This is a genomic window from Streptomyces sp. NPDC091416, from assembly GCF_044756845.1.
Lineage (GTDB): Bacteria > Actinomycetota > Actinomycetes > Streptomycetales > Streptomycetaceae > Streptomyces.
The window spans coordinates 57,672-115,020 of sequence record NZ_JBIVTU010000002.1 but is presented as its reverse complement, the minus strand read 5'-3'; the positions used below and the strand labels follow the sequence as shown (position 1 = coordinate 115,020).

General features: G+C 72.4%; 46 protein-coding genes and 1 riboswitch (2 of these 47 only partly in view). Of the genes, 16 read left to right on the top strand and 30 right to left on the bottom strand.

Annotation, left to right across the window (positions count from 1 at the left end):
* Positions 1-921 carry the 5' portion of a peptidoglycan-binding protein gene (locus tag ACIQMX_RS07435; RefSeq protein WP_363069903.1) on the bottom strand. 189 nt of this gene lie to the left of the window's left edge, so 921 of the gene's 1,110 nt are visible here — the first part of the coding sequence; the start codon lies at positions 919-921; its stop codon lies beyond the left edge, outside the window.
* Positions 922-1,056: 135 nt separating this feature from the next.
* Here ACIQMX_RS07435 and ACIQMX_RS07430 point away from each other — a divergent pair, with 135 nt between their 5' ends.
* The gene (locus tag ACIQMX_RS07430) at positions 1,057-3,129 is read left to right on the top strand and encodes a DHA2 family efflux MFS transporter permease subunit (RefSeq protein ID WP_402475706.1); all 2,073 of its coding nucleotides are present in this window, start codon (positions 1,057-1,059) and stop codon (positions 3,127-3,129) included.
* A 71-nt stretch (positions 3,130-3,200) separates the two neighbouring features.
* Here ACIQMX_RS07430 and ACIQMX_RS07425 read toward each other — a convergent pair whose 3' ends face one another.
* Complete coding sequence (locus ACIQMX_RS07425) at positions 3,201-3,677, bottom strand: GNAT family N-acetyltransferase (protein ID WP_363069907.1); 477 nt, start codon at positions 3,675-3,677, stop codon at positions 3,201-3,203.
* 139 nt (positions 3,678-3,816) lie between these two features.
* Complete coding sequence (locus tag ACIQMX_RS07420; protein ID WP_402475703.1) at positions 3,817-4,911, bottom strand: DUF2330 domain-containing protein; 1,095 nt, start codon at positions 4,909-4,911, stop codon at positions 3,817-3,819.
* A 380-nt stretch (positions 4,912-5,291) separates the two neighbouring features.
* Between ACIQMX_RS07420 and ACIQMX_RS07415 the strand changes: the two genes are divergently transcribed.
* Complete coding sequence (locus ACIQMX_RS07415) at positions 5,292-7,259, top strand: bifunctional glycosyltransferase 87/phosphatase PAP2 family protein (protein ID WP_402476467.1); 1,968 nt, start codon at positions 5,292-5,294, stop codon at positions 7,257-7,259.
* A 114-nt stretch (positions 7,260-7,373) separates the two neighbouring features.
* On the opposite strand, the gene ACIQMX_RS07410 is transcribed toward ACIQMX_RS07415, so the two are convergent.
* A complete protein-coding gene (locus ACIQMX_RS07410; protein WP_402475701.1) occupies positions 7,374-8,354 on the bottom strand; it encodes an AEC family transporter in 981 nt (326 codons plus the stop codon).
* A gap of 52 nt (positions 8,355-8,406) precedes the next feature.
* Positions 8,407-9,654: a cytochrome P450 gene (locus ACIQMX_RS07405; RefSeq protein WP_363069914.1), complete on the bottom strand. Its 1,248-nt coding sequence runs from the start codon at positions 9,652-9,654 to the stop codon at positions 8,407-8,409.
* Positions 9,655-9,970: 316 nt separating this feature from the next.
* On the opposite strand from ACIQMX_RS07405, the gene ACIQMX_RS07400 reads away from it, so the two are divergent.
* Positions 9,971-11,140, top strand: a complete 1,170-nt coding sequence (locus tag ACIQMX_RS07400) for a steroid 3-ketoacyl-CoA thiolase (RefSeq protein WP_402475699.1) — start codon at positions 9,971-9,973, stop codon at positions 11,138-11,140.
* Positions 11,141-11,252: 112 nt separating this feature from the next.
* On the opposite strand, the gene ACIQMX_RS07395 is transcribed toward ACIQMX_RS07400, so the two are convergent.
* The 7 genes from ACIQMX_RS07395 to ACIQMX_RS07365 all read right to left on the bottom strand — a co-directional run bounded on the left by ACIQMX_RS07395 (position 11,253) and on the right by ACIQMX_RS07365 (position 21,018).
* Positions 11,253-14,366: an alpha-N-acetylglucosaminidase gene (locus ACIQMX_RS07395; RefSeq protein WP_402475697.1), complete on the bottom strand. Its 3,114-nt coding sequence runs from the start codon at positions 14,364-14,366 to the stop codon at positions 11,253-11,255.
* 225 nt (positions 14,367-14,591) lie between these two features.
* Positions 14,592-15,017: a transglycosylase SLT domain-containing protein gene (locus tag ACIQMX_RS07390; protein ID WP_363074631.1), complete on the bottom strand. Its 426-nt coding sequence runs from the start codon at positions 15,015-15,017 to the stop codon at positions 14,592-14,594.
* Between the two features lie 305 nt (positions 15,018-15,322).
* Positions 15,323-16,150, bottom strand: a complete 828-nt coding sequence (locus ACIQMX_RS07385; protein ID WP_363074633.1) for an ECF transporter S component — start codon at positions 16,148-16,150, stop codon at positions 15,323-15,325.
* Positions 16,147-17,862 carry an ABC transporter ATP-binding protein gene (locus ACIQMX_RS07380; RefSeq protein ID WP_402475694.1) on the bottom strand — a complete coding sequence of 572 codons (1,716 nt, stop codon included), beginning with the start codon at positions 17,860-17,862 and terminating at the stop codon, positions 16,147-16,149. Before ACIQMX_RS07380 ends, ACIQMX_RS07385 begins: the two co-directional genes overlap by 4 nt.
* Positions 17,859-19,031 (bottom strand): energy-coupling factor transporter transmembrane component T, encoded by a 1,173-nt coding sequence (locus ACIQMX_RS07375; protein WP_402475692.1) that lies wholly within the window; start codon positions 19,029-19,031, stop codon positions 17,859-17,861. Before ACIQMX_RS07375 ends, ACIQMX_RS07380 begins: the two co-directional genes overlap by 4 nt.
* Positions 19,028-19,717, bottom strand: a complete 690-nt coding sequence (locus ACIQMX_RS07370; protein ID WP_402476464.1) for an SCO2322 family protein — start codon at positions 19,715-19,717, stop codon at positions 19,028-19,030. The genes ACIQMX_RS07375 and ACIQMX_RS07370 overlap by 4 nt, the downstream gene beginning before the upstream one ends.
* A gap of 41 nt (positions 19,718-19,758) precedes the next feature.
* Positions 19,759-21,018 carry a prenyltransferase/squalene oxidase repeat-containing protein gene (locus ACIQMX_RS07365; RefSeq protein ID WP_402475690.1) on the bottom strand — a complete coding sequence of 420 codons (1,260 nt, stop codon included), beginning with the start codon at positions 21,016-21,018 and terminating at the stop codon, positions 19,759-19,761.
* Positions 21,019-21,146: 128 nt separating this feature from the next.
* Positions 21,147-21,219, bottom strand: a riboswitch (cobalamin riboswitch).
* 372 nt (positions 21,220-21,591) lie between these two features.
* Between ACIQMX_RS07365 and ACIQMX_RS07360 the strand changes: the two genes are divergently transcribed.
* Both ACIQMX_RS07360 and ACIQMX_RS07355 read left to right on the top strand, forming a co-directional pair.
* Entirely contained in the window at positions 21,592-22,272 is a 681-nt protein-coding gene (locus ACIQMX_RS07360; RefSeq protein WP_363074641.1) for a hypothetical protein, read from the top strand.
* Positions 22,273-22,356: 84 nt separating this feature from the next.
* A complete protein-coding gene (locus ACIQMX_RS07355; RefSeq protein ID WP_402475687.1) occupies positions 22,357-22,998 on the top strand; it encodes a LysE family translocator in 642 nt (213 codons plus the stop codon).
* Positions 22,999-23,012: 14 nt separating this feature from the next.
* Here the strand turns inward: ACIQMX_RS07355 and ACIQMX_RS07350 are convergent, their stop codons facing one another.
* Positions 23,013-25,235 (bottom strand): CDP-glycerol glycerophosphotransferase family protein, encoded by a 2,223-nt coding sequence (locus ACIQMX_RS07350; protein ID WP_402475685.1) that lies wholly within the window; start codon positions 25,233-25,235, stop codon positions 23,013-23,015.
* Positions 25,236-25,525: 290 nt separating this feature from the next.
* On the opposite strand from ACIQMX_RS07350, the gene ACIQMX_RS07345 reads away from it, so the two are divergent.
* Positions 25,526-27,034, top strand: coding sequence for a hypothetical protein (locus ACIQMX_RS07345; protein WP_363074647.1), 1,509 nt, complete (start codon positions 25,526-25,528; stop codon positions 27,032-27,034).
* Positions 27,035-27,055: 21 nt separating this feature from the next.
* On the opposite strand, the gene ACIQMX_RS07340 is transcribed toward ACIQMX_RS07345, so the two are convergent.
* Positions 27,056-28,096 carry an MBL fold metallo-hydrolase gene (locus ACIQMX_RS07340; RefSeq protein ID WP_363074649.1) on the bottom strand — a complete coding sequence of 347 codons (1,041 nt, stop codon included), beginning with the start codon at positions 28,094-28,096 and terminating at the stop codon, positions 27,056-27,058.
* A 268-nt stretch (positions 28,097-28,364) separates the two neighbouring features.
* Between ACIQMX_RS07340 and ACIQMX_RS07335 the strand changes: the two genes are divergently transcribed.
* Positions 28,365-29,828 carry an aldehyde dehydrogenase gene (locus ACIQMX_RS07335; RefSeq protein ID WP_363074651.1) on the top strand — a complete coding sequence of 488 codons (1,464 nt, stop codon included), beginning with the start codon at positions 28,365-28,367 and terminating at the stop codon, positions 29,826-29,828.
* Positions 29,828-30,061 (top strand): ferredoxin, encoded by a 234-nt coding sequence (locus ACIQMX_RS07330; RefSeq protein ID WP_363074653.1) that lies wholly within the window; start codon positions 29,828-29,830, stop codon positions 30,059-30,061. The genes ACIQMX_RS07335 and ACIQMX_RS07330 overlap by 1 nt, the downstream gene beginning before the upstream one ends.
* Positions 30,062-30,100: 39 nt before the next feature.
* On the opposite strand, the gene ACIQMX_RS07325 is transcribed toward ACIQMX_RS07330, so the two are convergent.
* The 3 genes from ACIQMX_RS07325 to ACIQMX_RS07315 form a co-directional block, all read right to left on the bottom strand.
* Positions 30,101-30,826, bottom strand: coding sequence for a transporter substrate-binding domain-containing protein (locus ACIQMX_RS07325; RefSeq protein ID WP_402475681.1), 726 nt, complete (start codon positions 30,824-30,826; stop codon positions 30,101-30,103).
* A gap of 68 nt (positions 30,827-30,894) precedes the next feature.
* Positions 30,895-32,874, bottom strand: a complete 1,980-nt coding sequence (locus ACIQMX_RS07320) for a helix-turn-helix domain-containing protein (protein WP_402475679.1) — start codon at positions 32,872-32,874, stop codon at positions 30,895-30,897.
* Positions 32,875-32,905: 31 nt separating this feature from the next.
* The gene (locus tag ACIQMX_RS07315; RefSeq protein WP_363074659.1) at positions 32,906-33,724 is read right to left on the bottom strand and encodes a 3-hydroxybutyrate dehydrogenase; all 819 of its coding nucleotides are present in this window, start codon (positions 33,722-33,724) and stop codon (positions 32,906-32,908) included.
* Between the two features lie 259 nt (positions 33,725-33,983).
* Between ACIQMX_RS07315 and ACIQMX_RS07310 the strand changes: the two genes are divergently transcribed.
* Positions 33,984-35,462, top strand: a complete 1,479-nt coding sequence (locus ACIQMX_RS07310) for a PHB depolymerase family esterase (protein ID WP_402475677.1) — start codon at positions 33,984-33,986, stop codon at positions 35,460-35,462.
* Positions 35,463-35,505: 43 nt separating this feature from the next.
* On the opposite strand, the gene ACIQMX_RS07305 is transcribed toward ACIQMX_RS07310, so the two are convergent.
* From ACIQMX_RS07305 to ACIQMX_RS07275, 7 genes are all read right to left on the bottom strand, one after another.
* A complete protein-coding gene (locus ACIQMX_RS07305; RefSeq protein WP_402475675.1) occupies positions 35,506-36,390 on the bottom strand; it encodes an alpha/beta fold hydrolase in 885 nt (294 codons plus the stop codon).
* Entirely contained in the window at positions 36,387-37,496 is a 1,110-nt protein-coding gene (locus ACIQMX_RS07300) for a branched-chain amino acid ABC transporter permease (RefSeq protein ID WP_402475674.1), read from the bottom strand. Before ACIQMX_RS07300 ends, ACIQMX_RS07305 begins: the two co-directional genes overlap by 4 nt.
* Positions 37,493-38,380: a branched-chain amino acid ABC transporter permease gene (locus ACIQMX_RS07295; protein WP_402475672.1), complete on the bottom strand. Its 888-nt coding sequence runs from the start codon at positions 38,378-38,380 to the stop codon at positions 37,493-37,495. Before ACIQMX_RS07295 ends, ACIQMX_RS07300 begins: the two co-directional genes overlap by 4 nt.
* The gene (locus ACIQMX_RS07290) at positions 38,380-39,126 is read right to left on the bottom strand and encodes an ABC transporter ATP-binding protein (RefSeq protein WP_402475670.1); all 747 of its coding nucleotides are present in this window, start codon (positions 39,124-39,126) and stop codon (positions 38,380-38,382) included. The genes ACIQMX_RS07295 and ACIQMX_RS07290 overlap by 1 nt, the downstream gene beginning before the upstream one ends.
* Positions 39,123-39,917: an ABC transporter ATP-binding protein gene (locus ACIQMX_RS07285; RefSeq protein WP_363074671.1), complete on the bottom strand. Its 795-nt coding sequence runs from the start codon at positions 39,915-39,917 to the stop codon at positions 39,123-39,125. The genes ACIQMX_RS07290 and ACIQMX_RS07285 overlap by 4 nt, the downstream gene beginning before the upstream one ends.
* 3 nt (positions 39,918-39,920) lie before the next feature.
* Positions 39,921-41,177 (bottom strand): substrate-binding domain-containing protein, encoded by a 1,257-nt coding sequence (locus ACIQMX_RS07280; RefSeq protein WP_402475668.1) that lies wholly within the window; start codon positions 41,175-41,177, stop codon positions 39,921-39,923.
* Between the two features lie 136 nt (positions 41,178-41,313).
* Positions 41,314-41,925 carry a TetR family transcriptional regulator gene (locus ACIQMX_RS07275; protein ID WP_363074675.1) on the bottom strand — a complete coding sequence of 204 codons (612 nt, stop codon included), beginning with the start codon at positions 41,923-41,925 and terminating at the stop codon, positions 41,314-41,316.
* Between the two features lie 258 nt (positions 41,926-42,183).
* Here ACIQMX_RS07275 and ACIQMX_RS07270 point away from each other — a divergent pair, with 258 nt between their 5' ends.
* The 3 genes from ACIQMX_RS07270 to ACIQMX_RS07260 all read left to right on the top strand — a co-directional run bounded on the left by ACIQMX_RS07270 (position 42,184) and on the right by ACIQMX_RS07260 (position 45,405).
* Positions 42,184-43,524 (top strand): glycosyltransferase family 4 protein, encoded by a 1,341-nt coding sequence (locus ACIQMX_RS07270; RefSeq protein ID WP_402475667.1) that lies wholly within the window; start codon positions 42,184-42,186, stop codon positions 43,522-43,524.
* Positions 43,525-43,588: 64 nt separating this feature from the next.
* The gene (locus ACIQMX_RS07265) at positions 43,589-44,335 is read left to right on the top strand and encodes a class I SAM-dependent methyltransferase (protein ID WP_363074679.1); all 747 of its coding nucleotides are present in this window, start codon (positions 43,589-43,591) and stop codon (positions 44,333-44,335) included.
* Entirely contained in the window at positions 44,332-45,405 is a 1,074-nt protein-coding gene (locus tag ACIQMX_RS07260) for a prenyltransferase (protein WP_363074681.1), read from the top strand. Before ACIQMX_RS07265 ends, ACIQMX_RS07260 begins: the two co-directional genes overlap by 4 nt.
* 20 nt (positions 45,406-45,425) lie before the next feature.
* On the opposite strand, the gene ACIQMX_RS07255 is transcribed toward ACIQMX_RS07260, so the two are convergent.
* Complete coding sequence (locus ACIQMX_RS07255) at positions 45,426-45,716, bottom strand: hypothetical protein (RefSeq protein WP_148017523.1); 291 nt, start codon at positions 45,714-45,716, stop codon at positions 45,426-45,428.
* 140 nt (positions 45,717-45,856) lie between these two features.
* On the opposite strand from ACIQMX_RS07255, the gene ACIQMX_RS07250 reads away from it, so the two are divergent.
* From ACIQMX_RS07250 to ACIQMX_RS07240, 3 genes are all read left to right on the top strand, one after another.
* Positions 45,857-46,414, top strand: coding sequence for a hypothetical protein (locus ACIQMX_RS07250; RefSeq protein ID WP_363074683.1), 558 nt, complete (start codon positions 45,857-45,859; stop codon positions 46,412-46,414).
* 40 nt (positions 46,415-46,454) lie between these two features.
* Positions 46,455-47,243, top strand: coding sequence for a maleylpyruvate isomerase family mycothiol-dependent enzyme (locus ACIQMX_RS07245; RefSeq protein WP_363074685.1), 789 nt, complete (start codon positions 46,455-46,457; stop codon positions 47,241-47,243).
* Positions 47,244-47,333: 90 nt separating this feature from the next.
* Positions 47,334-48,380, top strand: a complete 1,047-nt coding sequence (locus ACIQMX_RS07240; RefSeq protein ID WP_402475664.1) for a PHP domain-containing protein — start codon at positions 47,334-47,336, stop codon at positions 48,378-48,380.
* Positions 48,381-48,443: 63 nt separating this feature from the next.
* Here the strand turns inward: ACIQMX_RS07240 and ACIQMX_RS07235 are convergent, their stop codons facing one another.
* Together ACIQMX_RS07235 and ACIQMX_RS07230 are read right to left on the bottom strand one after the other, a co-directional pair.
* Entirely contained in the window at positions 48,444-49,733 is a 1,290-nt protein-coding gene (locus ACIQMX_RS07235; protein WP_402475662.1) for a PQQ-binding-like beta-propeller repeat protein, read from the bottom strand.
* Between the two features lie 372 nt (positions 49,734-50,105).
* Positions 50,106-53,789: a S8 family serine peptidase gene (locus tag ACIQMX_RS07230; protein ID WP_402475661.1), complete on the bottom strand. Its 3,684-nt coding sequence runs from the start codon at positions 53,787-53,789 to the stop codon at positions 50,106-50,108.
* A 342-nt stretch (positions 53,790-54,131) separates the two neighbouring features.
* Here ACIQMX_RS07230 and ACIQMX_RS07225 point away from each other — a divergent pair, with 342 nt between their 5' ends.
* Complete coding sequence (locus ACIQMX_RS07225; RefSeq protein WP_363074693.1) at positions 54,132-54,932, top strand: SAM-dependent methyltransferase; 801 nt, start codon at positions 54,132-54,134, stop codon at positions 54,930-54,932.
* Positions 54,933-54,944: 12 nt separating this feature from the next.
* Here the strand turns inward: ACIQMX_RS07225 and ACIQMX_RS07220 are convergent, their stop codons facing one another.
* From ACIQMX_RS07220 to ACIQMX_RS07210, 3 genes are all read right to left on the bottom strand, one after another.
* Positions 54,945-55,955, bottom strand: coding sequence for an LLM class F420-dependent oxidoreductase (locus ACIQMX_RS07220; protein ID WP_402475658.1), 1,011 nt, complete (start codon positions 55,953-55,955; stop codon positions 54,945-54,947).
* A gap of 123 nt (positions 55,956-56,078) precedes the next feature.
* Positions 56,079-56,864 carry a hypothetical protein gene (locus tag ACIQMX_RS07215; RefSeq protein ID WP_402475657.1) on the bottom strand — a complete coding sequence of 262 codons (786 nt, stop codon included), beginning with the start codon at positions 56,862-56,864 and terminating at the stop codon, positions 56,079-56,081.
* A 254-nt stretch (positions 56,865-57,118) separates the two neighbouring features.
* A protein-coding gene (locus ACIQMX_RS07210) for an N-acetylmuramoyl-L-alanine amidase (protein ID WP_402475655.1) crosses the window boundary here: on the bottom strand, positions 57,119-57,349 show its final stretch. 717 nt of this gene lie beyond the right edge of the window; 231 of the gene's 948 nt are visible here — the last part of the coding sequence; the start codon falls outside the window, past its right edge — the gene reads right to left on this strand; it ends in the stop codon at positions 57,119-57,121.

Here is a 57,349-nt window from a genome sequence, read left to right as displayed (position 1 = left end):
CAACTCGACCACCTCCGGACCGCTGTCCCCGATCCGCAGCGTCGGGCCGCCCTGCGGCTGGGCGGGCGGCGCCACCTCCGCCGGATCGCTGCTCCCCGCCGTGGCCGCCGGGGACGAGGCCGCGGCCGGCCCGGACGCGGAAGCCGGTGCGGAGACGGAGGAGGACGCCGATGCGGTCGCGGAAGGCGAAGCGGAGCGGGTCGCCGAGGCCGAGGCGGACGGAGGCCCGGACGTCGTGCGCGAGGGTGACGGGGAGGCGGACGCCGACGCGGGGGCCGACGGCTCGACGGTCTCCTCGGGGAGGCTGGTCACCGTGGAGGGCAGCGCCTGATCCAGGTCCGCCTCGTGGTCCCGGTCTCCGTTGAACAGGCCGCCGACGAAGGCCGCCGTGCCGACCACCGTGACGACCGCCGCCCCCGCGACCAGTGCCGCGAAGGGCCGGCGCCGGCGTGGCTGCACGGGGTCCGGGCCCGCCGTGAGGAGTGCGGTGTCGTCGCTGAAGCCCGCCGCGCCGCCCGGGGCCGTCGTGCCGTCCGGCAGTGGGCCCGGCCCGGCCGGGTCCAGGAACAGCGGCATCGTCGTGGCGGCGTCCCCCGGCTGCCCGCCCGGCGTGTGCCCGTGTCCCCGTGAGGGATCCGTCGCGGCCGTCGTCGTGTCCTCGCCGCCCAGGGTCACGTAGGGCCGGATGCGCAGCGGGTCGAAATCCTCCGCCGCCGCGATGTCCGCCGACCGCTCGGCGTGGTGCTGTGCCGCGATGCGCTGCTGCTCGGCCGCCCGCTCCTCGTCGCTGAGGTGGCGCGGCCCGGCCGCCTGCGGCGCGAAGGCGTTGCCGTCGTGGGCCGGGCGCGCCGCGCAGGCGCAGCCCGGGCCCACGCCCGGTCTGCTGTCCGTACCGCACTCCGGGCATATATGTCCGGTCATTGTGGGTCCCCTCCCCTTGAACTGCCTGCGATTATGCAGCCCGCCGCCGGGAAGCCCAATCGTGGAGCTCCCCAGCAGGCCATAACGGTGCAGAACGGACAGGATGGGGGTGTAGCGGACCCGAGGAGATGTTCCATGGCCCAGCAGTTGAGCAGCACCCCGGCCCCGGGCCCCGGCGCCGAACGCTCCACGCGGTCGGTTCTGGTGGCGATCGGCGCACTGCTCCTCGGCATGCTCCTCGCCGCACTCGACCAGACGATCGTCTCGACCGCGCTGCCGACGATCGTCAGCGATCTCGGCGGACTGGAGCACCTGTCGTGGGTGGTCACGGCCTATCTGCTGGCCTCGACGGCCGCGACCCCGCTCTGGGGCAAGCTCGGTGACCAGTACGGGCGCAAAAGGCTCTTCCAGACCGCCATCATCATCTTCCTGATCGGCTCGGCCCTCTGCGGCATCGCCCAGAACATGCCGCAGCTGATCGGATTCCGGGCCCTCCAGGGTCTCGGCGGCGGCGGTCTGATGGTGCTGTCGATGGCGATCGTCGGCGACCTCGTCCCCCCGCGCGAACGCGGCAAGTACCAGGGCCTCTTCGGCGCGGTCTTCGGTGCGACGAGCGTCCTCGGCCCGCTGCTCGGCGGCTTCTTCACCGAGCACCTCAGCTGGCGCTGGGTCTTCTACATCAACCTGCCCATCGGCGTCGTCGCCCTCGTCGTGATCGCCGCCGTGCTGCACATCCCGGTCCGCCGGACGAAGCACACCATCGACTACCTGGGCACCTTCCTCATCGCCTCGGTCGCCACCTGCCTGGTCCTCGTCGCCTCGCTCGGCGGTACCACCTGGGCCTGGGGCTCGGCGAAGATCATCGGTCTCGCGGTCCTCAGCGTGGTGCTCCTGGTCGCCTTCGTCCTCGTGGAGCGGCGCGCGGCCGAACCGGTCCTGCCGCTGAAACTGTTCCGGATCAGGACCTTCAGCCTCGTCGCGGTGATCAGCTTCGTCGTCGGCTTCGCGATGTTCGGCGCGATGACCTATCTGCCGACGTTCCTCCAGGTGGTGCACGGCATCACGCCGACGATGTCCGGCGTCCACATGCTGCCCATGGTGTTCGGCCTGCTCATCACGTCGACCTTGTCCGGCCAGATCGTCAGCCGTACGGGCCGCTGGAAGGTCTTCCCGGTCCTCGGCACCGGCATCACGGCGATCGGCCTGCTGCTCCTGCACCGGCTGACGGAGTCCAGCAGCACCTGGGAGATGAGCGTCTACTTCTTCGTCTTCGGCGCGGGACTCGGCCTGGTGATGCAGGTGCTGGTCCTGGTCGTGCAGAACGCCGTCTCGTACCAGGACCTCGGCGTGGCCACCTCGGGTGCGACGTTCTTCCGCTCCATCGGCGCCTCGTTCGGTGTCGCGATCTTCGGCACCATCTTCACCAACCGGCTCACCGACAAGCTCGCCTCCGCGCTCGCCGACCGTCCGCTGCCGCCCGGCGTCAGCGCCGAGGGACTGGCCGCCGACCCGCGCGCCATCGGCCAGCTGCCGCCGGCGCTCCAGCAGCCCGTGCTCAACGCGTACTCGACGTCGATCACCGATGTGTTCCTGTACGCGGCCCCCGTCGTCCTGATCGCCTTCCTCTTCGCCTGGCTGCTCAAGGAGGACAAGCTGCGCGGTTCGGTGACCGCCCCCGACGCCACCGAGACCCTGGCGTCGAACCCGGTCGAGCGGTCCTCGTACGACGAATGCGCACGCGCCCTCTCGGTCCTCACCACCAGGGAGGGCCGCCGCGAGGTCTACGTGAAGATCACCGAGAGGGCCGGGTACGACCTGTTGCCGGCCGCCAGCTGGATGCTGCTGCGCATCAAACGGCACGGCACCGTCGAGCCCGCCCGGCTCGCGGACATCGCCCCCGTACCGCTGCGCGTGATCAGCGACGCCGCCCGGCAGCTGGAGGAACGCGGCCTGGCCCGCCGGATCGGGGTGGAGATGGTGCTCACCGACACGGGCGCCGAGGCCGTGGTGAAGCTCGCGCAGGCCCGGGAGGACTCCCTGGCCGAGCTGCTGGGCGACTGGTGGGGGCCCGACCGGCCGACCGACCTGGTGGCCCTGGTCTCGGAACTGACGAAGGAGACGAGCGGGTCGAGCAAGGAGCGCCCGCACAGCCCGGGTCCCAAGCGGGACCACGCGGCCGGCCACCCGCACGAGCGTCCTGCTCCCTAGGGGCTACCGCAGGCTCCTGCGGATGCCGCGGCTCCCGCACACTTCCGCAGCTCCTCCAGCTCCTCCAGCTCCTACAGCTCCTTGGCGAACCAGTGCTCGGCGTACTGCCTGCGGTGGAAGGCCGGGACCTCGTGGTAGCCGTGCTTGGCGTACAGTCCGCGCGCCTCGACGAGGTCGCTACGGGTGTCGAGGCGGATCTGCCGTACGCCCATGGCCCGCGCCAGGCTCTCGACCGTCGCGAGCAGCAGCCCGCCGCCGCCCGTGCCGCGCGCCTCGGGGCGTACGTAGACCCGGGTCAGCTCCGCGACGCCCGGGTCCGCCACGATCAGCCCGGCACAGGCCGCCGCACCGCTCCCGAAGCGGCCGACGACGAACTCACCCGTCGGCGGGACGAGCCGCTCGGCGCCGTCGTCGGTGAGTCCCTCGTCGATCTCCTCCGCCGTCGCGGGGCGCCCCCAGTAACGGCTGGCCACCTCGTCGTAGTAGTCCCGGCGCAGCAGGGCGGCATCGGGGGAGTCGAAGCGTTCGGGGGTCACGGTCCACGTCATCGGGCCATTGTTTCCCGCCCATGGCTGTATGGGGAAACGATTTGACGTGAGATGCCGCGAGGCGCCCCGAGTACCGCCGGTCCCGCCGATCACCCTGCGTACACATGTCCACGATTCACCGCCCGGACCCCGCTGGCGCTCACACCAGCGGCGGCGGGACGGTGACCGGCGGCGGCGGTGTCACCGGCCGCCGGTGCCGGGCCCGCAGCACCAGCAGCAGAGCCGTGACCACCACCACCGCTCCACCGAGCAGCGACACCACCCAGGCCGGAACACCGCCCACGGTCAGCAGCTCGTCCCGGTAGTACGTGGTCCGGTACACGGTGTCCGCACCGGCGGTCCGCAGCTCGTGGTCGCCGTCGATCAGCTCGGGCCGCGGGAACGACTGGTCGATCGCCGTGACGAACACCGCCCTGCCGCCCGTCAGCGCACCCAGCGCCGGGTACGCCTCCCGCTCCTGCCCGGAGTCGACCCGCCCCGCGTACGTCACCTCCGGCCGGCGCCCGCCGATCGCGTCGCGCGGCTCCATGCGGTGCGCGGCGAGCACGTACAGGCCCAGGGACTGCGGCGTCGAGGCCAGCCGGGACAGCCGCATCGGATAGACCAGCCGGTCGCTGGCGAAACGCAGCCGCAGCGGGTCGAGCGTGCCGCTCAGCGGGCTTCCGGACTTCCGGGGAGCCAGGCGCACGGCCACGTACTCCCACTTCTGCTCGACGTAGGGGCGCAGCGCCGTCGCGAGCCGGTCGGGCAGCTCGAAACCGTTCTCCGCCAGCCAGCCCTCCAACGCGGCGGGGTCGGTGGCGGCCAGCCGGGCCACGTCGAACGGGCCGAGCCGCTCCCGGCCGACGACCTCGACCGGCCTGGCGGCCGACGGAGCGGCGGCGCCGTCCCCGGACCCGTCGCCCGAGCCGCCGAACGGCCAGTCCTTCGGACGTGGCCAGAAGTAGTGCCGGGTGGCGCTCACCGGGGCCGTGAGGGTTTGGAGCTCGGAGAAGAGCGAGGCGTCACCGAGCTCGACCGTGGCACGGTGCGGCACGGGCATGATCCAGGCGGCCTCGGGGGCGTCCCCGCGCACGGTCAGCCGCATCACGATCTGCTCGGTGCTGCCGTCCCAGTCGACGACCGAGGTCTCCCGGTCCACCGACACCCGGGACATGCGGTCCACGACCATCGCCCCGCAGCCGCACGCGTACGCCGGCGCGATCAGCGACCCCATCTGAACCGCGAGCACCATCAGGACCAGGGACAGCGCGCGCAGCGGCCACCCGCGCGGCCGATTCCGCGCCGCTCGATCTCTCCCCGCACACCGCATGTTCCGTGGTCCTCCCCGTGGTCACCGATCAGGGGCTCAGACGTGCGGGCGGCCCCGCCGGTTCCGGCCGTTCCGGCCGGTCCACACCGCTCGTCCAAGCATTCTTTCGGACAAAAGCGGGATGACAGTCAGGTGAAGAGGGGGTGATTGTGTCTACCTGATAGGGCAATGCGAAGGTTTCACAGCATGCCGGTCGGAGAACCGGCACCAAACGTTGGGAGGGTCGGCGCAACGTGGCGAACGCGGAGCACAGTGTGCGCACAGACGCGGCTACGGGAGCGAGGACCGGGGCTGCCCGCGCCGTGCTCTGGCTGGTGGTCGCCGCATTGGCCGTGCGGCAGATGGCAGTGGTGGTACGCCAGCCACCCGGCGAACGCCTCACCGATCTGGAGACCTGGATCGGTGAGAACGGTGTGCTTCATGTGACGGGTTCGCTGTACGACACCGACCGGTTCACCGGCACGCCCTTCGCCGGTCTGGTGCTCAAGCCGCTGACCCGCACGGCCGAACAGAGCCTCGGCGTCGCCTGGACCTTCAGCTCGCTGCTGCTCGTCGCCGCCCTCGGCATCATCGCGGCGCGCGCCCTGCCCGCCCCGGTGAGCCGCCGCACGGCCCTGCTGGCCGCCCCCGTCGCCATCAGCCTGCTGATGGTCTCGCTGCCGGTGCGCAACGCCCTCCACCTGGGCCAGACCAGCATCCTGCCGGTCCTCCTCGTCCTCGTCGGCCTCTTCGTGGTCCGCGGCGAGCGGGCCTCCGGCGTACTGATCGGGATCGCGGCGGCCCTCCAGCCGACCGTGCTGCTCTTCGCCGCCCTGCTCTGGCTGACCGGCAGACGCAGAGCCGCGCTGACCGGTGGCGCCGCCTTCGCCGCCTGCACGGCCCTGGCCTGGGCCGCGATGCCGCACGACTCGTGGACGTACTGGGTGCACCACGTCGCGGGCGCCGGCCTCGGCGACCAGGCCGACAGCCTCGCCAACCAGTCGCTGCACGGTGCGCTGCTCCGGCTGGGCCTGGAGGGCCCGCTGGAGATCGCGCTGTTCGTCGTGCTGGCCGCGGCCGTCTGCTTCCTCGGTCTGCGCCGCGCCGCGCAGTACGCGCGCGACGGCCAGCTGCTGCTCGCCGTGGCCGTGACGGGCTGCGTCTGCGTCGCCGTGGCGCCCACCGCCTGGCAGCACCAGCTGCTGTGGGTGCTGCTCGCCGTGGTCGGCCGGGTCGGCAAGCGGGCCTCCGACCGGCTGGTGTGGCCGGCCGTGGTGATCCTCGTCGTCACGCTGCCGGGCAAGATGCTGCTGCCGAACATCGAGGCGATGTTCCCGGTCCGCGACAACGTGCTGCTGATCGCCGCGCTCGCCGCCGCCTGCGTCGCCCCGTTCCTGCCGCGCACCTCGCCGTACTGGCAGCAGCCGGTCCCCACCGCCTACGCGGCCCCGGTCGCCGCCCGCTGGAGCAGGGTGCCGCTGGTGCCGTTCTGGCGGCGGGTGCTCAGCAGGCCCAACCTGCTGCTCGAACTCCTGCTGATCAGGGTCGTCTACTCCGCGTACCAGCAGGTCAGGCTGGCCGCGACGGCCGGCCGTGCCACCGCGGAGCACCACGGCCGGCAGATCCACTCGATCGAACAGTGGCTGCACATCGACATCGAACACTGGGTCAACCACTCGGTCGTCCGGGTCGGCTGGCTGCGGGACTTCTTCGACTACTACTACTCGACGTTCCACTTCATCGTGCCGCTCGCCATCCTGGGCGTGCTGTACGTGCGCCGGCCCGCTGACTACCGCTGGGTCCGCAGCTCCATCGGCTTCGCCACGCTGCTGGCCCTGGTCGGCTTCTGGCTCTACCCGCTGGCCCCGCCGCGGCTGATGCCCGGGCTCGGCTTCATCGACACGGTCCACGGCGTCCAGGACTTCGCGAAGCCGGACTACGGCACGCTGACCGGGGTGACCAACCAGTACGCGGCGATGCCCTCGCTGCACTTCGGCTGGTCCCTGTGGTGCGGTGTGGTGATCGTGATGCTCGCCCCGAAGATGTGGATGAAGGCCCTGGGCGTGCTGCACCCGCTGTTCACGGTCTCGACGATCGTCGCGACCGGTAACCACTGGGTGCTCGACGCGGTCGGCGGGGCAGCGGTCGTGGCGCTCGGCTTCGGCCTCACGTACGCGCTCTCCGGCCCGCGCAGGCTGCGGGAGCCGGAGGACGAGGAGCAGGCGGGCGGAATCAGGACGACGACGTTGTCGAAACCCGCCGGGCGAGGACGGGTCACCGAGAGCGCCTGACGACGGGGCGTGGCCGAAGGGGTGCCGGGCGGAGAACGCCCGGCACCCCTTCGGCATGTGGATCGTCGCCCACCCAGCATCCGCCCGTCCGGCGGGCCCCGCCACTCCAACAGGTCAGCGGGACGGCCCCAGCGCCCAGGCACCGAAGGACAGCGTGCCCATCGCCACCACGGTGGAGGCCACCACGCAGTGGCGGGCGAGGCCGGTGTCCAGACCGTACTCGCGGGCGTAGAGGTACGCGTTCTGCGCGGTCGGCAGCGCCGAGCAGAGCACCACGGCCAGCACCTGGTGATCCGGCAGGCCCAGGAGCGGACCGGCCACGAGGTACGCGACCAAGGGCTGCACCACCGTCTTGAGCGCGACCGCCACACCGGCCTCCGCGCGCCCCGTCACCCGGCCGGTCCCGTCGTCCGCGGCCCGGACCTTCCCGCGGCCCGGGCCACCGCACAGGGACAGGCCCAGCGTGATCAGGGCCGTCGGCACGGCCGCGGCCCCGAGCACGTCGCAGGAGTGCGCGACGGCGGCCGGCGGCCGCCACCCGGACGCGGAGACGGCCACCCCGAGCAGCGAGGCCATGATGACGGGATTGCGCACCGGCATCGTGAGCGTCCGGCGCAGCCCGCCGACGGCCGCCCCGCCGCCCCGCGTGCCGGAGTCCAGCAGGGTCAGGACCACGGGCGAGACGCACAGCACCTGGAACAGGATGACCTGGGCGACGAACGACGCGTCTCCTAGCACGTGCACCGCCACCGGAATGCCCAGATTGGCGGAGTTGACGTAGCCGGAGGCCATAGCGCTGACCGCCGCCTCGGCCCGCTTGCGGCCGAAGAAGCGCCGGCCCACCGCGTATCCCAGTGCCGACACCAGCGCCGTGCCCGCCGCGAACGCCACCATCGAGGGATGGGCGAACGCGCCCGGCCGCGACCCGGACACCATGGTGAACAGGGCGGCGGGCATGGCCACATGGAAGACGAACCGGCCGAGCACCGACTCCGCCTGCTCCCCGAGCAGCCCGCCGCGACCGGCCGCGTAGCCGATGCCGGTCAGGATCCAGATGGGGGCGAAACCGGAGAGCAGCGCATGCATGGACGCCATGATCCTCGTACCCCTGACCGCCATGCGGTCAGGGGTACGAGGGCCGTGATGCTCAGGCGGACGTGCTCACCTGGAGCTGCTTGATGCCGTTCAGCCAGGCCGACCGCAGCCGCCGCGGGTCGCCGGTCAGCCGCAGGTCCGGCAGCACGTCCGCGATCGCGTTGAAGATCAGGTTGATCTCCATCACGGCCAGCGACTTGCCCAGGCAGAAGTGCGGACCGCCGCCGCCGAAGCCGAGGTGCGGGTTCGGGTCCCGGGAGATGTCGAACTGCTCCGGGTTCTCGAACACTTCGGGGTCGTTGTTGGCCGAGGAGTAGAACAGCCCGACCCGGTCGCCCTTCTTGATCTGCTGCCCGCCCAGTTCGACGTCCTGGGTGGCGGTCCGCTGGAAGGAGACCACGGGTGTCGCCCAGCGGACGATCTCCTCCGCGGTGGTCTCCGGCCGCTCCCGCTTGTAGAGCTCCCACTGCTCGGGATGGGTCAGGAAGGCGTGCATGCCGTGGCTGATGGCGTTGCGCGTGGTCTCGTTGCCGGCCACGGCGAGCAGGATCACGAAGAAGCCGAACTCGTCGGACGAGAGGTTGCCCTCGCCCTCGGCGGCGACCAATTGCGTGACGATGTCCTTGGCCGGGCACTCCTTGCGCGCCGCCGCGAGGTTCATCGAGTAGGAGACGATCTCCATGGCCGCCTCGGCGCCGATCTCCTCGGTGATCGCGTACTCCGGATCGTCGTACGAGGCCATTTTGTTCGACCAGTCGAAGATCCGGGCCCGGTCCTCCTGCGGGACGCCGATGAGCTCGGCGATGGCCTGGAGCGGCAGCTCCACGGCGATGTTGGTGACGAAGTCGAACGAGCCGTCGTCGTCGGCCCCGGCGAGTGCCGTCTCGACGATGGAGCGCGCCCGGTTGCGCAGCGTCTCCTCCAGGGACCGGATGGCGCGGGGGGTGAATCCGCGCTGGACGATCTGGCGGACCCGGGTGTGCTCGGGCGGGTCCATGTTCAGCATGATCAGCTTCTGGACGTCGATCTGGTCCCGGCTGATCGACTCGTTGAAGCGGATCACCGCGGTGTTCGTGTTCGACGAGAACAGCTCGGGATGGGTGGAGACGTACTTGACGTCCGCGTGCCGGGTGACGACCCAGTAACCCGAGTCGTCGAAGCCGGAAATGCCGGTGGGCTGGGTGCACCACCAGACCGGCGCCGTCTCCCGCATGAGAGCGAACTCCGGGTGCGGGACCCGGGCGTGGAGCAGGTCGGGGTCGGTGAAGTCGAACCCTTCGGGCAGATGGGGGCAGGGCATCGGCAGCTCCAGGTCAAGAACTCCAGGTCGGTCCGAGAGGCGTCGGAACATTGTCTGACGACCCATCAGAAGTTGCCCGCAAGGTAGTAACGAGTTCTACAACTGACAAGGGGTATGGCCGGATCTGTTGCGTGAAGCATCGGTGAATCAGGCCGGATTGCCGCGGGTGCGGCCGTCGGGGCCGGGCAAGGTGTGTGCACGACCCTTGCGTACCGGGGGTAAGCCTCATAAGACTGCATGAAGAACTAGAACGCGTACTAGTTCCTTCCGTGGGCGCCGGGACGCCTCTGCGGAAGTGCGAGGAGAGGACGAGCTCATGGCCGCGGAACCCGTCATCGTCGAAGCCGTACGCACCCCCATCGGCAAGCGTGGAGGCGCGCTCGCCAATCTGCACCCGGCCTATCTGCTGGGTGAGACCTACCGTGAACTTCTCGGCCGGACCGGCATCCACGCCGACTGCGTCGAACAGATCGTCGGCGGCACCGTCACCCACGCCGGCGAACAGTCCATGAACCCCGCACGCAATGCCTGGCTCACCGTCGGACTTCCGTACGAGACCGCCGCGACGACCGTGGACTGCCAGTGCGGCTCCTCGCAGCAGGCCTCCCACATGGTCGCCAACATGGTCGCGGCCGGAGTCATCGACGTCGGCATCAGCTGCGGGGTCGAGGCGATGTCGCGCGTGCCGCTGGGCAGCGGCTCCAAGCACGGACCGGGCAAGCCGTGGCCCGACGAGTGGAACGTCGACCTCCCCAACCAGTTCGAGGCCGCCGAGCGCATCGCCCGCAGGCGCGGCCTCACCCGGGAGAACGTCGACGCACTCGGCCTCCTCTCCCAGGAGCGGGCAGCCGCCGCCTGGGCCGAGGAGCGCTTCAAGCGGGAGACGTACGCGGTCCAGGTGCCCACCACCGAGGCCGAACAGGCCGCAGGCCAGGGCATGTGGCGGCTCGTCGACCGGGACGAGGGGCTGCGCGACACCACGATGGAGGGGCTCGCCCGGCTCAAGCCCGTGATGCCCACCGCCGTCCACACCGCGGGCAACTCCTCGCAGATATCCGACGGCGCCTGCGCGATCATGTGGGCGTCCAAGCGGATGGCACGGGCCCTCAAGCTCAAGCCGCGGGCCCGGATCGTCGCCCAGGCGCTGGTCGGCTCCGACCCGCACTTCCACCTCGACGGCCCCGTCGACGCGACCCGTGCGGTGCTCGGCAAGGCCGGGATGTCGCTCAAGGACATCGACCTCGTGGAGATCAACGAGGCCTTCGCGTCCGTGGTCCTGAGCTGGACGCAGGTCTTCGACCAGGACCTGTCGAAGGTCAACGTCAACGGCGGCGCGATCGCCCTCGGCCACCCGGTCGGCTCCACCGGAGCCCGGCTGATCACCACCGCGCTGCACGAACTGGAGCGCAGGGACAAGGAGTTCGCGCTGATCACCATGTGCGCGGGCGGCGCGCTGGCGACCGGCACGATCATCCAGCGGCTGTAGGGCCTCTCGTCCGGATCATGCCTGGCCCGCGGGGCCCGGCCCGGTCCGGACCAGAGCCCCCGGCGATCCTCCGGTGGTGGGGGCCGCGAAGGCGGCGGCCCCCACCACCGGGTCAGCCCTCCAGCGACCAGCCGCTGAAGTCCGCCCGGCCCCGCCGGCCGGACCCGCCGTTCGCCGCCGTCATGAAGAACCCGACGTCCTGGGCGGCCGCCGCACCCGGCACCGTCACCGCGCCCATGGCCTGCCAGGTCGTTCCGCCGTCCGTCGAGCAGGAACCCGTGTACGCGTCACCGGCCCGGATCAGCCGCAGCAGCACCGGCCCGGTGACGCCCGGTACCGAGTCCCGCTTCTCCAGCGTGCCGTCACCGTTCGCGTCGTACGAGAGGACGACCCCGTTAGCCGGGGTCAGGGCCAGGTTCAGGAAGCCCCTGGACCCGTTCGTCGCCATCGCGTTACGGACGACGATCCCGGCCCGGGCCCAATTGCCAGTGTTCTCCTGGGAGTCGACGCGCACGGTGGCGCACCCGCCGTCCGTGAACGCCGCCGCCCGGTACACCGTCCCGAACTGCGCGGTCGACCCCCACAGGTCGCTCCCCGCCCCGTCGATGGCGAAGCGGCCGCCGGCCTGGCCGAACGACGCGTCGTTCGCGTTGTGCGTCAGCCATCCCGCGTCCAGCGGACCCGCCACGTGGATGCGCCCCCGCGTCACCGCCGTGACCGGCCGCTCCCCGCGCGGCCCGTACTCCGTGCGCAGCTCGAACGGATGCGGCTCCAGCGGCTCCTTCGGCGCGGCCGGCCGGGCGGTGATCCGCCAGCTCGCCCCGGTGCTGCCGCCCGCCTCCACCCCGGCCTGCTCGACCGGGCCCTGCGCCTCGATCTCCAGGCCGGGGACGGAGAGCGAGAAGCGGACGGGGCCGGTCGGCCGCAGCCCGTTGACGTTGCGGAAGCCGGCCTCGACGACCGCAGAGCCGCCCGGCGCCACGGTGGCGCGGTCGGCCTCGACGGTGACCGTGCCCTGGTAGGGCGCGGTGGACAGGGTCTCGTACACCCGGCGCGCGGTGCGGTGCACGGCGCTCGCGCTCAGTTCCCGCAGCGGGTACGCCGTGCGCTCGTGCGTCCACGGTTCCTCGACGGCGTACCAGTCGAAGGTCCGCGGCGTCCGGTCGTGGGCGAGCGCGTCCGCCATCTCGTCCAGATAGCTCTGCCACTGCGGCAGATGGAAGTCGGCGATCAGGCCCTGCCAGTCCCGGTTGGCGTAGTTGGCCAGTTTCCCCACGTCGGCGGCCGGACGGTCCGCCCAGGTGGTGATGAGCGCGCGGGCGCTGTGTTCCAGCTGGGCCGCCTCGTCGGGCGAGGAGGCGTACCGCCGCGCCTCGTCCAGCCACGGGCCGAGCATGAACGCCCGGTGGCCGCCGGTCATCTCGTCGCTCAGCCGCATCAGTTTCAGCCACAGCGAGGACAGTGCGGCGAACGCGTCCCGGTCCTTGCGGTCGTAGGCGGCGCGCAGTTGGGGCAGCAGCTGACGGGAGCGGTTGGCGAGCGCCTGGCGGGCGAAGTCGGTCAGGTCGAAGCGGTACGCCTCCGAGCGGCGCAGCGGTTCCCGTACCGCCAGCAGGCCGGCGAAGGCGAGGTCGAAGCCCGCCGAGTCGAACGACAGCTGGGTGGTTCCCCAGTACGTGGCGTTGACCGCCGCCAGGTCGGGGCGGGCCGCGAACAGGGAGTCGTGCGGGCGGCCGTCGCTGCTCTGGACGTCGTACGCGGTGTCACGCAGCGCGGCGAAGGCCGCCGTGGCCTGCCCGTCCCGGCCGCCGTAGCGGAACTGCGCGTACCGGGCGAACCACTCGGCGCGGTCGACGGTCTCCTCACGCCAGGCCAGCTCGGTGAACAGCTCGAAGGCGGCCGGATCGCGGTCGGTGGACTCCGGCAGATAGGCGGTGCCGGTCAGCGCACTGCCCGCCTTGTCGCGCCAGGCCGGGAACTTCTGCGTCCAGGACGGAGCCATCGCGCCCAGCGTGGTCCGGCCCCCGAAGTTCGGGATCGCACCGAAGGCGTACGGCGTGTCCCCCCACTCCTTCTCCCGGTCCGTGGACTCGTCCAGCTCGGAGCGGCCGTCCACGATCAGGACGTGCTTCTTGTCGAGCGCGGCCAGCATCTCGGGGCGCGGATTGCCGGTCCAGCCCATGATCACCCAGGTGGCGCCGGGACGGGCGGTCTGCAGCGCCCGCTCGATCCCGCGCGCCGCGTCCGGGATGTCCACCCCGCCCGCGCTGCCGCCCTCGTGGAGGATGTCCATCTTGTACGAGGGCACGTCGTCGAACAGCACCCGCTGGTGCCGGTAGAAGGACGCGGCGACCCGGGCGAAGGCATCGGTGCGCGGGTCCAGCCAGTCCGGGCGCCGGAACCCGGACCAGAGGCCCTGCGGCACGACCGAGGCGCCGGGATTGCGGTCGGCGAACTCGCCCGGGACCGTACCGAAGTACCCGGGCAGGACCGGGGCCATGCCGAGCTCGCGCATCCGGTCGGCGGCCCGCCGGCCCAGCGCGGCCCGCCGGGCGATGAGTTCCGGGCCGACCGGACCCCCGTACCCGCTCATGTTCTGCAGCAGCCACCACGGCTGGTGGGTCGGCGCCGGGATCCAGGCCCTGGCCTCCGCGTCGCTGTAGCCGAACTCCTGGAGCATCCGGTGGTACACCGCCTCCTGGCCCACGGTCAGGAAGATCTCGTTGCAGCCGTGCAGGGCCAGGACGTCGAGCGTCCGCTCCCAGCGCGCCCAGTCGGCGTACGGGGCGGTGTACCCGTCGTACGTGTCGTTGAAGGCGAACCGGTGCGGGACCGTCGCCGCGCGCTCCAGCGGCCGGCGGGGCGCGGGCAGCACGGCCGGCAGGCCGAGTTGGCTGCCTGCCCAGGAGATCACCGCGTCGCACACGTACTTCAGGTACCAGTGCACCCCGGTCAGGATCACTGCCGGACTGGTCCCGGCAACCTCGATGTGCCCACGGGAACCGCCGACCCGGAAGCGCTCGCCGCCGTCCGCCGGATCGAGGAGGGTGAGCCGGAACTGGTCGGCGTGGCCGCCCAGCAGCCGCCCCAGGGCCGCCTGCGCGGCCGCGGTCGCCGCCGCCGTCCGGGTCGGCTCGGCCACCGCGGGGATACGCGTCCCGAGAGCGGCGGACATGCCCACCGCTCCGGCCGAGGTCAGTAGCGTACGTCTCGACAACTGCGTCACGAGCACTCCTTGGTCGTCGCCGCGGATGGTGCGTCAGAGGTGAACCGGATTCTGCGGGGCGCACGTTAACGGCGGGGCACAGGCGCGACAACGGGTCCCCCACATCTTTCGGACAGGCCGCCGGATGGCCCAGGGGCCGGTCCCGGGCACGCCGAAGAGCCCCCGGACACCGCGGGTGCGGTGTACGGGGGCTCTTGGTCGCTACTGGCTGCGGTCCGGGTGGACTCAGTACCAGTTGTGGGCCTGCCAGAAGGACCAGGCGCCACAGGGGCTGCCGTAGCGGGAGTTCATGTAGTCCATGCCCCACTTGATCTGGGTGGTGGGGTTGGTCTGCCAGTCGGAGCCGGCCGAGGCCATCTTCGAACCGGGCAGCGCCTGGACCAGGCCGTAGGCGCCGGAGGAGGCGTTGGTCGCGCTCGGGTTCCAGCCGCTCTCGTGGCTGACGATGTTGCTGAAGCACTGGAACTGCGCGTCGTCACCGATCATCTGCCTCGCCGTGTCCTGCGCACTCGCGGCAGCGGACGTCGGCGCGGCGGTGGTGGCCGCCATGGCCGGGGAGACGCCCAGCGCCACACCGGAGGCACCCAGCAGCACGGCTGCACCGGCGACGGCGGACTTGCGACGGGCGAGGATGTTACGGGCGAACGACACAGAGGAACCTAACGTCGGGTACGGGGGAGTCGCGTGCTCCGGTCCGAATCCTGCGTGGACCGTTGCGCGTTGACCGCTGTCCGTTCCGGTGGACGCTGCGGTGCTCGGCGACGTCTCAAGTGTTAGCCGGGCCGTCCGGCCGCCGCAACGACCCCCGGTACGACCCCGCCTCGCACGCGGGGCCGAAGGTCCCGAACCACCTCAAACCGCTCGATAGCAGGTCGGAGCGGGTGGAACAGGGGCCGGCGGCGGCCCCGTACGCCTCCTAACCCGCTTCGTACAGGACCAAGGTCCTGTGGGTGCCCTCACTCCGCGGGACCCTCGAATGTGACCTGGGCCTCGAAGGCGGCCCGCCGCGTGGCCCGCCGCAGCGCCTTCAGCAGCGCGGTTCCGACGGTCAGTGTCAGGACGACGGTGAGCACGGCCCGGCCCAGGTCCCAGCCCAGCGAGGTGGCCGTGCAGTACGCGAGGAACCGCACCAGGTTGTCGGCCAGCGCGTCACCCGGCCGGAAGGAGATGCCCGAACCGAGTCCCGGCACGATCGTCCACCCGTAGAGGTTCATGACCGTCCCGTAGGCGAACGAGGCGACCGCCCCGTACCCGGCGAGCATCAGCAGCTCGGCGCGCCCGCGCAGCCGGTCCGGGCCGGGCAGCATCCCGGCGCCCATCGCGAACCAGCCCATCGACAGCATCTGGAACGGCATCCACGGGCCCACCCCGCCGGTCAGCAGAGCGGAGGCGAACATCGTCACGGATCCGAGCACGAAGCCGAAGCCCGGCCCGAGCACCCGCCCGCTCAGCACCATCAGGAAGAACATCGGCTCCAGACCGGCCGTACCCGCCCCCAGCGGACGCAGCGCGGCCCCCACCGCGGCCAGCACCCCCAGCATCGCGACCGCCTTCGCGTCGAGCCCGGAGTCCGCGATCATCGCGACCACCACGCCGACCAGCAACGGCAGCAGCGCGGCGAACAGCCACGGCGCGTCCTTCGAGTGCGCGAGCCCGGAGTCCGGCCCGGCCAGCAGCGGCCAGCCGAAGGCGGCCACCCCGATCACGCTGATCAGTACCAGCGCGGCGACCGCCCGCGGCCCGAGCCGCACCGGCCGCGCACGCCGCTGTGCCGTACCCGTCACCCGACACCTCCCAGCGCCTCGCGCACCTGCGACACGGTGAGCCACTCCTGCGGGGCGAGGATCTTGGCGGTCTGCGGGGCGAACGCGGGCGAGGACACCACGACCTGCGGGGTCGGCCCGTCCGCGACGACCTCCCCGTCGGCGAGGATCACCACCCGGTGGGCCAGTTCGGCGGCGAGCTCCACGTCATGCGTGGCCAGCACGATCGCATGGCCCTCGGCCGCCAGCGTGCGCAGCACCCCGACCAGGCGGGCCTTCGCCGCGTAGTCCAGACCACGGGTCGGCTCGTCCAGGAGCAGCAGTGGGGGCCGCGCGGTGAGCACCAGCGCGAGCGCCAGGGCGAGCCGCTGCCCCTCCGACAGATCACGGGGATGGGTGGCGTCCGCCACACCGGGCAGCAGCTCGGAGACCAGCGCCCGGCAGCTGCCCGCAGCGGCGCCCGCGTCGGCATCGGCCGCGGCGCACTCGGCGGCGACGGTGTCCGCGTACAGCAGATCGCGCGGCTCCTGCGGTACGAGACCGACGCGTCGCACCATCTCGCGCGGCGGTGTCCGGTGCGGGGTGCGGCCGCCGACGAGCACGGTGCCGGACGTCGGCTCGACCATGCCGACGAGGGCGGAGAGCAGGGTGGACTTGCCCGCGCCGTTGCGGCCCATCAGGGCGACGGTCTCGCCGGGGGCGACGGTGAGCGTCACGCGGCGCAGCGCCTCGACGCGCCCGCGCCGCACCCCGAGGCGCTCGACGCGGGTCGTGGCGTCGGTGACGGGCTCGGGGGTCTCCTGCGGCGGCCGGGCGAACAGCCGGGCCAGGGCGGACCGCCGCGGCGCGGGGCGGTGAGCGGGCGCCGGCGGGGGAAGCTTCCCGGTTCCGCCACCGCCGACCGGTCCGGGCGCCGCGTCCTCCAGCCGCTCCCGCATCCCCGCGGCCCGCCGCCGGGCGTCGCGGACCGTCAGCGGCAGCGGCTCCCATCCGGCCAGCCGGCCCAGCGCCACCACCGGCGGATGCACCGGAGAGACGGCCATCACCTCGGCGGGCAGCCCCATCACCGGGGCGGCGCCCGGCGACGGCAGCAGGACGACCCGGTCCGCGTACTGCACCACGCGCTCCAGCCGGTGCTCCGCCATCAGGACCGTCGTCCCCAGGTCGTGGACGAGCCGTTGCAGCACCGCGAGGACCTCCTCGGCGGCTGCGGGGTCCAGGGCGGACGTCGGCTCGTCCAGCACCAGGACACGGGGGTGCGGGGTCAGGACGGAGCCGATCGCGACCCGCTGCTGCTGGCCCCCGGACAGGGTCGCGATCGGCCGGTCGCGCAGCCCGGCGAGCCCCAGCAGGTCCAGGGTCTCCTCGACCCGCCGCCGCATCACGTCCGGAGCCAGGCCCAGCGACTCCATGCCGTACGCCAGCTCGTCCTCGACCGTGTCCGTCACGAAGTGGGAGAGCGGGTCCTGGCCCACGGTGCCGACCAGATCGGCGAGCTCACGGGGCTTGTGGGTGCGGGTGTCCCGCCCGCCGACGGTGACCCGCCCGGTCAGCCGGCCGCCGGTGAAGTGCGGCACGAGCCCGGACACCGCACCCAGCAAAGTCGACTTGCCGACTCCGGAGGGCCCGACGAGCAGCACCAGCTCACCCTCCGGAACGGTCAGGTCGACGCCCGACAGGGTGGGGCGGTCCACGCCCTCGTACTGCACCGAAACATCGTCGAACCGGATCACACCTGCTCCTCGAAGCCTGTGGGGGAAGGCGGGACGGGCGCGACCACCGCCGGAAGCAGACCGATCAGCGCCGCGGCGGCCGGCCACAGCGGCAGCACGGGCGCGGTCAGCGGTACGACGCCGGGGTGCAGCGCCGCCGGATCGGCGCCGGACGCCCAGATCATCGCCACCGCGACCGCCGCACCGGACCCCGCGACCAGCCAGGCCCGCACCCCCCACCGGTCGGGCCGGTAGCGGGTCCGTACCGAACGCGCCCCGCCGAGCCGCAGCCCGGCCATCGCCGCGACGAGCCCGGCGACGAGCAGCGGCAGCCCGTACACCGCGCCCTGTGCGGCGAGCAGCCCGTACGTACCGGCGCAGACGCCCAGCAGTCCGCCGAGCGTGAGGACGTTCGTGGTGTGCCGGACCGCGGCCGGGACCTGTGCGGTGCGGCCGTAGCCGCGGGCGTCCATCGAGGCCGCGACCGCGACCGACCGCTCCAGGGCGCCCTCCAGCACCGGCAGCCCGATCTGGAGGACGGCCCGCACCCCGCCGGTCGGCCGGCCACGCAGCCGCCGGGCGGTGCGCAGCCGCATCACGTCGGCGACCATGTTCGGCGCGAACGTCATCGCGACGACGACGGCGACCCCGGCCTCGTACAGCGCGCCGGGCAGCGACTTCAGCAGCCGGGCCGGGTTGGCGAGGGAGTTCGCAGCGCCGACACAGATCAGCAGCGCGGCCAGCTTCGCCCCGTCGTACAGCGCGAACACCAACTGCTCGGCCGTGACCCGGCCGCCGATCCGGACGCCCTTCGCCCACTCCGGCAGCGGCACCTCGGGCAGCGTGAACACCACATGGGTGCCGGGGATCGGGGACCCGAGGAAGACGGAGAAGAGCAGCCGCACGCCGATGACGAACAGCCCGATCTTGATGAACGCCCCGTAGGACCGCGCCCACGGCGCGTCCGTGCGGCGCGCGGCCACCACGTACCCCGCCACGCCGACCAGCAGGCCGAGCAGCAGCGGATTGGTGGTCCGGGACGAGGCGGTCGCCAGTCCGAGCGCCCACAGCCACCAGGCGCCGGCAGGAAGCGCGTTGCTCCGGGAGGCGGCGGGCGCGCGCCAGGCACGGAGCCGGCCCGCCGGTGTGCCCGCGGTGTCCGCGGGCGCACCGTGCGTCGAGGCGGTCATCCGCGGCGGCGGCGGGCCTGCGCGACTGCGGCGATGCCGAGAAGCAGGACGGCACCGATCCCGACGAGGACACCGGCGGACGGCCCGCCGCCGTCCGCACCGTCGCCGCCGGTGGCCACGCCCGCCGACGTGGGCGCGGAGGCGTCGGCCGTGGCCGTCCTGCCACGGCCCGAGTCCTGGGACACCTGCTCACCGCAGCCGGATTCCGGATAGCCGGAGATCGCGCAGAGCAGTGCGTCGCTGCCGTACCGCAGCGGCTTGGCCACGGCAGCGAGGGCCTCCGCGCTGCTCGCGTCCTCCGGGACCTGCGCGCACGCGGTCCGCAGGGCGGGCGGCGTCTCCCCGTCCGGGGCGTCGGCGGCCGTACCGGGGTCGATGACGAGCGCGACGCGCTTGCGGCCGTCCTCGGCGGGCGTGTCCGCGCAGATCTCCGTGAAGTCGGGGGAGCGGCGCGGCCGGGCCGCGTCCTGCGAGTCCGCGCTCACGGCGAACCGGAATCCCTGCACCGACCCGTCGTCCGGCCGGACCAGCGACGGCCCCTGGGTGGCGTACGCCCACCCGGTGCCGGACCCCTCCCAGAACGACCAGTAGCGGTAGCCCGCCGCCTGGGCTGTGCCCGTACCGAGCACGGTCAGGACGGCGCCCAGGACGACCAGCAGCGCGGTGGCCCGTCCGGCGCGCTGCAGAGGCCGTCGGGCGGCCACGCCCCGGCCCGCACGGCGGATCCTCACAGCTGCTGGTTCTTGCGGCGGCCGCTGATCAGGAACCCGGCGCCGGCGCCGACGGCGAGTCCGATCCCGGCGAACCACCAGACCCCGCCGATGCCGTCCCCGTCGCCGCTGTCCTTCTTCTCCTCCTCGGCGGCGCTCGCCGTCGGCTTCTTGTCGGTGGAGGGCGCGGGACCGGTCGCGTTCAGCTGGGCGACGAGGTCGGCGCCGCCGAAGTCGTGGACGTCGGTGCCGGTGGCGTGCGCGGCCATGACGAGCTGCGCGTAGGCGGCGGGGCCGTTCTCCTTCGCCCAGTCCGCGGAGTTCTTCTCGAGCCACTTCACGGACGCGGCGGCCTTGTCCTTGTGACCGGAAGCGGACAGGGCGACGACCGCGTCGGCGGTGTTGCCGAAGTCGGGCTGCGGGGCGCTGTCCTCGGCGCCGGGCATCGGCGGCGAGTCGAGGTGGCCGGTCTTCGCGAGGGCCCCGGCGAGGTAGAAGGCGCCGTTCTGGGCCGCCTGCTCGGGCTTGAGGTCGTCGCCCTCGGTGCAGGCCGGGTCCTTCACCGCGGCGTTGTTGCCGACGACGATCCCCTTGCCGAGCGAACCGAGCACCGCGGCCGCGGTGGCATCACCGTTGGCGACGAGCTTGCCGTCCTTGTCGGGCTGGTACGCGAACGCGCCGCCGTCCTTGCCGCCGCACGGGACGGCGAAGGTGAGTAGGGCGTCGTACGGCGTCCTGCCCTCGCTGTTCGTCACATCTTCGAGCTTCTCCCCGGCCCGGCCGAAGGCGCCGATCACGATGGAGGTGGAGTTCGCGTCGCTCGGGCTGCCGGCGGTGTAGCCCCAGCCGCCGTCCTTGTTCTGTACGGACTTCAGCCAGGAGACCCCGTTCTGCACGAGGTCCTCGTGCCCGCGGACCTCGTGCAGCGCCTGCACGGCGGCCGCCGTCGCGTTGGTGTCGACCATGGTCTTGGCGTCGCAGGGCACGGACGGGTCCGGCCGGTACGCGGGGAACGCCCCGCTGTCGCACTGCTGCCCGATCAGCCAGTCGACGGCCTTGTCGGCGGGCGAGACGCCCACGGCCCGCTGCGAGGCGAAGGCCAGGGACTGCCGCCACACGCCGTCGTACGTCGGGTCCTTCGTGCCGTACAGCCCCGAGGGCAGGGCCACGGAAGGCGAGGGGGAGGGGGACGGCGCGGCGACTGCGGCCGGAGCTGCGGCCACACAGAGCACGGTGGCGGTGGCGGCGAGCGCGGCTGCGCTGCGGCGTACGGTCATGGCGGGCGGGGCCTCTCCTGGGGGAACCGGGCACAGGCACACACAGGCACCAGGCTCCGGCTCCGTATACCTCGACGGTGCCGGCCGCCGGGGGGTCCCGACGGCACGAGCCGGTCACGACACGGACAGGGCATTCCGACTCCCGCCCGGCTGGGCGGTTACGGCTGCGGGTCAGCGCCGGATTCGCACCGGCTTCCCCCTGAACGGACATGATGACGACCCGCCCACTCTACCGGGCGGGTCCCGGGACACCTCGGGACGGGGGCGGCCCCGGTCCCGGACGGCAGAGCGCCCACGCGGCCGGTCCGGGGCGCGGCCGCAGGCGCCGAAAACGCGCGTGGCTCTTTCCCGGAGTGATCGTTAAACTGCAACCGGCTTGAGAATCAGTCTGGTTGAAGGGGCAGGGCGGACATGACCACAGGTCCCGGGGGATTTCCTCCTCCTCCATCCCGGCCGCCCGGCCCCCTGCCGTCGCCGCCTCCCGCTCCGCCCCATCCGCCGCGAACGGATCCGCCCCGGTGGGCCTGGTGGGTCGGCGGGATAGCCATTCCGCTGGTGGGCATCCTGGCGACGGTGATCTTCAGCAAGGATCCGCAACCCGTCTCGGCCCCTTCTCCGGCCCCCGCCCCGGCGTCCAGCACCCCACGGTCCGAGCCGACCGCCCCGTCGAGCCCGGACCGCGCCTCGGCGGAGAGCGAATCGCCGAGCGTGACCCCGGACGCGTCGGCCTCCCCGAGTGCGTCGTCCTCGTCGGATGCCGACCTCACGGCGCCGGACGGGTACGCGGAGGCGATCACGACGATGTGGGGTCTCGCACCGGCTCCCTGCAACCAGTTCGAACAGCAGCTCGTGGACCTCGACGACGGCCTGAGCCGGGTGGAGCCCGCCGGCGAGGGCAAGGAGAACGGTGCGGCCAAGGACCCTCGCGGGGCCGAGCTGCTGTACTGGCCCGCCCGATGCTGGGACCAGGGCAACTATCAGCTGCGCGCCCTGCCCAACACCCGCGTGGGGCTCCTGCCCGCCGACATGCCGAAGTCCTTCGCGTCCTGCAGAGCGGCGTCGGCGACCGGCTTCGGCGCCCTTGACCTCTTCGACAGCTACGACCGCAGGAAGCGGGGCTTCGTCGAAGGCGCGGCACTGTGCGCCGTCACGGATCAGGGCGCCGTCTCCATGGCGCTGATCGGGCACATCGACGACGGATCGGACGAGGCGTCGGTCAGCGGCACGCTCCACGTGTGGCCGAAGGCGCCCTGATCCGCCGCGTCCGTTCTCCCGGCAACGGCGTCCGGGTGCGGAAAAGGGGATGAGGACCGGCCGGGGCCGTGCTTGCATGAGGCCATGGTGTCCTCCGACCGCTTGCTCGCCTTCGCTGCCATGTCGTTCCTGCTGATCGTGATCCCGGGGCCCAGTGTGCTGTTCGTGATCGGGCGGGCGCTGGCGCAGGGCCGGCGCGCGGCGATGACGACGGTCGCGGGCAACACGACGGGCGCCTTCCTGCTCGTGGTGGCCGTGGCTCTCGGAGTCGGGTCGATCGTCGAGCGTTCCGTCCTCGTCTTCACGGTGCTGAAACTGGCCGGTGCCGCCTACCTGATGTATCTGGGCATCAAGGCGTGGCGGCAACGCGGCTCGCTGCGGGCCGCGTTCACCGCTGAGGAGAAGGCCGCGCAGGGTGGACTGCGCACCTTCTGGGAGGGGCTCGCCGTCGGTGTGGCCAACCCCAAGACCATGGTGTTCTTCGCCGCCGTGCTGCCGCAGTTCGTCGACCGTGCCCAGGGTCACATCGCGGTCCAGATGCTGGTGCTGGGGCTGGTCTTCAACGTCATCGCGCTGGCCTCGGACAGCCTGTGGGGCCTCGTCGCGGCAACCGGCCGGGACTGGTTCGCCCGCTCGCCCCGGCGCCTCTCACTCGTCGGGGGCGTCGGCGGGGTCACGATGATCGGCCTCGGAGTCACCGTGGCCGTCACCGGACGCAAGGACTGACCGGCCCGCCTCTGTCAGCCCCGGGACGGCTTGGGCGCCGGCGTCCGGCGCGCCTGCGGGACGATGGCCGGGGCGGGTTCCTCGCCGAGGAAGAAGCGGCGTACGACGCGCTCGGCGGCGTGCCCGTCGTCGTACGGGCAGAAGCGCTCACGGAAGGCGCTGCGCAGCGCGGTGGCCTCCGCGCCCGACCAACGGCCGCTGCGGAACGCGTCGATGAGCTCGTCCTCCGTGGACACGACGGTTCCGGGGGTGTCGCCCGGCCGGCCGGAGACGAGGTCGAACGTGAAACCGCGGACCGCGTCGTAGACCTTCCGGTCGGAGTCGTCGATGACGATCGGGCGGTCGAGGCCGGCGTAGTCGAAGATCAGGGACGAGTGGTCCGCGATGAGCGCGTCCGCCGCCAGGCAGAGGTCCTCGACGGACGGGTGGCCGGACACGTCGATGACGGCGCCCTGTGCCGCGAGGTCGCTCAGCCGCTGGTCCGGCCGGTCGAGGCGGTGGGCGCGGACGAGCAGGACGAAGTCGTCGCCCAGGGCCTCGGAGACCCGCGCCAGGTCGAACGTGGGGGTCCATTCCCGGTGGTGTTCGCGGTGGGCCGGCGCGTACAGCAGAGCGGTCCGGCCCGGAGCGACGCCCAGCCGGTCGCGGATGGCGGCGACGTCCTCGGCGGACGAGGTGAAGAAGCGGTCGTTGCGGGGGTAGCCCACATCGAGCGACTCGAACGTGCCGGGGTACACCCGCTCCCACTGCTCGGTGGAGTGCCGGTTGGAGGAGACGCTGAGGTCCCAGCGGTTCACCTGCTCCAGCAGACGGCCGAAGTCCATGCCCTGGGCGGCGGCGGGATACGCCTGCCGGTCCATGCCCATGCGCTTGAGCGGGGTGCCGTGGTGCGTCTGCAGAAAGACCTGGCCCGGGCGCTTGGCGATCTCGTCCGGGAAGTCGGCGTTGCTCACGAAGTACGTGGCGCGAGCCGTCACCTCCGCGTAGCGGCGCGAGCCGGGCACGACGTGGTCGATGCCGGCGGGCACCTGGCCGGCGAGTTCCTGGCGGACCACCCAGACGCCGCGCACGTGCGGTGCCAGTTCCCTGGCCTTCTCGAAGACCGCGGCCGGGTTGCACGACGGCAGCAGGTTCTCGTACGAGGTGTAGACGGCGAGGTTCGGATCCAGCGGGCGCCGGCGCTGGAACGTGGACAGGCTCGTGGCCGCGTGCCTGCCGACCCGGCTGGTGGCCCCGAGGACCTTCCTCGGCCCGGCCCGCTTGACCCGGGCGGCGAACTCCGTCGCCTGGTAGGCGCGGAAGGACCGCTTGGCCAGGGCGCGCATGTGCACCCCCATCGTTCCGCCGGGCAGCGTGAAGCCGGTGGGGATGTGCGCGGCGTAGAAGTCCGCGGTGCGGCCGAAGTAGTCCTTGCGGTCGGCGGGCCTGACGCGCTCGGAGCGCTTGAGCGAGAACAGCATGTGGTGGATGGCGCGCTCGAACAGCATCGGCTTGGACCAGGCCAGTTCGGGGCGTGCGTCGAGGAAGGCGAACAAGCCCTCGTACTGCTCGAAGATGTCGAAGTGCTTGCGGCCCGGCGTCTTCGTGATCGCGCCGTGGCGGCGCTGGCGGTATTCGACACCGACCCTGTTCAGGCAGCCGATGCGCTCGGCCGTGACCATCGCCATCTGGGTGACCGGCGCGTCCTCGTACAGACCGGGCGCGTACTGGAAGCCCTGCTCCAGGAAGAACGCGCGGCGGAAGGCCTTGTTCCAGGCCACCAGGAAGAGATGGACGTACTCGGGCCGGTCCTGGAGGCGGAAGACGTCCGTGCCCGCCCGCTCGAACAGCTCCGTGGACTGGCTCGGGCCGCCCCTGCCGTGCCAGAAGGTGCGGATGTGGTCGAAGACGAGGATGTCCAGGTCCCCGACCTCGTCGAGCCGGGTGGCCAGCGCCTGCAGCAGGCCGGGGGTGTAGCTGTCGTCACTGTCGAGGAAGAGGACGTAGTCGCCCGTCGCGCGCTGGAGTCCGGCGTTGCGCGCGCGGCCCAGCCCCACGTTCTGGGGCAGGTGGACGGCCTGGACGCGCGCGTCGCGGGCGGCGTACTCGTCGATGATCTCGCCGCAGGAGTCCGGTGAGCAGTCGTCGACGGCGATCACCTCGATGTCCCGGAACGACTGCCCGAGGACGGAGTCCAGGCACTCGTGGAGGTATCCCTGGACCTTGAACACGGGGATCACAACACTGAAACGAGGCATGAGCGGAGCTCCAGATGACGTACAGGTTATCGGGGTCGAACACGAAGACTACCGACCCCGGCGAAGCCTCCGTACGCGCGCTCTCCCCGTCGCCCGGAGCGGGCCGGGGCGAGCGGAGCGTGGTGTTCCGGGTGCGCCGGTGGCGCGTGCGGGTGACTAATCATTCCGGTTTGTCCTGGGAGTCCGGTACCTATAGATTCCCGCCGTGCCGTCCCTTTGGCAGGTGCCTTCCGGCTCGCAGCCCGGCGACGACGCGACCCGTCATCACCGACTGGGAGGGCCCTGCCCGCATGTCCGGAACTGATCGCCGGTGGACCGTCGTGCTGCGCGGAGCCTGGCAGGACGGCACGCTGTGGCCCTGGTGCCTGGCCGCCGTCGCGGCGGCCTGCGGCTACGGCGTGGCGACCGTCTTCCATCCCGGCTACCTCAGCGCGGACAGCAACACCCAGCTGTGGCAGGCGCTGGGCGACGAGCCGGTGAACGACTGGCACCCGCCGGTGATGGCCCTCGCGTGGCGGATCCTCATCGGGATCACCGGCGACTTCTCGGCCATGGCCGCCGTCCAGACCGCCGTGCTGTGGGGCACGCTGTGGGTCCTCGCCCGGCTGGTGTGGAAGGCGACCGGCAGCCGCGGGCTCTCCCTGGCGGTGCTGGCCGTCGGCTTCGCGCCGCACATCATGAACCTCACCGGCGTGGTGTGGAAGGACGTGCACCTGGCGTACGCGCTTCTGGCCGTCTTCGCGATCGCGCTCACCGTGCGCGAGCTGCCCCGGGACCGGGTGAGGACCCGCTGGGCCCTGCTGGTGCTGGGCGTGCTGTTTCTCACGTACGCCGCCCTCGTGCGCAAGAACGGCATCCCCGCCGCCATTCCGGTCTTCGCGCTGCTGGTCCTCGCCGCATGGCCGGCCCCGGGCCGCCGCCGCTGGCTGGCCGCCACCGGTGTCTTCGTCGCGGTCGTGACGGCCGGCAGCCTCGCCGTGAACGCGGCCACCGACCCGCTGGCCACCCGCGTGTACGCGGTGATCCCGGTGGACGACCTCATCCACGTCCTCACACCGGACCAGGTCCGCGCCGCCGCCGAACGGGCCGGCGCGGACGCGGACCTGCGCGATCGCCTGGTCACCGCCGCGACCACCTGCCAGAAGCGCGGCATCACCTCCGACGGCTACCTGCAGTGCTTCCCGCAGAGCCGGCCCTTCGACGTGACGTATCTGGACCGGCGCGCCGACGTCGTCGTGCGGATGTGGACGCAGCAGATGCCGAAGCACTGGAAGGGCTACGCGGAGTACCGGACCCGGGTCTTCAGCAAGCTGCTCTTCCGGAGCAACCAGATCTTCTGGAACGGCACCCGGGTCAACGCGGGCGCCGAGCTGCACCCCGAGGTGCGCAGGCAGCCGCTGAACGACACGCTGCGATTCGCCTTGCAGAACTACGTGACCGGGGCCGCCCGCGACCTGCCGATGCTCTTCCAGGGCTGGTTCTGGCTGGCCGTCTCGCTGGTGCTCGTGCTGCGCCGCCGGTGGGCCGGCCCGCACGCCAGGGAGCTGCGGCTTCTCGGGGCCAGTTCCCTCCTGTACATCCTTGCCTACCTGCCGACGGCTCCCGAGTCCAACTACCGTTACGTGTACTGGCCCGCGCTCGCCGGGACGGTCGCGCTCGTCCTCCTCGCGACCGCCTTCGCGGCACGCCGCCGCGAGGCCGCCGGTGATCCCGGGGCCCGTCCCGCCGTGCTTCCGGCCGGCCGGTCCCCGCACACCGCCCCGGCGGGCCCGCGCGAGGACGCCGGCGCCGTCGGATGACTCCGGCGCCGCCGTGCCGGCTCACACCGCCACGTACGTCACCGGATCGCTCCCCGCGAGTGCCTCGGCGCGGCCCAGCTTCACCAGCCGGCGCAGGTGCGACTCGGCCTCCGAGACGGCGATGTTCCGCGATCCGTAGGGGATCTGCTCCCAGGGCCGGTTCCACTCCATCCGCTCGGCCAGCTGCCACGGTGTGAGCGGTTCGGCGAGCAGGGCGAGGAGGCCGGTCAGGCGCTCCTCGTGGTGCTCCAGGAGTTCTCGCACGCGGCCTGCCGCGTCCGCGAAGGCGTACTGGTGGGCGGGGAGGACCTCGGCGACACCGAGGCGGCCGATGCGTTCCAGGGAGTCGAGGTAGTCGCCCAGCGGGTCGGTGGCCGTCGCGTCGTCCGGGTCCTCGTAGAGGCCGACGTGCGGGCTGATGCCGGGGAGCAGGTGGTCGCCGGAGAAGAGGCGGCCGCGGCCGGGGAGGTTGGCCGGGTGGTCCTCCTCCAGGTGCAGGCAGACGTGGCCCGGGGTGTGGCCCGGAGTCCAGATCGCCCGCAGGGTGCGGCCCGCCAGGTCGAGGAGTTCGCCCGGCACGATCTCGCGGTCCGGGATCGCCGCCCGCAGTCCGGGCAGGGTGCGCATGCGGCCGCCCTTCTCGCGGGCGGCCAGCAGCGGGGCGATGTGGTCCTCGGGCGCGCCGACCGTCGCCAGCTTCGTCGCCAGGTAGGCCAGCCAGGTGCCCGGTTCCGACGCGCGGGTGCGGCGGACGATCGCCGTGTCGGCGGCGTGCATCGCGATCCAGGCCCCGGACGCCTCGCGGACCTGGCCGGAGAGGCCGTGGTGGTCGGGGTGGTGGTGCGTGATGACCACGCCGTGGATGTCGGCGATGCCGACGCCCACGGTGGCGAGCCCGGCCGTCAGGGTGTCCCATGCCTCCGGGTCGTCCCAGCCCGTGTCGATCAGGACCGGGCCGCGGTCCGTGTCGAGCAGATGGACCAGCGTGTGGCCCAACGGGTTGTCCGGAATGGGGACCTTGATGCTGTGGACGCCTCCACCGTGGTTGATCACCTGCGTCATGAACTCCCCATCTCTCCGCGGTCTCGGCGGCGTGCGGGGTACGGCCACGACGCGTCGGATCCACTGTAACGAGAACTTGTTCCAGTGGTAGCCCCGGTCGACCATCCATGCCGGTTCCGGCGCCGGGAGGGGTTCGGTCACGGACCCGGCCGGCGTTGTCCCGGCCGTGGACTCCTGGAACTGGAACTGGTATCAGTTCTGACACAGGGTCAGATGCAGAATCGGTCAGTCGGGCGGGTCACGTGCCGCGTCGCGGGAGGCAGCAGCCATGAGCGAGCTTGTCGAACACGGAAAACTGTTCATCGGCGGGGAGTTGGTGGATCCGCTCGGACGGGATGTCATCGAGGTCATCTCCCCGCACACCGAGCAGGTCATCGGCCGCGTGCCGCATGCCGCCGAGGGGGACGTGGACCGGGCCGTCGCCGCCGCCCGGCAGGCGTTCGACCACGGGCCCTGGCCGCGGATGCCGCTGGACGAGCGCATCGCCGTCGTCACGCGGATCAAGGACGCGTTCGCCGTGCGGTACGAGGAGATCGCCCGGGTCATCAGCTCGGAGAACGGCACCCCGTACACCTCCAGCGTCATGGTGCAGGCCCTCGCCGCGATGATGGTCTGGGACGCGGCGATCACCGTCGCCCGCGCCTTCCCGTACGAGGAACGCCGGGACGGGGCGCTCGGCCCGCTGCTCGTGCGGCGGGAGCCGGTCGGGGTCGTCGCGGCCGTCGTGCCGTGGAACGTGCCCCAGTTCACCGCCGCCGCCAAGCTCGCGCCCGCGCTGCTCGCCGGATGCTCGGCCGTCCTCAAGGTCTCGCCCGAATCGCCGCTCGACGCCTACATCCTGGCGGAGATCGTCGCCGAGGCCGGGCTGCCCGAGGGCGTGCTGTCGATCCTGCCCGCCGACCGTGAGGTCAGCGAATACCTCGTCGGGCACCCGGGCGTCGACAAGGTCTCCTTCACCGGATCCGTCGCCGCCGGCCGGCGCGTCATGGAGGTCGCTTCGCGCAACCTCACCCGCGTCACCCTGGAACTGGGCGGGAAGTCGGCCGCCGTGATCCTCCCCGACGCCGACCTGAACGCCGCCGTCGCCGGCATCGTGCCCTTCGCCTGGATGATCAACGGCCAGGCCTGTGTGGCCCAGACCCGCATCCTCGTACCGCGTTCCCGGTACGAGGAGACCGCCGAGGCCTTCGCCGCCGCCGCCGGCGCGCTGAAGGTCGGCGACCCTCTCGACCCCACCACCGAACTGGGCCCGCTCGTCGCGCAGCGCCAGCAGCAGCGCTCCCTCGACTACATCCGGATCGGGCAGGAGGAGGGCGCGAAGGTCCTGACCGGGGGCGGCCGTCCGGCGTCGCAGGAGCGCGGCTGGTACGTCGAGCCGACCCTCTTCGGCGACGTCGACAACTCCATGCGCGTCGCCCGCGAGGAGATCTTCGGACCGGTCATCTGCCTGCTGCCGTACGGCGACGAGGACGAGGCCGTGAAGATCGCCAACGACTCCGAGTACGGCCTCAGCGGCAGCGTCTGGACCGCCGACACCGAGCGCGGCATCGACATCGCCCGCCGGGTCAGGACCGGCACGTACAGCGTGAACACCTTCAGCCTCGACATGCTCGGCCCGTTCGGCGGCTACAAGAACTCCGGCGTGGGCCGGGAGTTCGGGCCCGAGGGATACGGGGAGTACTTCGAGCACAAGATGATCCACCTGCCCGCCGGGTACGGGAGCGAGGCCTGATGGGGGACCGGTGGAGCGTCGAGGTCGACCGGGGCGTCTGCATCGGGTCGGGGATGTGCGTGAACCACGCCCCGGACGGGTTCCGGCTGGACACCGCCCGGCAGTCGCATCCCGTCGATCCGGAGACCGACGCCAACGAACGGGTCCTGGCCGCCGCCGAGGGCTGCCCGGTCGAGGCCATCACGGTCGCGCTGGCCGACTCGGGCGAGGTGGTGTTCCCGCCGGAGGAGTGAGGGGGCCGGGGGCGGCGCCGACGGCCCGGGGCCGCCCCCTCACGCGGGTGGGGCCACCAGGGCGTCCGGGCGCTGCGAGCGGCGCATCGCCTCCGCCACGAAGCCCGTGGCCTTCAGCTCCTCGACCACGTCCCGCAGGAAGGCCACCGCCTCCGGCGTCCGGCTCCGGGTCGTTCCCACCGCCTGCCGGATCTCCATGAACCGGTCCTCGATCAGCCGTACCCCGTCCGGATCGGCCGCGGCGAACTCCGTCATCGGCTGCCGGATGCCGGCCGCGGCCTCCAGGCCCTGCTCGCGGAAGACGTCGACGCCCTCCGCGCCGCGCACCACCGTCGCGTGCCGGAGGGTGCGGGTCAGGAACAGGTCGTACGCGGAGCCCTGCTTCACCCCGATCCGGACGCCCTCCCGGTCGACGTCCGCGACGGAGGCGAGGGGCGAGCCGGACGGTACGGCGTAGACGCCCTCGATCAGTACGTAGGGCGCGGTGAAGGCGACCTCGGCCTCCCGGGCCGGGTCGATCGCAAGGAAGCAGATATCGGCCCGGCCGGTGGCCATCGCCTCGTACGACTTGCGGGCCGCGTCGAAGCAGAGGAGTTCCACCGGGACGTCCAGACGCGCGCCGATCTCCCGAGCGAGGTCGACCGTGACCCCGGCCGGATCGGCGGGTGTGCCCTGGGCGAGGACCGGGTTCCCGAGGTTGACCGAGGCCCTCAGCACACCGGTCGGTGCCAGGTCCCCGGTGACGGCAGCAGTCGCGATCTTCATGGCGCGGAGTGTAGGACATCCGCCGCGCGGGACGGATGTCCTTTCCTCGCCGCCGCGACGGGCGGCGCTCAGCGGGTGCCGGTGGGCCGGGTGCCCGACAGCAGGTGCAGCCGCAGGGCGAGTTGCAGCTCCAGCGCCCGGTCCGGCTCGTTCCAGTCCCGGCCCAGCAGCACCTGGATCCGGTCCAGGCGCTGCACCACCGTGTTCACATGCACGTGCAGCTCGTCCTTGGCCCGGATCAGGCTGCCGCCCGCGGCGAAGTACGCGCCCAGCGTCCGCACCAGATGCGTGCCGCGCTGCGCGTCGTACTCCAGCAGCGGCCCCAGCGCCGCCGTCACGAAGCCGTCGACGTCCTGGGCGTTGCCCAGGACCACGCCCAGGAAGCCGAGTTCCTCCACGCACGCACCCTCGCCCGCACGCCCCAGCACCCGCATCGCCCGCAGGCACCGCGCCGCCTCGCCGTATGCCGCCGCCAGCTCCCGGGGACCCCGGGCCGGGCCGGCGGCGGCCACGGTGACCGGGGACTGGGCGAGCTGGCCCAGCTGGGCCGCCGCCGAACGGGCCGCGCGCCCCGCGTCCGCGCCGTCCTTCTCGATCAACAGCACGACCGCGCCCCCGTGTTCGGCGCTTACCCCGTGGATGTCCCCGCCGAACAGGTAGCGCAGGGCAGCCGGGGCCAGCCGCTCCCGCGCCCCGGTCTCCGCCACCAGCAGCAGATGCGGGCGGTCCAGGTCGATGCCCAGGCGGCGTCCGCGCTCGGCCAGCCCCGCCGGATCGCGGCCGGTGTCCGTCAGGAGGTCGGCGATCAGCTCGCCGCGGATCCGGTTCTCCGTCTCGGCCACCGTGCGCCGCAGCAGCAGGAGCAGCCCCGTGACCACCGCCGAGCGTTCGAACAGCCGGCGGTCGGAGTCGTCCAGGGCCCGCCCGCGGTGCAGCACGAGCCCGGCCAGCAGCTCCTGCCCGGCGAGCACCGCGCAGACCACCCGCCCGTCGCGGTACACGGCACGCGCCCCCGTACGGGACTCCTCTGCCGCCTCCGCCAGCCACCCGGCGTCCATGCTGTCGGCGGCGAAGCCGCTGCCGTCCGGGCGCACCGCGGCCAGCGGGCGGCCGCCCGGGTCGTGAATGGTCAGCGGGGAGTCGAGCAGTCCGGCGACGGCCGCCGCGACGTCCTTGACGTCCCTGCCGCGCAGGACCAGGTCCGTCAGCCGGTCGTGCGACTCCTCGGCCCGCCGCATGGCCGCCGAGTGCGCCCGTACGGAGGCGTTGGCCTCGGCCAGCTCCGCGTTCGCCTCCGCCAGCTCGGCCAGGGCCGCGGTGGTGTCGGCCAGAGCGCGGGCGGTGTCGATGGCGATGGCGGCGTGCGCGGCCAGCGAACAGAGCAGCGCCACCTCGTCGGGGCTGAAGACCCGGGGCGCCCGGTCGGCCGCGAAGAGGACGCCGATCACCTTTCCCGTACCGCCCCGGCTGGAGCCGAGCAGCAGCGGCACGCCCAGGATGGCGACCAGGCCCTCGTCCAGGACGCCGGCGTTGATGTTGCGGGTGTGGTGGAAGCGTTCGTCGGCCGGGTAGTCCGGTGTCGCGTACGGGCTCGCGGTCTGCGCCACCAGGCCGCCGAGCCCCTCGCCGAGCTCCAGGCGCAACCGCTGGAAGAGGACCGACACCGACCCGTCGGTCACCCGCATGTAGGTGTCGCCCGCCTCCTCGTCCGGCAGCGTCAGATAGGCCGTGTCCGTGCCCAGCAGCATCCTGGCCCGCCGCACGATCGCCTTCAGCACGTCGTCCAGATCACGGGAGGCCGCCAGGTCGCCCGCCGTGTCGAACAGCGCGGTCAGCTGGAGCTCGCGGCGCCGGTGCTGCCGCAGGGCGCCCCTGATCCGCAGCGCGGTGGCCGTGGCCCGCTCCACCTCGGCGAGCTCCTCGGCGGGCACACCGTCCCCCCGCGCCTGCGAGGAGACGGCCCCCAGCGCCTCGGCGGGCGCGTCGTCGGCCAGCAGGTCGAACAGGCGCCTGAGGTGGGGCGCGGCGGAGGGGAGCGGTTCAGGCATGGCGTCCAGCGTTCGTAGGAGGGCGGTCGGGTCAGTTGGCGGTCCAGCCGCCGTCCATGGAGAGCGAGGTGCCCGTGATGTGCCCGGTGCGGGGCCCGCACAGCCACAGGACCGCCTCGGCGACGTCCGCCGGCTCGATCAGCCGCTTGATCGCGCTGCGCTCCAGCATCACCCGCCGCACCACGTCCGCCTCCGAGATGCCGTGTGTCCGGGCCTGGTCGGCGATCTGGTTCTCGACCAGGGGAGTGCGTACGTAGCCGGGGCTGACGCAGTTGCTCGTCACCCCGTACTCCGCCGCTTCGAGCGCGACCACCTTGCTCAGCCCCTCCAACGCGTGCTTGGCCGTCACATAGGCCGACTTGTAGGGACTCGCGCGCAGTCCGTGCACCGAGGAGATGTTGACCACGCGCCCCCAGCCGCGTTCGTACATGCCCGGCAGGGTCCGGCGCAAGATGCGGAACGGGGTCTCCACCATCACGCGCTGGATCAGCGCGAACCGGTCCGGCGGGAACTCGTGGACGGGCGCGACGTGCTGGATGCCCGCGTTGTTGACCACCACGTCCGCATCGGCCGGCAGCGTGTCGACGACCGCCGGGTCGGACAGGTCCACCACCCAGGCCGTCCCGCCGATCTCCTCCGCCAGGCTCTTCGCCGCCTCCCCGGACCTGTCCACGACGTGTACGTGCGCACCCGCCGCCGCGAGCGCCTGCGCACAGGCCCGCCCGATGCCGCTCGCCGCGCCGGTGACCAGCGCGGTGCGCCCGGCCAGCAGCGGTTCTGCGGGTGCCTGCGGTGATCCGCCGGAGGAAGGGGCGGCGGGCTCGTGATCCGGTCTGCGGGAAGTCTCCATGGCCGTCACCGTAGGTACGCGGCGGCCCGTGTCACATGGCGCCGGTGCACACACCCTCCCGCCCCGGCATGGTGGCGGCGTACGTGGTGCCCCGTGGTGCGGGGACGCCGTGCCGCCCTGCCCCCGGACCGCGCAACGGCCCGGCCGCACACACCCGGTACGCGCCGGTGTCCGCCTGCCACATGGGCGCGGCCGCCCCCGGCTCGTAGGTTCCGGCAGCAACCACATCCCCCCGCACGTACCGACCAGGGAGGCACCCGTGCGCCCACCGATCCTGAGACGCCTGTTCCGCCGCGTCGCGTCCACGGCCGTCCTCGGCCTGCTCGCGGCGACCCTGAGCACCACCGCGGCCGCGACCCCGGCCGCAGCCGCGGCGGGCGGCCTCCAGCAGGTCACCGCCTTCGGCTCCAACCCCGGCAACCTGCAGATGTACGCCTACACACCCGCCGGACTCCCGGCCGGAGCGCCGCTGGTCGTCGCCCTGCACGGCTGCACGCAGACGGCCTCCGCGTACTACGCCAACTCCGGCTGGCCGGAGTTCGCCGACGCATGGGGCTTCTCCGTGGTCTTCCCGCAGACCACGTCCGCGAACAACGCGCTGTCCTGCTTCAACTGGTTCGACCCGGCCGATGACACCCGGGGCAGGGGCGAGGCCGCGTCCGTCGTGCAGATGGTCGAGTACGCGAAGCAGACCTACGGATCGGACGGCCGGAGGGTGTACGTCACCGGCCTCTCGGCGGGCGGCGGCATGACCGCGGACCTGCTGGCCGCCTATCCGGACGTGTTCGCGGGCGGCTCCGTGGCCTCGGGGCTGCCCGCCCAGTGCGCGACGAGCCAGGCGGCCGCGTCCGGCTGCCAGACGGGCCCGCAGAAGCTCAGCCCCGCCCAGTGGGGCGACAAGGTCCGGGCCGCCTACCCCGGTTACTCCGGCCCCTGGCCCCGCGTGGCGATCTGGCAGGGCACCTCGGACTACACGGTCTACCCGGCGAACGCCACGGCCCTGCGCGACCAGTGGACGGACGTCTGGGGCATCGGCCAGACCCCCTCGTCCACCGACACCCTGCCCGGGAACACCACCCGCAGTGTCTACGACGACGCCTCCGGGAACCCGGCCGTGGAGACGTACACCCTCTCCGGCATGGGCCACGGCCTGCCCGTCAGCCCCGGCTCGGGCGAGCGGAACTGCGGGACGACTGCCGCGTACTTCCTGAACACGATCTGCTCGACGTACTACACGGGCGTCTTCTGGGGCCTGGACGGCGGCACCCCCGGCGGTGGCGGCGGCCAGTTGCCCGCTCCCGCGGGCGTCACGGTCACCGGCACCACGGACACCACCGCCTCCCTGTCCTGGAAGGCGGTCGAGGGCGCCGCCTCGTACACCGTCCACCGCAACGGCACGAAGATCGCCTCGCCCACCGCCACCACGTACACGGACACCGGCCTCACCGCGGGGACCGCCTACCGCTACACCGTGACGGCGATCGACGCGGAGGGCGCGGCCGGTACCGCCTCGGCCCAGGTGACGGCGACCACCACCGGCGGCAGCGCACCGGCGCAGTGCTACACCGCCACCAACTACGCGCACGTGGCGGCGGGCAGGGCCCACACCACCGGCGGGTACGTGTACGCCAACGGCTCGGACCAGAACATGGGCCTGTACAACGTCTTCGTCACCCACACCCTGAAGGAGTCACCGGCCGGCCACTTCGTGATCGCGGACAGCGGCTGCGCGAGCTGACCGGAGGGCCGGCCCGGCAGCGCCTGCCGGGCCGGCCCTCGTCTCAGGCGCGTGCGTACGCCACCAGCCGGTCGGCGATCTCCCGCCCGCCCCGCTCGCCCGTCAGCACCGTGTAGTGGTTCACGTCCTTCACCTGCACCGGCTCCACCCGGGTCCCGCCCAGGTCCGCCGCCGCGAGCCGGCTCTCGTCGTAGAGCCCCTGCTCCTCGTCCATCAAGCCGCGCGCCGCCCACAGCAGGGTCGCCCCGACGGGCAGCTTCCGTACCGCCGTGAGTACCTCCTCGTCGAACAGGCCGACGCCGTCCGTGCGGATCGCCTCGATCCGGCAGGACGAGCGCAGGACGGGCTCCTCGCCCGTCAGGTCGCGCTGGATGTAGGCGTCCACCTCGTCCGACCACGCGCCCGCGAACGCCGGATGCGCCTGCCAGAACGCGCGGTAGGCGGCCCGGTCCGTGAAGGTCATCGAAAGCCGGTCCATCGCCGGGCCGATCACCGCCGTCAGCAGCTCGTCGGGCGTCAGGTGCGTCGGCGCGGGGAAGCCGATACCGCCGTCGACGAGGAGCAGCGGGCCGAAGCGGTCCGGGTGCCGCACCGCGGCCAGGGCCGCCACGAACGCCCCCATCGAGTGGCCGGCCAGCACCACCCGGTCCAGGCCCAGCGCCTCGGTCAGGGCGGCCACGTCGTCCGTGTGCGCGGCGATGCCGTACGGGCCCGGCAGGCCCGAACTCCCCGCCCTGCCCCGCAGATCCGGAGCGACCAGCGTGACGCGGCCGGCCAGCTGCCGGGCCACGGCGCCCCAGGAGAGCGCGTTGGCGGTGATGCCGTGCAGCGCCACCACGGTCGGCGCCTGCGGATCGGTGGCCGGCCAGCGCAGCGCCGCCAACGCGCCCCCGCTCACCGGTACGTTGATTTCCTCGTACGCGATCACTGGTCTCCGGTCTCCTTCCGGTACGCGACGGCCCTCAGCCTGGACGGCAGCCGGGCCAGGCCGCCAGGCAGCAGATGTACCACGGCCACGAACAGCACGCCCAGCAGGAACAGCGGCTGGGAGAGCGGGACGCGCAGGACCGCGGGCAGGTCGGCGACCGCGCCCGAACCGGCCAGATCGCCGAGCCGGTGGTCCGCCCAGGTGTAGAGGATCCCGCCGACCATCGGACCCCAGCGGGTGCCCGAACCGCCCAGCACCACCATCACCAGCAGCGACAGGGTGAAGTCGGACGTGGTGGTCTGGGGGGTGGAGCCGCCGGTCAGGAGCAGATGCACGATGCCGCCGAGCGCGGCGAGCGCGCCCGCGACGACGAAGGCGGTCAGCTTGAATCCGTACGGTCTCAGGCCCAGCACCTCCACCCGGCGCTCGTTCTCCCTGATGCCCTCCCAGACGCGCCCGGTGGGGGAGCGGACCGCCCAGGCGACGACGGACAGGGTCAGGACGAGGTAGGCCAGGGCGATCCAGTAGAGGTTCGCGGTGTGGTCGATGCCGACGAGCCAGGACGGCAGCAGACCGGCCGGGGCCGCCCGGCCCTCCTCGCCGCCGGTGACGCCGCCGGGGTTGCGGGACACCAGGATCGAGCCCGCCTGGGCGAAGGCCAGGGTCACCATGGAGAAGCCGATCCCGGTGACGCGCAGGCTCACCGACCCCAGGACCAGGGCCAGCGCGATCCCGAAGAGCAGACCGAGGACCGCGGCGAGCGCGAAGGGCAGACCCGCCTCCAGCAGGAACATGTTGGTGGCGTAACTGCCCGAGGCGAAGTACAGCGCATGGCCGAACGAGAGCAGTCCGGTGCGCCCGAGCAGCAGGTCGTAGCCCGTGGCCAGGGCGCCGAACAGCAGGCAGGTGGCGAGGAGTTGGAGGCTTCCCGCGCTGCCGAGCGGGCCGTCCAGCAGTCCCGGTACCGGCACGGCGCTGAACGGCGCGACGATCAGGACCAGCAGGACGGCGGCCGGCCACCAGCGCAGCAGCCGGGGTGCGCCGGCCGTCCGCACGGGGGCAGCCGGGTTCTCGGTGCGGTCGGGTGTCTTGATGGCGGTGCTCACGCGAGCCTCCCCGTCAGTCCGCGCGGGCGGATCAGCAGCAGCGCGGCGAGCAGGGCGACGACCGCCAGATCGCCGAGGCCCGCGGCGGTGTAGTAGTTGGCGAACTGCTGGACCAGGCCGATGACGACGGACGCCACGGCGGCGCCGGTCACCGAGCCCATCCCGCCGGTGACCACGACGACGAACGCGAAGATCAGCAGCGACGTGCCCTGGCGGGGGTCGACCGAACCGAAGTACAGCCCGCCGAGCGCCCCGCCGAGCGCGGCGGCCGCGCCGCCGATCGCGAAGACGAGCGTGAACGCCTTGCGGACGTCGATGCCGAGCGCGGTGACCATGGCCCGGTCCTCGACGCCCGCCCGTACGACCAGGCCGTGCCGGGTCCGGCCCAGGAAGAGCCGCAGCGCGACCAGGACCACGACGGCAGCGGCGATCAGGACGAGGCGGTTGACCGGGACCTGTGCGCCCAGCAGCGCGAAGGTGCCGGACAGGGACTCGGGCCCGGGGAAGGTCCGGGCGTCCGAGCCCCAGATGCCCGACAGCAGCGCCGGGACGGCGAGCCCCACCCCGACCGTGGCGAGCACCTGCTCGCGCGGCCGGGTGTAGAGCGGTCGGACGACGGCGAGTTCCAGGAGCACGGCGGCCGCGGTGCCCACCGCCGTACCGAACAGGACCGCGAGGACGAAACCGGCGCCGCCGGGACCCGCGCCGGGCAGGTTCCCGGACGCCGCCCACCAGGTGCCGTACGCGCCGATGGACAGCAGCGCCCCGTGGGCGAAGTTGAGGACGTCCATCAGGCCGAAGATCAGGGAGAGTCCGGACGCGATGAGGAAGTAGAGGGCTCCCAGACCGAGTCCGGTCATGGTGAGCAGGACGAGGGTGGACATCAGGAATCCGCCTCCGCGGTCCGGGGGGTCAGCGGTCCGTGGCCCACGCCGAGCAGCCTGCGGGCCGCCTCCGCGTCGCCGAGCAGTTCGGCCGCCGGGCCCCGGTGGGCGGTCCGGCCGTCGGCCAGCACCACGCAGTGGGCGGCGAGCCGGCGCACGACGGCGAGGTTCTGCTCCACGAGCAGCACCGGCACCGCCTCGGCGGCCCGCTCCAGCACCTGCGCGACCTCGGTGACCACCTTCGGCGCGAGGCCCTTGGTCGGTTCGTCCGCGATGATCAGCCGGTTGGCGTTGAGCAGGGTGCGGCCGATCGCGACCATCTGCTGCTGGCCGCCGGACAGTGTCCCGGCCAACTGCCGTGCCCGCTGCTTCAGTTCGGGGAAGAGTTCATGGACCAGCGGGTAGGCGGGCTCGCCCGCACCGCGCCGTTCCGCCAGCCGCAGGTTCTCCGCGACGGTCAGTCCGGCGAAGATGCCCCGGTCCTCGGGCGCGTAGCCGATCCCGCGCCGGACCAGCGCGTGCGTCGGCAGCGCCACGGTCTCCTCACCGTCGAGGCGGACACTCCCGCTGCGCGGGACGAGGCCGAGGATGCCCCGTACGGTCGTGGTCTTCCCGGCCCCGTTGCGGCCGAGCAGCGCGGTCACGCCGTGGCCGGCGACGTCCAGGCCGACGCCGTGCAGGATGTGGCGGCCGCCGATCAGGACGCGCAGGTCCGCCACGGCGAGCAGGGGTTGCTCCGTCTTCACAGCCCCTCCCCGAGGTAGGCCTGCTGCACGGTCGGATCGGCGGTCACGGCCTCGGGGGTGTCCAGGGCGAGGAGGCGGCCGTGGTGCATCACGGCGAGGCGGTCCGCGAGGCCCAGCAGGACGTCCATGTGGTGCTCGACCATGAGGACCGTGCGGCCCTCCTCCCGGTGCAGGGTGCGGATCAGTTCGGTCAGCGCCGGGACCTCCTCGGCGCTCACTCCGGCCATCGGCTCGTCGAGCAGCATCAGCCGGGGCTCGCCCACCAGCAGCACGGCGAGCTCCAGCTTCCGCTTCTCGCCGTGCGACAGTTCGGCGGCCGTGGCCCGGGCCCGGTGGCCGAGGCCGGTGCGCTCCAGGACTCCCGCGACGTCGGCGGTGAACGGGTCGGCGCGGCGCCAGAGGCGGTACGAGCCGCCCCGGGCGGCCTGCGCGGCCAGCCGGACGTGGTCGGCGACGCTCATCGCGGGCCAGAGGCTGGAGGTCTGGAACGTCCGGCCGATGCCGCGCCGGGCGCGGAGGTGCGCGGGCCGGTCCGTGATGTCCGCGCCGTCCAGCGCGATCGTGCCGGCGGTGGGCAGGGTCACTCCGCTGATCAGGTTGAACAGGGATGTCTTGCCTGCCCCGTTGGGGCCGATGAAGGCGAGGAACTCGCCCTCACGGACGCTCAGGGTGATGTCCTGGACGATGGTCGCGCCGCCGACGCTCCAGCCGACGGTGTCCAGCCGGAGCACGGGGTCCGCCAGGCCCGCCGGGCCGCCGTCCCGGCGCCCGGGGGTGTGGGGTGCGGTCACGGTTCAGCCCGCCGAGGGCTTCGCGGGCGGCGCCACGGCGTCCATCGCCTCGGTGTCCAGCAGTTCCGGCTTCAGGGCGGCGCCCTTGCCGGACAGCCGGGCCACGAACATCGGCTGGAGCAGGGCGTGGTCCTCGGCCCGGACCTGCTGCCTGCCCTTGGCCCCGTCGAAGGTCCAGCCCTCCAGGGCCTTCACCATCGCGTCCGGGTCGGTGGCGCTGCCCTCGGCGACGGCGTGCACGATCATCTGGGCGGCGGTGAAGCCGTCCGGGGTGAACAGGTCGGGCGTGCCGCCGGCCTTCGTGACCGCGTCGAGCATCGCCTTCTCCACGGCGTTGCCGCCGCCGGCACCCGGGAAGTAGTGCGCCAGGAACGACACCTTGGCCCCGGCCGCCCCGAAGACCGGGTACGAGGCGGTCCCGGCGAGCCCGGTGACGACCTTGCCCGCGCCCAGCACACCCTGCTGGTCCAGCGCGGTCCACAGCGCCGGGGCGGTCGAACCGGCCCAGGCGACGAAGACCAGGTCGGGCCCGCCCGCCTTGACCTGCCGGGCGAACGGTGTCAGGTCCGTCGCGCTGGGCGGCGCCAGCACGGAGCCGACCTTCGCACCCTTCGCGCCGAGCACCGCCTTCACGGCGGCCACGTTGGCCTGGCCGAACGTGGAGTCCTGCGCGAGGACCGTGACCTTCTTGTCCCGGGCGTCGCCGAGCATCGCGCCCGCCGTCAGGATGTCCTGGTAGGACTGGCGGCCCGAGCGGAAGGTGTAGTCGTTGATGCCGGTCACCGCGTCGGTGGCCGCCGGGCCGCTGACGTACAGCACCTTGTTCTGCGCGGCGAGCGGCGCCATCTGGAGGGCGACGCCGGAGTCGGTGGTGCCGGCCAGCACCTTGTAGCCCTTGCCGATCAGGTTCTTCGCGGCGGAGACGGCCTTGCCGGGGTCGCCCGCGTCATCCTGCTCGGTGACCTCGATGCGGTGGCCGGCGACCTTGCCGGTGCCCTGCGTCGCGTAGTCCAGGCCCGCCATGAAGCCGTCGCGGTACTGCTTGCCGTAGTCCGCGAGCAGTCCGGTCCGGGAGTAGACCAAACCGACCTTCACGGGCGCGTCGGCGGACTTCCCGGACCCGTCGGAGCCGGAGTCGCCCGCCGTTCCGGCGGCGGTGCAGCCGGTCAGCAGCAGACCGGCGGCGGCCAGGACGGCGACGGCACGGATGTCGGTGAGGGATCTGCGGGATCTGCTGGCTCGGCTGGTTCTGCGACGCATGGTGACCGGCTCCTCGGCGTGTTCCTGTGATGTCGCCGAACCGTATGAAGACCGTGCCGCCGTCGATATGGTGCAGGGAACCCCACCTGACCCGGGAGGCGTGTGGGCGCCGCACATGGGCAGGGTCCGGATCGAGTCAGGGAGCCGGGTCCGGTGCCGTCAGGTCGATCAGCCGGCAGACCGTCTCGATGTCTATCTTCACCTGCGCGATCGACGCCCGGCCGGACAGCCAGGTGATCAGCGCGGAGTGCCAGGTGTGCTCGATGACCCGGACGGCCGAGAGCTGTTCGGGCGTCGGGTGCTCCAGCCCCATCGCGTCCAGGATGATCGCCGTCGTGAGCCGCGAGACGGTGTCCACCTCGGGGCTCACACTGCGGTCGGCGAAGGTCAGCGCCCGCACCATCGCGTCCGCCAGATGCGGTTCGCGCTGCATCGCGCGGAAGGCCCGCATCAGGGTGTCGGCGACCCGCTCCGCAGCGTCGGCCCCGGCCGGGGGCCGTTTGCGGAGCGTGCCGTGCATGTGCTGGAGCTGGTCCTGCATGGTGGCGACCAGCAGATGGACCTTGGACGGGAAGTAGCGGTACAGGGTGCCCAGGGCCACCCCCGCGGCCTCCGCCACCTCGCGCATCTGGACGGCCTCGAACCCGCCCCTGCTGGCGAGCTGGGCGCTGGCGTGCAGGATGCGGCGGCGGCGGGCCTCCTGGCGTTCCGTCAGGGGCGGCGATGCCGGTCTGGCTTCCGCTGTCATGTGTCCCATCCCGAGGCTTCTGTCCGCGGCCGCGAGGCTGCGGCGGCCGGTCCGGCGGCGCACAGCATGCCAGGGTGTGTGCCGTGGCGCGAATCACCTGATCCGGCCGTTGCACCGTTGCTACCTGCCGGTAGATTCGTAGCCCATTGAACGATGCAGTCCGACGCCGCCCTCCATCTGCCGGTCGGTCTGTAACTTGTTCTAGATTAGCGCGAGCGGATACGCTCCGGCGGACACGCAGTGAGAAGGGGGCCGAGTGTGACCGCTGAGGCCATAGAGTCGGGCCCCCGTGCGGGCGTCGCTACGTCGGACACAGGCGCCGCCCCGGCTGACGACCGGCCCCTGCGCATCGCGCTCCTCACGTACAAGGGCAACCCCTACTGCGGCGGCCAGGGCGTCTACGTACGCCACCTCGCCCGGGAGCTCGCCCGCCTCGGCCACAGCGTCGAGGTGATCGGCGCCCAGCCCTACCCCGTGCTCGACGAGGGCGTCCCGCTCACCGAGCTGCCGAGCCTGGACCTCTACCGGCAGCCCGACCCGTTCCGCACCCCGAAGCGCGGCGAGTACCGGGACTGGATCGACGCCGCGGAGGTCGCCACCATGTGGACCGGCGGATTCCCCGAACCGCTCACCTTCAGCCTGCGTGCCCGACGCCATCTCGCGGCCCGGAGCGGCGAGTTCGACGTCATCCACGACAACCAGACGCTCGGCTACGGGCTCCTCGGCGACCTCGGCGCCCCGCTCGTCACCACGATCCACCACCCCATCACCGTCGACCGGCAGCTCGACCTGGACGCCGCCCCGACTCGCCGCCGCCGCGCCTCCGTACGCCGCTGGTACGCCTTCACCCGCATGCAGAAGCGGGTCGCGCGCAGGCTGCCGTCCGTGCTCACCGTCTCCGGCTCCTCCAAGCAGGAGATCGTCGACCACCTCGGTGTGGACCCGCGCCGCGTCCGCGTCGTGCACATCGGCGCCGACACCGACCTGTGGTCGCCCGACGCGTCCGTCGCCGAGGTCCCCGGCCGGATCGTCACCACCTCCAGCGCCGACGTACCGCTCAAGGGCCTCGTCCACCTCGTCGAGGCGCTGGCCAAGCTCCGTACCGACAACCCCGCCGCGCACCTGGTCGTCGTCGGCCGCCGCGCCGAGGACGGCCCGGTCGCCCAGGCCATCGAACGGCACGGGCTCGGGGACGCCGTCGAGTTCGTCAAGGGCATCAGCGACACCGAACTCGTGGACCTGGTGCGAGGCGCCCAGATCGCCTGCGTCCCCTCGCTGTACGAGGGGTTCTCGCTGCCCGCCGCCGAGGCCATGGCCACCGGCACCCCGCTCGTCGCCACCACCGGCGGCGCGATCCCCGAGGTTGCGGGCCCGGACGGCGAAACCTGTCTGGCGGTCCCGCCCGCCGATCCCGGCGCCCTGGCCGACGCGCTCGGCCGTCTGCTCGGCGACCCGGAGCTGCGCACCAGGCTCGGGGCGGCCGGGCGCGCACGGGTCCTCGCCCGGTTCACCTGGAAGCAGGCGGCCATCGGCACCGCCGCGCTCTACCGGGAGGCGATCGCGGCCCGTGCCGCCACCGGCCCCGGCGGCCGACGGTGACGGCGCTCCCCACCCGCATCCTTCCTCTCCGACTCCGACCCCTCGACCGCGAAAGCAGGCATTCGTGCTGACCGTGGACTTCACCCGCTTCCCGCTCGCCGCAGGCGACCGAGTGCTCGACCTGGGCTGCGGCGCCGGACGCCACGCCTTCGAGTGCTACCGGCGCGGCGCCCAGGTGGTGGCGCTCGACCAGAACGGCGAGGAGATCCGCGAGGTCGCGAAGTGGTTCGCGGCGATGAAGGAGGCCGGGGAGGCGCCCGAGGGTGCCACCGCCACCGCGATGGAGGGCGACGCGCTCAACCTGCCGTTCCCCGACGCGTCCTTCGACGTCGTGATCATCTCCGAGGTCATGGAGCACATCCCGGACGACAAGGGCGTGCTCGCCGAGATGGTCCGGGTCCTGAAGCCCGGCGGCCGGATCGCGATCACCGTCCCGCGCTACGGCCCCGAGAAGGTCTGCTGGACGCTCTCCGACGCGTACCACGAGGTCGAGGGCGGCCACATCCGCATCTACCGGGCGGATGAGCTGCTGGGCAAGATCCGCGGCGCCGGCCTCAAGCCCTACGGCAGCCATCACGCCCACGCCCTGCACTCGCCCTACTGGTGGCTGAAGTGCGCGTTCGGCGTCGACAACGACAAGGCGCTGCCGGTGCGGGCGTACCACAAGCTGCTCGTCTGGGACATCATGAAGAAGCCCATGGTCACCCGGGTCGCCGAGCAGCTGCTCAACCCGGTCGTCGGCAAGTCCTTCGTGGCCTACGCGACCAAGCCGCACCTGCCCGCCACCGTGACGGCCGAGGCCGGGGCGTGAGTCTTCCCGAGCAGACCGAACACCTCGTCCTGCCCGGAGTCCTCACCGCCGGGGAGGCCGCCGAGACCGTCGCCGCGATCCTCGCCGTGCAGTGCGACGACGGCGCGATCCCGTGGTTCCGCGGCCACCACCTCGACCCGTGGGACCACACCGAGGCCGCCATGGCCCTGGACGCGGCCGGCGAACACGCCGCCGCGGAGCGGGCGTACGAGTGGCTCGCCCGCAACCAGAACGAGGACGGCTCCTGGTACGCGGCCTACCACGACGGCGACCCGCAGCAGCCGACCGACCGGGGCCTGGAGACCAACTTCTGCGCCTACGTGGCCGTCGGCGTCTGGCACCACTACCTCGCCACCGGCGACGACGCGTTCGTCGACCGGATGTGGCCGACGGTCTTCGCCGCCGTCGAGTTCGTCCTGCGGCTCCAGCAGCCCGGCGGACAGATCGGCTGGAAGCAGGAGGCCGACGGCACCCGGCTGACGGACGCGCTGCTGACCGGCTCCTCCTCCATCCACCAGGCCCTGCGCTGTGCGCTGGCCCTCGCCGAGTGCCGAGAAGAGCCGCAGCCCGACTGGGAGTTGGCGACCGGGGCGCTGGGACACGCGATCCGCAGCCACCCGGAGCGCTTCCTCGACAAGAGCCACTACTCGATGGACTGGTACTACCCGGTCCTCGGCGGAGCCATCGGCGGGCCGGCGGCCCAGCAGCGGATCGACGAGGGCTGGGAGCGCTTCGTCGTCCCGGGCCTCGGTGTGCGCTGCGTGCTGCCCAACCCGTGGGTGACCGGCGGCGAGAGCTGCGAACTGGCCCTGGCCCTCTGGGTGATGGGCGAGTCCGACCGGGCCCTGGAGATCCTCCAGTCGATCCAGCACCTGCGGGCCGAGGGCGGCATGTACTGGACGGGGTACGTCTTCGAGGGCGACCGGGCGTTCTGGCCCGAGGAGCACACGGCGTGGACCGCCGGTTCGCTCCTGCTGGCGGTGGCCGCCCTCGGGGGGGACGAGGCGACCACCGCGGTCTTCAGCGGGGAGAGGCTGCCGAAGGGGCTTGAGCCCGACTGCTGCGACTGAGCCGGGCTGTCACGGCGCACTCAGTGCCGGATGCGGCCTGCGACCGCGTGCCCGACGAACAGGTACACCACGGCGGCCAGACCGTATCCGCAGACGACCCGGGCCCATGCCGCGTCGAAGGTGAACAGGTCGTACGACCAGCCTGCGAGCCATCGGGCGCTGTGCTGCACGAAGTCGACCAGGTCGTTGCCCCGGTTGGCGTCGAGCAGGTACATCAGGATCCACAGGCCGATGATGAAAGCCATGATGTCGGCCACCACGGCTATGACACGTGCTGCGGTACTGCTTCCGTTGCCTCGTCTGTAAGACATGGACTGCGGGTTGCCGCTTTCGGCCGTGCGAAACCCGGACGGCGGACTCCGGTGGCGGCAGGGGCCGGCCGCGGCCAGCCTTGCGGGGGAGTGCCGGGACCCGGCACCCACCGTGATGTCCCCGGTCAGGGAGGCCCGCCGTGCCCCGTTCCGTACCGCTCCGCAGACTGCTCGTGGCGCTGCTGCTGTCCTGCTCCGTGCTGACGGGCACCGCCGCGTGCGGGAGCGACGACGGCAGCAGCAGCAGCGCGAGCAGTACGGCGTCGCCCACCGGCACCTCGTCGGCCGAGGCGCAGAAGTACGCCAAGACGCGGTTCGTCGCCAACGCGGGGCTCGCGGCGGGCGCGACGTACCAGTGGATCGTCAAGCCGTACCGCGCCGGGAAGTTCAAGAAGGGCGCGGACGGGCGGACCTTCGCGCTCGTCAAGGCCGGGCTCGCGGGCGGCTTCGCCTACAACCGGCTCAAGGCCGCCACGGAGAACGCCAAGGGCGACCCGCTGCTGTCGAAGGCCGTAGCCCCGCTGACCGCGGGCATCGCGTCCCTCAAGGGCATGGCCACCAAGCTCCGCAAGGGCGAGATGGGCGACGGCGACATCGGTGCGTTCGAGAGCGTCATCAACAGCATCAAGGACGCCGGGAAGAGCGCGGGCGCCGAGGTCGAGGACAAGGTGCCGTCCGTCTCGCAGCTCGGTGGATAACCGCATGTGAGGAGGGTCGTGGCCCGATTAGAGTGCGGGCATGACTTCCCTCGCGACCTCCCTCGCGCATGAGCGCTACTGCGACGAAATCGTGCTCCTGACCGACACGTTGAGGTCGGCGATCAGCGGCGCCGATCTCGAGGCGACCGTCCCGACCTGCCCCGAGTGGACGCTGCGCGACCTCGCCGTCCACATCGGCGGCGCCCACCGCTGGGCCGCCGAGATCATCCGCACCCGGGCCACCGAAGAGGTCCCGGACGAACAGGTGCCCGCGTCCGCCCCCGACGGCGAGGACCCCGCCGTGCTCGACGCCTGGCTGGCGGCCGGGGCGGCCGGCGCAGCCGAGGCGCTGCGGGAGGCGGGGCCGGACACGGAGGTCTGGTCCTGGTACCGGGACCAGAACGCGGGCTTCTGGGCGCGTCGGATGGCGATGGAGACGGTCGTCCACCTGGCGGACGCGTCCCTGGCCGCGAAGGTCCCGTACACGATGGCGCCCGACCTGGCCGCCGACACGATCGACGAGTGGCTGGAGATCGTCGCCCACGCCCAGGCCGAGGGCGACCCGGAGGCCGCGGAGCTGCGCGGCGCTGGCCGCTCCCTCCACCTGCACGCCACCGATGTACCGGACGCCGAGTGGCTCATCGAGTTCGGCGAGGACGGCTTCACGTGGAGCCGCGCGCACGGGAAGGCGACCGTGGCGCTGCGGGGACCGCTCACCGACCTGATGCTGGTCTTCAACCGCCGCCTGGCCCCGGACAGCGACCGGGTCGAGCTGCTGGGCGACGCGGAACTGCTGGACTTCTGGCTGGCCCGGTCCTCCTTCGGCTGACCGTCGCCGCGGCACTTCCGGTGTGCGGACGGGGCGGGCCTGGGCCAAGCTGGACAGGATGCCCGCCCCGTTCTCCCCCAGGAGGTGCCGATGGACCCGGTCCGGGCGCTGGAGCGGATCGCCTTCCTGCTGGAGCGCGGCCGAGCCGAGACGTACCGCGTCCAGGCCTTCCGCACCGCTGCCCGCATCGTGGCCGCGATGGCCGACGGAGAGGCCGCGGAACGGGTCACGAACGGCTCCCTGGAACGGGTCAAGGGCATCGGCCCCCGAACCGCCCAGGTGATCGGCGAGGCCGTCGCCGGACAGACGCCCGCCTACCTGGAGCGCCTGGAGACCGAGACCGAGGAGAACGGCCCGCTCACCGAGGGCGGTGAACGCCTGCTCGCCCTGCTGCGCGGCGACTGCCATCTGCACTCCGACTGGTCGGACGGCGGCAGCCCGATCGAGGAGATGGGCCGTACGGCGGCGGAGCTCGGCCACGACTGGGCGGTCCTCACCGACCACTCGCCCCGGCTGACGGTCGCGAACGGGCTCTCGCCCGAGCGGCTGCGGGAACAGCTCGACGTGGTGGCCGAACTCAACGAGCGCTGGGCGCCGTTCCGGCTGCTGACGGGCATCGAGTGCGACATCCACCTCGACGGCTCACTCGACCAGGAGGAGGAACTCCTGGAACGCCTCGACGTCGTCGTGGTCTCCGTCCACTCCAAACTGCGGATGGACCCCGCCCCGATGACCCGCCGGCTCCTTGCCGCCGTCCGCCACCCCCGGGCGAACATCCTCGGCCACTGCACCGGCCGCCTGGTCACCGGCCGGGGCCGCCCCGAGTCGCGGTTCGACGCGGAGGAGGTCTTCGCCGCGTGCGCCGAGGCGGGCACGGCGGTGGAGATCAACAGCCGCCCCGAACGCCTCGACCCGCCCCGCCGCCTGCTGCGCCAGGCCGTGGCCGCGGGCACCCTGTTCGCCGTCGACACGGACGCGCACGCCCCCGGACAACTGGACTGGCAGGCCTACGGCTGCGCCCGCGCCGAGGAGTGCGAGGTCCCGCCGGAGCGCGTCGTCACCACGTGGACGGCGGACGAACTGCTGGGCTGGACGCGGGAGGGGCGGGTGCCGGGCAGGGCGGGGGCGGGGGCCTGAGCCGCCGGCCGCGTCTCGCGACGGCCGGCCCTGACCCGGTGCCGGGTGATACGGGGCACCCGGTCAGCGCGTGGCGCGGTAGACGCTGACCTCGCCCTGCCCTCTGTACGTCAGCCCCACGTAGGTGTTGAGCAGCAGGGGTGCGTACCCGGGATCGGTGGCCTTGTCGGCCCCGGTCGCCCCGTCCAGAACGATCGCCGCTCCCGTCCCGTCGTTGAAGGCCGCGTAGACCATGCCATGGAACGCGGACCGCAGGATCATCTCCGTCCGTCCCGAGTCGTCCGACGGTCCGCCCACGCGCCACAGCCGCTTGCCGGTCCGGTCGTACGCGGAGATCTCCGCGCCCTTGACGGTGCGGGCGGCGCAGAAGGTGGTCCTGAGCCGGTCGTCCACGCATTTCTCGATCGAGTGCAGGCGCTCGCCGAAGCCCTCGTAGTTCATGTCCTTGCCGGTCGTGGTCTCGACCACCGCCCGGCCGTCCGGGTCCGCCACCCAGACCCGGTCCGGCGCGAAGGCGCTGACGGTCCAGTCGGCGCCGACCTCCATCCCCGTCCAGAGGCCCCGGCCGCTCGCGCCGTCGACGGCCGAGAGCGTGAGGGCGTCCTCGGCGCCGCGCTTCTGACCGAGGACACGTGTGCCTTGGACCATCTGCGCCTTGAAGGACGTGTTGCGCCAGGTTTCCTTGCGGGTGATGAGGTCGATCCCGTACGTCACGGGGTACCGGTACTCGCCGTGGGACACGACGACGGCCGTACGGCCGACGATCCCGGCGACATAGGTGACCAGGTACCCGTCGTCCGACCTGGGCAGGTCCCACTTCGTCCGCCACGCCTCCTGGCCGCTCCCGGCGTCCATCGCGGCCACCTCGACGCCGACGCTGTCGGCGGCGCTGCCCGAACCCTCTGTGCTGGTGGGGAAGGCGGCGACCGCGTACCGCTTGCCGTCGACCGTGCCGAGGCCGGGAGCGTGCGGGACCGTCTTGTAGGTACCGTCGTACTCGGGCTCATGACGCCAGGAGGATGTCTCCGCCTCAAGCGTTCCGATCTCCTCGCCGCCGGCGAGATTCCAGGCGACGAGCTCACCGGGAGCGACGTAGTAGGCCTTCTGCCCGTCCAGGGCAACGGTCCCCAGTCCGGGTGCGTGGAGGCTGCCGTAATCCTCGAAGCGGGTGGGCGGGTCGTAGGCGGCGAGCGAGGCGGTCTCGGACTCCGCGGGGGCAGGGGCGGCGCCGGCGGTCTTCGAGGAGGGCTGCGCGGACGGAGGCCTGTCACCGCCGTCACCGCCGCCGCAGCCAACGAGCAGGGCTAGCAGAGCGGCGGCGCTGACGGCGCGTAAGGGTATGGCACGGTGCATCTGATTCCCCCAACTATCGCTCTGCTAGATGTAATTGATGGTACGTCGGTTATGCCGCATCCTTCTCCACGGGGGCGAGTGCCACGGGAGCGCCACAGCACTCGCCGTCCACCGCTGAATGCAGCACCATGCGCCCGGGACGGGCCCGGTGCCGCCGCTACCCGGGCACGGCAGCGGCAACGGCATCCGGTGGCAACGGCCTTCCCTCCGGTCTTCCGGCAGGCGGGCGGTCCGCCGCAGAGCGGTCCGGCGCGTTGCGAGGAGCGCCGCTCCACGGTTCGCGAGGCCGCCGATTCCCGGAGCGAAGCGCCGGGGCCGGCACGGAGTCGCTCCGCGCCGGCCCCGGCCCTCAGACCTCTCCTCGGAGGGGTGCTACGGCTGTCGCACGGCCACGGCCTGGATGATCTCCTGGCCGACGGTGCCGCCCTTGTCGTCCTTGGCACCCGCCTTCAGCGAGACCGAGGCCGCGTTGCGCGGGATGCTCAACGTGCCCTTCCACGAGGCGCCCGAACCCTTCAGCTTCACGGACTTCCAGGTCTTGCCGTCGTCGTACGACACCTGGAGGGTGCCGCCGCCGATGGTGCCGGTACCGGCCGCGCCCTTGACGTACTCGGCGGACAGACCGATCGGCAGGTTCCTGCCCGCACGCACCGTGCCGGCGAGGTCCGTGTCCACGTCGTAGTCGAGGTTGATCAGCGGCAGGAACGTGTACGCGCCGACCGGCGTGGCCGCCGACCTGAACGTCCACTCGCTGTGGGAGGTGGTGCCGATGCCCCACACCTTCGGGTCGAGCGCGGTGTCCGTGGCGACCTTGAACGGCAGCTCGGAGCCGTCGTTGACGCCGAACTGGGCGGCGCTGCCGACCTTGCGGCCCGCGCTCTCGCCGTCCACCCAGGCCTCGGTGTACTGCTTCATGCCGGCGGTGCTGCTGTACGGGTCTCCGAAGCCGGTGTGGTCGGGGCCGCCGTCACCCCAGCCGGGGATGTTGAACCGCAGGGTGTTGCCCTGTCGCTGCTGGCCCCAGCCGAGACCGGTGCCACCGTAGGGGTGCCAGACCGGCTTGAACCACTCGAGCTCGGTGTGCTTGCCCGCGCGGTAGGTCACGCGACCGCTGCGCTGCTCCAGGCTCTCGCCGAGGTTGACGGACTCGTGCCACTGCTGGCCGTCCTCGACGGACACGTAGTCGGTGCGGTGGCCCGGGAGCACGCGGTTCTCCTGGAATCCGCCCGCCGCGGTGAAGGAGGGATCGATCGAGTAGCGGTACTCGGAGCCCGCGGCCTTCTTGTTGCCGTAGAACGTGGTGTCGACGGTGGCGAGCTGCGAGGCGCGCGGCTCGAAGAGCAGGTTCCGGTCCGGGATCGCCTCCTTGTACCCCTTCGACAGGTCGTACACGTAGTCGAGTTCGGCGCCGGGGGTTCCGGTCGACTCGACGCGCTTGCCCTTGCGCTCCATGGTCAGCAGCCGGGCGTAGTCGGCGGCGTCGACACTCGTGATCTGGAGCGGACGTGCGGTGCCGTCCTCGTGGTAGAAGCTCACATTGAGACGGCCCGGGGCGTCGTCCGTGACGAACAGCGCCTTGGCGCCCGCGTCCTGGGCGGCCTGGGCGATCTGCGCCGGGGTGAGCGTGCCGTCGACGTGCACGAGGGCGGCCTTGCCCTTGACGTGCTTGCCCGCGTAGTCGGCGGGAGCGCCGGCACCGGCATTGACGAGATCCAGGCGACTGCGGCCCTCGATGAGGGTGGAGCCGGGCTGGTTCCACGTCTCCTCGACGCCCTTGGTGGCGACCTGCGGCTGTCCTTCGCGCCAGGTCGTGCGGAAGGCGTACGTGCCGTCCTTGACCTTCTCGGTCGGTGCGGCGAGCAGGCTGTCGTACTTGATGGGCATGAGGACCATGCCGAACATGTCGGTGCCGCCGGTGTTGCGGTCGTACTGGATCACCGTCTGGTGCGGCTCGGTGTCCTTGGCGACACGGGTGCCGACCTCGCGCAGCGTGCGGCCGTCGAGGGTGATCTCACGGTCGCCGTCGAGCGTGATGCCCGGACTGGCGAGGTAGCCGAGGCCGAGGGAGTCCTTGCCGTGGGTGCCGCGTACGTCGAGGAACGAGTTCAGGTAGTAGCTGCCCGGCTTCAGACGCAGTTCGACCGTGCCGGAGTCGTCGACGACGGCGGCCTCCGACTGGGAGTCCTTCACGAGCTGCTTGTAGGCCAGCCTGGCGGCGGTCGGCTTGCCGTCCCGGTCCTTGACGTGGACGGTGAGCGTGTAGCGCTCCTCCTCCTTCACCAGGCCGAACGCGGTGTGCGCGACGGTCGTACCGCCCGAGGTGGCCACGATCCGACCGGAGTTGGTGCCGACGGCACCCTTGGCTCCGTCGCCCGTCACGGTGGTGGAGGCGGTGCCGTGCGCGGGCACGGTCAGCCGGGAGGCGGCGAGCGTGGCGAGACCGGTGGTGCCGCCCTGCACGGCGAGGTCCAGCTCCACGGCGGTGTCCGAGGCGTTGGCGTACGTGAGCGTCCTGGTGACGGGCTCGTTGTTCTCGTACGGCCAGCCGTACATGCCGAGGTCGACGCTGCCCGTCGCGGTGACCTGCGCGGCGATCGCGTCGGGCACCGAGACGCGGCCCGCGCCGATCGCGTAGGCGGAGGCGTCGAGCTGCTTCGAGGACGACATGAGGGCGTCCTTGAGCTGCTGCCCCGTCCAGTCCGGGTGCTGCTGCGCCAGCAGCGCGGCCAGGCCCGCCACGTGCGGCGTCGCCATCGAGGTGCCGCTCATGGTGGTGTACGAGCCCGAGCCCTCCACCAGCGAGGAACGGGCCGCGAGGATGTCCACGCCGGGCGCCGAGACGTCCGGCTTGAGGGCGTTGTCGCCGAGGCGCGGGCCCTGGCTGGAGAAGGCGGCGCGCCGGTCGTCCGAGTTCACCGCGCCGACCGTGAGGGCGGAGTCGGCGGCGCCGGGCGAGCCGATCGTGCCGGGGCTGTAGGCGTTGCCCGCCGCGATCACGAAGAGCGCGCCGGTCTCCTGGGAGAGGGTGTTGACGGCGACGGACATCGGGTCGGTGCCGTCGCCGCCGGAGTCGGAGCCGAGCGACATCGAGATGACCTTGGCCTTGATGTCCTTGGCGGCCCACTCCATGCCGGCGATGATCTCCGACTCCTCGCCGTAGCCCTCGTCGGAGAGGACCTTGCCGACGGCGAGCGTGGCGTCGGGGGCGACGCCCTTCTCCCTGCCGTCGGAGGCGGCGCCCGATCCGCCGACCGTGGAGGTGACGTGCGTACCGTGGCCTGCCCGGTCGGCGACCTCCTGGCCCGAGATGAACGACTTCGACTCGGTGACGCGCGAGGCGAGGTCGGGGTGTGTGGTGTCGTACCCCGTGTCGAGGACCGCGACCTTCACACCCTTGCCGGTGAGCCCGGCCTCCCACGCCTTCGGGGTACCGATCTGGGCGTTGGACTCCTCCATGTCGGCCTTGACGCGACCGTCGAGCCACACCTTGCCGATGCCGTCGGAGAAACCGGCCCCGGTGGTCAGGCCGTTCCAGAACGTACGGCCCTTGCCGGCGTCGAGCGCGGCGCCGCCGATGGAACCCAGCTTGCGGGTGCGCTCGGCGCCCCGGGGCGCGGCGGCCGCGGTGCGGGCGGCCTTGCCTCCGTAGGTGACGATCAGCGGGGTCGCGTCGGCGCTCGTGTCGGCGAGGCCCTGCTCCAGCAGGCCCGTGACGTCGAAGAGGCGCCGGTCGAGCTTGCCGGAGGCCAGGTAGGGGAGGACCTCGTCGGGTATGACGCTGATCCGTCCGTCGGTGACCTCGGTGCGGACGAGTCCTTCCACACCTCGGGGCCGCTTGACGTCGATGGTCTGCTGACCGCCGCCGATGTCCGTGACGGTCACCTTGTCGCCGGTCACCAGCGTCACCGTGTGGGCGGCGTGGGCGGCCTTGGTGTCCGGGGCGGGCGCGGCGCTCGGCGCGGTCGGCGCGGCGGACGCGCCGGCCATGGGCAGAAGCGCGAACGCCAGCCCAGCCGACAGCAGGGCCGCGCCGTGTCGCGCGGTACCTCTTGTCATCGTTGCTCTCTCCTCATTGATGCGTCAGATGCAGGGGTGGCACCCGAGCGCTGGGAAGAGTGTCGGGCGAGCGGATCGCGAGAACGCGGCCGCGGGGCTGGCGGATAACTGCCCTGGCGGGTTCCCGCCAGCGCCTCGGAACCCCCGAACCGGGCCGGTCCGCACAGCGCCGGAGGTCCCGATCACCTCCTGCGTCCCGGGGCCGCAACCCCCTCGACGCCGGGGTCACGTACGGCAGTTGTCCTCCTGCCGGGCTGGTGCGGATGGTGCTGGTGAGTCAGCATGGGCGTGCGCGGTACGGGGGTCGTGCGCGCAACGTGATGTGCGACTTGATGAGGGCCGATGACTGACGAGCAAGGCACCCCGACGCCGGTGTACGGGATCGACACGGGCACGCCGCATTCGGCGCGGGTGTGGAACTACTGGCTGGGCGGCAAGGACAACTACGAGGTGGACCGCCGGCTCGGGGCGACGATGGAAGAGCTGTACCCGCAGATCATCGACATAGCGCGGGCCTCCCGGGCGTTCCAGGCGCGAGCGGTGCGCTATCTGGCCGGTGAGGCGGGGATACGGCAGTTCCTGGATCTCGGCACCGGCCTGCCGACGGCGAACGCGACGCACGAGGTCGCCCAGGAGGTCGAGCCGGCGGCGCGCATCGTGTACGTGGACCACGACCCGATCGTCCTGGCGCACGCGCGCGCCCTGCTGACCAGCCGGCCCGAAGGGGCTACGGACTATGTGCACGCGGACCTGAGGGACGCCAGGACGGTGCTGCGCGAGGCCTCGCGGACGCTGGACCTCGACAAGCCGGTCGCCGTGATGGTGCTCTCGACGCTGGGCCACGTCGCGGATTCGGACGAGGCAGCGGCGCTGCTCCACAGCTACCTGGACGAACTGCCCGCGGGCAGTTATCTGATGCAGTGCGACACCATCGGGACGCCCGAGACCGAGGCCGGGTCCGAGGAGTACGCCAGTGGCGGCGCCATGCCGTACATCTCGCGGCCCAAGGAGATCATGGCGACCTTCGCGGACGGACTCGATCTGGTGGAGCCGGGCTTCGGCTCGATCAGCCTGTGGCGTCCCGAGGAGCCCGTCGTCGGTGAGCCGGTCGACCAGTGGGGATTCGTCGCCGCCAAGCGGTAGCGGTCGCGCCGGCTACTGGTTGAGTTCTGCGAGCACGCGCAGGGTGTGAGGGTCCGGTGCCGTCACCAGCAGGTCGGTGACCGGGCCCTTGCGCCACAACTCCAGCCGCTCCGCGATGCGTTCGCGCGGCCCGACCAGGGAGATCTCGTCGGCGAACGCGTCCGGCACGGCCAGCACCGCCTCCTGTTTGCGCCCGTCCAGGAACAGTTGCTGGATCCGCCGGGCCTCCTCCTCGAAGCCCATCCGCGCCATCAGGTCCGCGTGGAAGTTGCGGGCAGCGGCGCCCATGCCGCCGATGTAGAAGCCGAGCATCGCCTTCACCGGCAGCAGGCCCTCCGCGACGTCGTCGCAGACGTGCGCCCGGGCCATCGGCGCGATCATGAACCCCTCGGGCAGGCCGCTCAACGACGCCTCGTACACGTCGGTGCGCATCGGCGACCAGTACAGGGGCAGCCAGCCGTCCGCGATCCGGGTCGTCTGGGCGATGTTCTTCGGCCCCTCCGCGCCCAGCAGCACCGGAAGCCCGGCGCGCAGCGGATGCGTGATCGGCTTCAGCGGCTTGCCCAGTCCGGTGGCGTCGGGGCCGTTGTACGGATGGGAGTGGAACCGCCCGTCCAGGGCGACGGGTGCCTCGCGGCGCAGGACCTGGCGCACCACGTCGACGTACTCGCGGGTCGCGGTCAGCGGGCTGCGGGGGAAGGGCCGCCCGTACCAGCCCTCCACGACCTGGGGGCCGGACAGCCCGAGGCCGAGCATCATCCGGCCGCCGGAGAGGTGGTCCAGGGTCAGGGCGTGCATCGCGGTCGCGGTCGGGGTGCGGGCGGCCATCTGCGCGATGGCGGTGCCCAGCCGGATACGGGAGGTGTGGGCGGCGATCCAGGTCAGCGGGGTGAAGGCGTCCGACCCCCAGGCCTCCGCCGTCCAGACCGAGGCGTAACCCAGCTCCTCCGCCTCGCGGGCGAGGTCCAGATGGGCCGGGTTCGGGCCGCGGCCCCAGTATCCGAGAGCGAGTCCGAGCCGCATTCCGCCGCCTCCGCATGTTTCTGACGATGCATCAGATGTAGTCGGAGGGTACGACAGCGGCCCCCCGCCCGGAAGGGGCGGGGGGCCGCTGTCGTTGATGCGTGGTGCGTGCGCGCCTCGGCGTCAGCCGCGCTGGATGCCCGTGGTGTCCTGGAGCACACCGCGACGGCCGTCCTGCGTCTGGGCGATGAGGCCCGGACCGCGCTGCTCGACCGCGAGGTACCAGGTTCCCGGCGCCAGTTCGGCGATCGGGGACGGCGAACCGTCCTCGTCGTACAGCGGACGGGCCACCGGCACCGCGAACCAGAACGGGGTGAAGTCACCGGCGGGCGCCGCCTGCTGGGCGGGGGCCTGGGCCTGCTGCGGGTCGGGCTGACCGGGCTGCGGCTGACCGCCGTACGCCGGGGCCTGGCCCTGCGGCTGGCCACCGTACGGCTGCTGCTGGGCACCCGGGTAGCCGTAGCCCTGGCCGGGCTGGCCGGGCTGGCCACCGTACGGCGGCTGCACGGCCTGCGGCTTCGGGGCGCCCGCCAGCGGGGCCTTGAGGGCCGGGAGCAGCGGCGAGGCGACCGCGCCCGCGGCCAGCGCGAGCGAGGAGATCAGGCCGAGGATCAGTCCGGCGCCGGCGTCGATCTGGCCGAGGTCGATGATCGTCCAGAAGAGGCTCCATGCGGTGAACACCGTGGCGGCGACACCGAACTGGGCCAGGTCGAGACCGACGACCTTGCGCGGCTGCGGCTGCGAACGGGACAGCACGATCAGTGCCGCGCCGATCACGCCGACCATGTAGACACCGATCGCGTTGCCCAGGGAGTCCCAGGAGTTCGGTGCGTCGACGCTGGTGCTTCCGTAGTCGAAGTAGTCCAGGAAAGAGGCGATGAACAGCACGACCGCTGCTCCGATCACCACGCCATCGCCTCGAGTGAGGGAGCGGATATTCACGTGAAGGTCCTTAGTCGGTCGTCTCGTCGGGGCGGTCGTCGCCGCCACCGGTACGGCGGGTACGGCGCGAAGCTCGGGAGCGGCCCCCCATCGTACGGATGAATCTATCGTCTGCCCGGGCGGGTTGTGTTCCTGCCCGGTCCTTGGGCGGGCATCCTCCCGAATTCAGCGCAGAACCACCTCTTACTACCCGTTGGGGTAGCTGCTGATGCCGTCGGCCGCTACTCCATGAGGTAGCTGCTGATGCCGTCCGCGATGCCCTGGGCCGCCTTCTGGCGCCAGCCCGCGCTGGTGAGCAGGGCGGCGTCCTTCGGATCACGCATATTGCCGCATTCGATGAAGACTTTGGGCACGGTCGACAAATTAAGCCCGCCGAGATCCTTGCGGGTGTCCAGGCCGGTATTGCCGCCGATGTAATTGGAAGGCGCACTTCCGGTAGCGCGTACGAAGAG

Bases quoted from the DNA above. Each gene is read 5' to 3' on its own strand.
- ACIQMX_RS07430 (WP_402475706.1), top strand. From the start codon at position 1,057: ATGGCCCAGCAGTTGAGCAGCACCCCGGCCCCGGGCCCCGGCGCCGAA.
- ACIQMX_RS07425 (WP_363069907.1), bottom strand. From the start codon at position 3,677: ATGACGTGGACCGTGACCCCCGAACGCTTCGACTCCCCCGATGCCGCC.
- ACIQMX_RS07420 (WP_402475703.1), bottom strand. From the start codon at position 4,911: ATGGTGCTCGCGGTTCAGATGGGGTCGCTGATCGCGCCGGCGTACGCG.
- ACIQMX_RS07410 (WP_402475701.1), bottom strand. From the start codon at position 8,354: ATGGCGTCCATGCATGCGCTGCTCTCCGGTTTCGCCCCCATCTGGATC.
- ACIQMX_RS07405 (WP_363069914.1), bottom strand. From the start codon at position 9,654: ATGCCCTGCCCCCATCTGCCCGAAGGGTTCGACTTCACCGACCCCGAC.
- ACIQMX_RS07400 (WP_402475699.1), top strand. From the start codon at position 9,971: ATGGCCGCGGAACCCGTCATCGTCGAAGCCGTACGCACCCCCATCGGC.
- ACIQMX_RS07375 (WP_402475692.1), bottom strand. From the start codon at position 19,031: ATGACCGCCTCGACGCACGGTGCGCCCGCGGACACCGCGGGCACACCG.
- ACIQMX_RS07365 (WP_402475690.1), bottom strand. From the start codon at position 21,018: ATGACCGTACGCCGCAGCGCAGCCGCGCTCGCCGCCACCGCCACCGTG.
- ACIQMX_RS07355 (WP_402475687.1), top strand. From the start codon at position 22,357: ATGGTGTCCTCCGACCGCTTGCTCGCCTTCGCTGCCATGTCGTTCCTG.
- ACIQMX_RS07350 (WP_402475685.1), bottom strand. From the start codon at position 25,235: ATGCCTCGTTTCAGTGTTGTGATCCCCGTGTTCAAGGTCCAGGGATAC.
- ACIQMX_RS07345 (WP_363074647.1), top strand. From the start codon at position 25,526: ATGTCCGGAACTGATCGCCGGTGGACCGTCGTGCTGCGCGGAGCCTGG.
- ACIQMX_RS07340 (WP_363074649.1), bottom strand. From the start codon at position 28,096: ATGACGCAGGTGATCAACCACGGTGGAGGCGTCCACAGCATCAAGGTC.
- ACIQMX_RS07335 (WP_363074651.1), top strand. From the start codon at position 28,365: ATGAGCGAGCTTGTCGAACACGGAAAACTGTTCATCGGCGGGGAGTTG.
- ACIQMX_RS07330 (WP_363074653.1), top strand. From the start codon at position 29,828: ATGGGGGACCGGTGGAGCGTCGAGGTCGACCGGGGCGTCTGCATCGGG.
- ACIQMX_RS07325 (WP_402475681.1), bottom strand. From the start codon at position 30,826: ATGAAGATCGCGACTGCTGCCGTCACCGGGGACCTGGCACCGACCGGT.
- ACIQMX_RS07320 (WP_402475679.1), bottom strand. From the start codon at position 32,874: ATGCCTGAACCGCTCCCCTCCGCCGCGCCCCACCTCAGGCGCCTGTTC.
- ACIQMX_RS07315 (WP_363074659.1), bottom strand. From the start codon at position 33,724: ATGGAGACTTCCCGCAGACCGGATCACGAGCCCGCCGCCCCTTCCTCC.
- ACIQMX_RS07295 (WP_402475672.1), bottom strand. From the start codon at position 38,380: ATGTCCACCCTCGTCCTGCTCACCATGACCGGACTCGGTCTGGGAGCC.
- ACIQMX_RS07280 (WP_402475668.1), bottom strand. From the start codon at position 41,177: ATGCGTCGCAGAACCAGCCGAGCCAGCAGATCCCGCAGATCCCTCACC.
- ACIQMX_RS07275 (WP_363074675.1), bottom strand. From the start codon at position 41,925: ATGACAGCGGAAGCCAGACCGGCATCGCCGCCCCTGACGGAACGCCAG.
- ACIQMX_RS07255 (WP_148017523.1), bottom strand. From the start codon at position 45,716: ATGTCTTACAGACGAGGCAACGGAAGCAGTACCGCAGCACGTGTCATA.
- ACIQMX_RS07245 (WP_363074685.1), top strand. From the start codon at position 46,455: ATGACTTCCCTCGCGACCTCCCTCGCGCATGAGCGCTACTGCGACGAA.
- ACIQMX_RS07240 (WP_402475664.1), top strand. From the start codon at position 47,334: ATGGACCCGGTCCGGGCGCTGGAGCGGATCGCCTTCCTGCTGGAGCGC.
- ACIQMX_RS07235 (WP_402475662.1), bottom strand. From the start codon at position 49,733: ATGCACCGTGCCATACCCTTACGCGCCGTCAGCGCCGCCGCTCTGCTA.
- ACIQMX_RS07230 (WP_402475661.1), bottom strand. From the start codon at position 53,789: ATGACAAGAGGTACCGCGCGACACGGCGCGGCCCTGCTGTCGGCTGGG.
- ACIQMX_RS07225 (WP_363074693.1), top strand. From the start codon at position 54,132: ATGACTGACGAGCAAGGCACCCCGACGCCGGTGTACGGGATCGACACG.
- ACIQMX_RS07220 (WP_402475658.1), bottom strand. From the start codon at position 55,955: ATGCGGCTCGGACTCGCTCTCGGATACTGGGGCCGCGGCCCGAACCCG.